This is a genomic window from Olsenella sp. An270 (assembly GCF_002159735.1).
In the GTDB taxonomy this organism is placed as follows: Bacteria; Actinomycetota; Coriobacteriia; order Coriobacteriales; family Atopobiaceae; genus Thermophilibacter.
This window is the reverse complement of sequence record NZ_NFJF01000001.1, coordinates 228841-286155: the sequence shown is the minus strand read 5'-3', so window position 1 is coordinate 286155 and position 57315 is coordinate 228841. Positions and strand designations below refer to the sequence as shown.

Here is a 57315-nt window from a genome sequence, read left to right as displayed (position 1 = left end):
GTGCGGGCATGCCCCGCCGCGGCCACCACGACGTCGGCGCGCCGCAGCTCAGAGGCGAGGTCGACCGTGCGCGTATGGCACATCGTGACGGTGGCGTTTCTCGCCAGCAGCATCATCGCCACGGGCTTGCCGATCACGAGGGAGCGTCCCACAACCGCGACGCGGGCGCCCTCGAGACTCACGTCGTAGTGGTCGAGCAGGGCGAGCACCGCCTCCGCCGTGCACGGGGGAAAGCCCACGGGCCGGCTCGAGAACACCCCGCACAGCGAGCCGTCCGTCACGCAGTCGACATCCTTGGCGGGGTCGAGCGCGGCACAGACGACCGCGTCGTCGAGGGGTGCGGGCAGCGGTCTGAAGATCAGGCAGCCGTGGATCGAGGCGTCGTCGTTGATGCGGTCGATCACCCCGAGGAGCTCCTCGGCGCTCACGCCCTCGGGGAAGGCGAAGCGGCGAACGGCGACACCGACCTTCTCGCAGCGCTTGAGGGCACCGCGCTCGTAGGAGAGGTCGTCAGCGCGCTCCCCCACCCGCACGATGGCCAGCGTCGGCGTGATTCCCCGGTCGGAGAGCGCCCGCGCACGCTCGGCGGCCCGCTCGGAAAGCTCCGCCGCGACGGGAGCGCCCTTGAGCAGCCTGCTCATCTGATCTCCTCCCTCACCTGTTCGTAGGCAACGTCACCGAGCTCGGCGGCTCGAGCCACGAGGGAGTCTGCCCGTGCGACAAGGTCCTCGGCGTAGCCCCTGTCGGCCATCGACCGTGCGTTGATGTACACGTTGAGGCTCACGGCGCGTGCCGCGGCGGCAAGCAGGGCCGCACCGGCCCCGGCGTCGCTCACGGCGATGCGACTCCCAATGCGCGCGAGCTCGCCGACAAGCGCCGCAGCCTCGGCGATTCTCTCGAGGATGGCCATCGGCGGCTCGCAGGCGCGCCTGAGCGCCGCCTCCATGACCTCAGCCTTGCGGGCGCGCTCAGCATCAGTCGTCTTGGGGAGGCCATAGGCGCGCGAGAGCGGCTCGAACGCCTCAGCATCGTCGTCGGCGAGGGCGAGAAGCTCGTCTCGCAGGGCGTCCAGGCGCTCGGCAATCTCCCGCACGCGCACCTCGACGTCGGCATAGCGCTTCTTGCCCACGGTCAGGCTCGCGACCATGCACCCCAGCGAGCACCCCACGGCAGCCGCCACGGAGGAGGCCCCGCCGCCGCCCGGCACCGGCGCCTTCGAGGACAGAGCCTCCCCGAAACCGCCTATCGTGAGATCTGCGATTCTCTCGCTCATACGAGCTCCTCACTATGTTGTTTTGAGCACGCCTGCCGGCGAGGACCTAGAACAGGCCGACGATACGACCGTCGGGCGTGACGTCGATCTTCTCGGCTGCCGGGAACTTGGGGAGTCCCGGCATCGTCATGATGTCGCCCGTGAGCGCCACGATGAAGCCGGCGCCGGCGGACACCCTGAGGTTGCGTACGGTGATGCGGAAGCCGCGCGGGGCACCGAGCTTCGTCTGATCGTCCGAGAACGAGTACTGCGTCTTCGCCACGCAGATGGGCAGATTGCCGTAGCCGAGGTCCTCGAGCTGCTTGAGCTGCTTGGCGGCGGAGCTCGTGAAGTCGACGCCGTCGGCGTGGTAGACCTTCGTGGCGATGGCGTTCAGCTTGTTCTCGATCGAGTCCTCCACGTCGTAGGCAAAGCGGAAGTCGCTCGGCTGCTCGCACAGGCGTACGACCTCCTCGGCGAGCGCACGGCCGCCCTCGCCGCCCTTGGCCCAGACCTCGGAGAGGGCGACGTTGACGCCGAGCTCGTTGCACCTGCGCTCGACGAGCTCCAGCTCGGCGGCGGTGTCCGTGGGGAAGGCGTTGATCGCCACGACGACGGGCAGCCCCCAGACGTCGCGGATGTTGGAGACGTGCTGCAGCAGGTTGGGCATGCCCGCCTCGAGCGCCTCGAGGTTCTCGACGTTCAGGTCGGGCTTCGCGACGCCGCCGTTGTACTTGAGCGCGCGCACGGTGGCGACGAGCACCACGGCGCTCGGCTGGATGCCGGCGTAGCGGCACTTGATGTCGAGGAACTTCTCGGCACCGAGGTCGGCGCCGAAGCCCGCCTCGGTGACGACGTAGTCGGCGAGCTTGAGCGCCGTGGTCGTGGCCTCGACGGAGTTGCAGCCATGGGCGATGTTGGCGAAGGGGCCGCCGTGCACGAAGGCCGGGTTGCCCTCGAGCGTCTGGACCAGGTTGGGCTTGATGGCATCCTTGAGCAGGGCCGTCATGGCGCCCTCGGCGTGGATGTCGGCCACGGTCACGGGCTTGCGGTCGTAGGTGTAGGCGATGACCATGCGGGCGAGGCGCGCCTTCAGGTCCATGAGGTCGGTCGCGAGGCAGAAGACCGCCATGACCTCGGAGGCCACGGTGATGTCAAAGCCGTCCTGGCGCGGCATGCCATCGGCGACGCCGCCGAGGCCGTCCACGACGTTGCGGAGCTGGCGGTCGTTCATGTCGACGCAGCGCTTCCAGACGACGCGGCGCGGGTCGATCCCGAGCGCGTTGCCCTGCTTGATGTGGTTGTCGAGCATCGCAGCGCAGAGGTTGTTGGCGGCGCCGATGGCGTGGAAGTCGCCCGTGAAGTGGAGGTTGATGTCCTCCATGGGGACGACCTGAGCGTAGCCGCCGCCGGCCGCCCCGCCCTTGATGCCAAAGACCGGTCCGAGCGAGGGCTCGCGCAGGGCGAGCATGGTCTTGTGCCCGTCGAGGTTCATGGCGTCGGCCAGACCGATGGAGGTCGTGGTCTTGCCCTCACCGGCGGGGGTGGGGTTGATGGCGGTCACGAGGATGAGCTTGCCCTTGCGGGGCCGGTCGGCGAGCGAGTGGATGTCGACCTTGGCCTTGGAGTAGCCGTAGGGCTCGATCATGTCGTCGGTGAGTCCCGCCCTCTTCGCGACCTCGAAGATGGGCAGCATCTCCGCTTCCTGCGCGATCTCGATGTCAGACTTGTGCTCGGCCATCAGGCCCCCTCTCTGCGATGTTGCATACGGTTCCTACTATACCGCGCCGGGTCCCCCGAGGTCCTCCTCGCCGTTCGGACACCCCGTTCGCGGGGCGCGCAATAAGCCGGCGAGAAGGACCGGGGGCACTGTTCATGCGCTCAAAATGGTCTCCAGCTCCCACTCGGCAGCCGATCCCCAGTCGATGTAGAGCACCTGACCGCTGACGTAGCTGCACAGTCTGCTTCCCAGCACCACCATCGGGTAACCCATCTCCTCCGGCGTCGCCCATCTGCCATTCCAGGTAGAGAGGTACATGTCCTCCAGGACGCTCTGGCCAAAGGCGGCATCCCCCGTCAGCGACCTGTTGAAGTCATCCGTAAGGCCCGTCTTGGTGAGACCCGGGGCAATTGCGTTTATGCGCACGTGTCGCGAGACGAACGCCGGGTCGTGGACCTTGGCGTACACGTAGACGTTCTGGCACTGCTTGGCAAAGACGTAGCCGTCGTTCGTCAGCTCCGGGTGCGATGCGTACCAGGCCAGGGCTTCGTCCCAACCGGCCGTCTCGATGAGCTCCATGCACGCGGCCGCGCGCTCTCGCCACTCCCAGCCTCCGTTCGACGAGATGAAGGTCACCGACGAACCCTCGCTCATGCGCGGGAGCAGGGCCTCCGTCAGGTAGCGAAAGCTCAGGAAGTTCGTGAGCTGGACCTCGAGCCCGTTGGTCATGCCAACGGAATTGGAAATCCCGTGGCACACGAAGAGCGCGTCGATCACGGGAGGGAGCTCGGCGACGAGCGCGTCGAGCCCCTCCCTGGTCCCAAGCTCGGAGGGAATCTCGCGCTTCACCGGGAAGTCGAGCGGGTGGCGGCGAACGGTCGCGTACACGTTTGCGCCCAGCTCGGCGAGGAGCCGCGACGCGGCCCTTCCCATGCCGGAGCCGGCCCCGGTCACGACGACGTTCTTGCCCTCAAGCCCGAAGAGGCCTCCTATGTCCACGATCTCCCCCTAGAAGCTCGTCCAGCCGCCGTCGACGGTCACCTGGGCGCCGTTGATGTACTTGCTCTCGTCATCGATCAGGAACATGATTGTCCGCGCGATGTCCTCGGCGTCCCCCATCATGTTGTTGCCCTCTGCGTCGAGCCCAAGGCTCACGCCGCCGCGCACGTTGTAGAGGTCGTTGCCCTCCTCGTCCATGACGTCGCGGTCGGGCCACCTCTCCATCGCGTTGCCGAGAATCCCGGTCATGATCGCGCCGGGGTTCACCACGTTCACGCGGAGGTTCCTCCAGTGATAGCTCCAGGCGAGGCTTCGCGCGAGACCGAGGACCGCGTGCTTGGACGTCACGTAGGCCGCGCCGGCCGTGGAGCCGTAGAGCCCTCCCACCGATCCGACGATGACGACGTTCGCCGCCGGCCCCTCGTGGTCGAGCAGCATCGGAAGCGCGTCACGGATCGTGTAGAAGCAGTCGTTGACGTTCACGTCCATGACGTAGTTCCACAGCTCGTCGTCGCACTTGTGCGCGGGACACATGAGGTCGAGCACGCCCGCGACGTAGAGCAGGTTGTCGATCCGGCCGTACTTCTCGCGCACGAGATCGAGGACGCGTGCCCGGTCCTCGGCGCTCGTCAGGTCGCCGTAGACCACGTCGAGCGTGCCGGGGTGGTCGGGCATCTCGTCGGCGATCTCCTCGAGCGTCTCCTCCATGTTCTCCTGGTTGTTGTCAAAGCCGACCACCCTCGCACCGCCCGCGAGCAGCATCTTGAGCGTCGCCGCGCCCATGCCCGAGGCGCAGCCCAGAATCAACGTCACCTTGTCCTTGCAGTCGAACTCCATCGCTTCCTCCTAGCACCACGTAGGCTCGACGATGACGGCCGGCGAGTCGTTGGTGCCGATGGTCACCCTGGTGCCCAGCGGACACTTCTCGCGGTCGACGATCGCGAATCCGATGTTCTTGTCGACGGTGTAGCCATAGATCATCTGACGGCACCTGCCCACCGGCACGCCGCGCTTGTAGACGATCTCGTTCTGCGCGATGTCCTCGTAGGACTCGCGCTCGATCTCGACGCCGACGAACGCCCGGCGCTCGCCGGCGGCATGCGACGCCTCGAGTGCCTCCCGACCCACGAAGTCACCCTTCTTGTCAAAGTGGACGGACCAGCCGAGGTTGGCCTCGAAGGGAGTGAGCAGGTGGTAGTCCTGGCGCAGAGCCATGCCCTTCTCTATGGGGAGCGAGCGAACGTAGACCTCGAGCGTCTGGAGCTCGCGCTTGCCGGTCGCCCTGAGCGCCGCCGCCACGGCGTCGGAGTCCGCGCGGGAGCAGTAGACCTCAAAGCCGAGCTCTCCCGTGAAGCCACCTCGGTCCACGAGCACGTCCCTCTCGGCGACCTTGGTCCTCGCGAGCTCGAATCGCCTGAGCCCGGACACCGGGTCGGCGCAGACGGCGTCCATGACCTCGCCAGAGGTGGGGCCCTGGACCGAGTACATGTCGACCGACGGGGTGATGTCCTCGTACGTCACGTCGGCGTCGCCCTTGTGGGCGTCGATCCAACGCACCATGTGCGGACCGTAGAGGGTCGAGAGCCACCAATGGTCCTCGTCCAGGTGCATGGCCATGAGGTCATCGATGATGAGGCCATCCTCATTCAGCATCGTCGTGTAGCGCTCGCGACCCACGGGGCATGCCGCGACGGTGTTGACGAGCAGGCGGTCGAGAAGCCCCGTCGCGTCGGGACCCTTCACCTCGACGGTGTCGTGCGTCCAGCGGAACCATCCTGTGTCCTTGCGCACGGCCATCGCGTCGGCACGTGCGACCTCGTCTTCCTTGAATAGCATCGCACTCATCCCCCTAGAGCATGCGCGGGTCGATCTTGCGACCGACGTTGATGTACTGGAACTCGTCGTCCTTGCCGTCGATCCAGACCGACCACTCGGGCGATACGAGCGTCTTGACGGCACCGTTCCAATGCGCCTCGTAGCCCATCGTGATCTCGTCGAGCGGGGCCATCGGGAAGCGCCCGTTGAAGTCGTCCGTGGAGACCTTGATCGTGACGCCGTCCTTGTCGAATGCCTCCCACTCGAAGGGAACGAGCTGGCAGCCCATGACGGCGGCGATGTAGGCACCCATGAGGCGCGGGTCGTTGTCGCCGATCTCACGCGGCACGTCGAGCCAGGCGCGCAGACCCTCGCGGGCGAAGGGGTCGATGAAGGAGTTCTTGCCCGCGGTGGCAAAGACGATCTGGAGGAAGCGCTCGAACGTCTCGTCGTCGTCCGCCATGTCACGAATCGCGATGAGCGGGAAGCTGATCGACCACACCCACCCCATCTGCGCGACCCAGTTGTACTGCCACTCCAGCGAGTTCTCCTCGCCGAAGGTCTGGGTGTACTGGCCGTTGCGAATGCCCTGGGCATGACGCACGCACCGCTCCTCGGGCGTGTTGTGCACGGGATCGTGGCTGGGACCGCGGTGGTCGAGCCAGCCCTGGCGCTCGAGGCCGTAGTGATCGAGGCGCTCGGCCACCACGCGGCAGTGGCGGTCTCCGCAGCCCCGTGCCTCGCACATGTTGAGCTGGACGTCGTTGGTGATGGCACCGGGCTTGTCACCCGCGGCGATGTCGAAGTTCGCCGTGAACATGCCGGTGGTCATGTTGCACATCTCGGAGCCGACGATGTCCCAGGGGCAGGTGTCGAGCTCCTTCTCCACGCGGTTCTTGGTGAACTGGATGACGCGCCCCGCCATGTCCTCGGCCTCGTCGCCGTAGTCACCCCAGATCGCGCCGATCCAGGCCTCCCGGTCGACCAGCTCCGGAATGTTCCAGTCGTCGTAGAACTGGTCGAGGTACTCGCGCAGCTGACCCTCCCCGCCGGCGCAGGCCGCGCAGTTCATCATGTTGGCGATCTCGGTGATGGAGGCGGTGCGGTCCTCCCAGTCGTCGTTCAGGAGGCGCATGACCTGGAAGATGTTCGCCGAGAACGCGGCTATCGTCCGCAGGCAGTACGAATAGGCCTCCTTCTCGGGGATGATCTTCCCGAATGGGGTCTCGACACCCCTGCACGCCTCCACGTGCTCCCTCAGAGCCATAGCCTCTCCTTTCGTCGGCGCCGTCGCGCATCGTGCGCCCAGTGTGCCTCGGAAGGTGGCTCGCATCACCGCTTCACTGTGTGCGGTTTGAGAGAAGGTTGGCCCTACAAGTTGTAGGTGCGCTCTCTCCATCGCCGAGAAACTCGTCCGCTCGTCGAGAAGCGCTCTGAGCGTGTCGTTTCTTCTTCAATCCATGTCTAGACTGTCTGTCATGGCATCTTCGTTGGAAGCGTTTACGTACAACGTGAAGGATGGTAGCCATGAGACTCAGCGTTGAACTCGTGGCACGTGAGCTCGCGCGCTCGCATCGGATCCGCGTGCACGGCACTGCGGGGCGTGAGCTCGCGCTGCATCGCCCCGAACTCCTCGAGCCGTCCACGTGCGAGCTCATCCCCCATCACCTCTATGTGGGGCGCACCGACCAGCTTCCCCAACGCGTCCTGATCGGCACGGACGTGGCGCTCGTCGTCGTGGGGCCCTCGCCGAGGCTGCGCTGGTTTCGCGAGCGCTGCAGCGTAATCGAGGTCGAAGAGCCCTGCGACCTCCCTGCGGTCTTCAACGAGGTTCAACGCCTCTTCCAGCGCTACGCCCACTGGGAGGAGAGCCTCTGGGAGATCCTCGATGACGACTCTTCCATCCAGGCACTTCTCGACGCCTCAGCCTCCGTGCTCGACGGCTCGCTCGACGTGCTCGACGCCAATCTCAGGCTTCTTGGGCAGACGATCTCCCAGAACGCATCACGTGAGCGGGCGTCCATCGCCGACGAGGGTGGCAACCTGTACCCGGACAGCATGAACGAGTTCCTCTCGCAGCACGACCTCGCCATGGACGTCTCGACCCCCTTCGTCATGGACGTCTCGGGCGTGAGCACGCTGAACGCCAACCTTCTCGACAATGGCACCTACTTGGGATGCCTCACGCAGATGGCCGACCCGGGCACGACATGCGACATGGCGGACGCCCCCGTCATGGCACTGCTTGCCGACATGGTGCTCAAGGCGCTGCGCAGGCTCGACGTCACGACGGAGAAGACGAAGGGCGATCTCAGGCGATCTCTCGCTGCCCTGGTCGCCGCCGAGCAGCTCGACGCGCTCTCCCTCTCGGCGCTTGCCGCCGAGAGAGGCTCCTACGTGTGCCTCAAGATGCGCCTCAACAGCCGCGGTCGTCAGCTGCCGCTCTCATACGTCCGCAACCTGGTGGAGGGCAATCTGCCGGACACCGTGGCCTTCATCCACCAGCGCTCCTACGTCGTGGCGTTCTCGCGGCTTGACGGGCTCGCCCCCGAGGGGGAGCGCCGCGCAGCGCTCGAACGGCTCCTCGCGCCCATGACCGACTCGGTCGGCATGCGCGTGGGAATCTCGGACCACCTGCTCGGCCTCGAGAGCGCACGAACCTACTACCTGCAGGCGGGCGTCGCGCTCGAACTGGGGATGGCACTCGATCCCAAAGGGACGGTCTATCGCTTCCAGCAGTACGCCCTGCCGGAGCTCATCATGAACTCCCTGGGCGAGCTGTCGGTTGAGGCCTATTACACCCCCGGCCTGCGCCGCCTCCTCGAGCACGACGAGCACGGCTCCGTCTCCTACATCGACACCCTGGAGCGCTACCTCTCCCTCAACATGAACGTAAGTGCCACGGCACGCGAGCTCTACCTGCATCGCTCCACCCTCATCGAGCGCCTCTCCCGCATCAGGGCGGACATGGGGCAGGAGCTCGACGACCCCAAGACCCGGCTGCGCATTCAGCTCCTGCTTGAGGCACGCAGGCTCGAGCGCTCCCTCGGAGAGCTGAGCACCACGTAGCCGTCACATGAGGGCGTCGCGGCACCCCGGGCATTCCCTCGGGGTGCCGCGACGCATGGGCGGATGCGCAGCTGCCAGCTTTTGGACAGGCCTACTCCTCGATGGCCTTGAGCCGCTCGTCAATCTCGTCGAGGTGCTCGGCGAGCTCGGCTGCCTGGGGGAATGACGCGAGCTTGCGCAACGTCAGGCCGGCAACCATCTTCATCTGCGGGTCGGTCGAGAACCCTGCCGAGTATTCGGAGATGATCGCGCTCGCCTCCGCGTTCTTGCTCAGGACCTTGATCTTGGAATCAACAGAAAGCGCCATGGCTCCTCCTCGTCGCCCGCGACCGGGCATCGTCAGGGCAAGCCCCTCTTGCCTCTGAGGGCACTATCCCACCCGGCCTCTCGAAGGCCCATCCGACGAATCGTAGGGTTATGCGGCGCTCCGCCCCCACAGAGCGCACGGTGTCGCGCGCCCTCCGCCTCAGCGCGCGTCAGCCACGCTGTCGCGCACGACGAGGGTCGGGGCGATCCTGATGGAGGTGGGGCGATAGCCCGGAGCCGAGCCGAGCAGGGCATGCTCCACGGCGACCCGCCCGCGGGCGAAGAGGTCGAAGCTCACGGTGGTGAGGCGCACGTTGGGGATCGAGCGCTCGAGCGAGTCGTCCACGCCGACGATGCTCACGTCCTCGGGGACGCGCCTCCCCGCCTCCACGAGCGCCGCCCAGACACCGACCGCCATCTGATCGTTGGCAACGTAGACGGCAGTCGCACGCTCGTCGCGCGCGATCCGGCGGCCGAGCTCGTAGCCGCTGCTCGCGGTCCAGTCTCCCCGCAGCGGCTCGCTGACGTAGAGGTTCCGGGCAGTGAGCTCGTCTCGCCATCCCCGCTCGCGAAAGACGGAGTCGACCGAGTAGGAGGGGCCGCTCACGAAGCGGATCTCTCGATGACCGTGGGAGAAGAGGTGGTCCATGACGAGACGCGAGCACTCGTACTGGTCCGAGTCCACGGTCGTACAGAGCGGGTGCTCGTACATGGAGAGCAGGACCGTCGAGAGGCCGGGCTGCGGCTGGAACTCCTCGAAGTCGCTCGCCCGTATGCTCATGCTTATGACGAGGGCGTCGATGGGCAGCGCCATCATCCTCCTCGTCGCCTCGGCGAGCGAGAGGGGGACGCGGTCGTCCATCTCGAGCGTCGTCACCGCGTAGCCCATCTCCCCCGCCGCCGAGAGGATCCCCTTCACCGTGGCGAGGTTGCCGAACTGGTCCACGTTGTAGAGGCACAGGCCGATCGAGTTGTAGCGCCCGCTGCGAAGGGACTTGCCGGCAAAGTTGGGCCTGAACCCCAGGTCGCGGATGGCGGCGAGAACGCGCTCGCGCGTGCGCTCGCTCACGTTGGGGTGGCCGTTGACCACACGCGAGACGGTCTGCTGAGAGACGCCGGCCGCGCGGGCGACCTCCGCCATCGAGACCGGCCTCGCGTCTGGGAGGGTCCCTCCGAGCCTTGGCATCCCCGCACCTCCCGACCGCTCACAAGCCGTTTGGACTCCAACGGCGAAAAACGGGCGCCATGCTGGGCGCCACCGGATATGTGTACGTTAACATCAGGACATGATTCGTCCACGCGTAGACGGTGAGCGGCGGCGTCCGTCCCGTCTGCGAGAGAAGGGAGCCCTCATGCTGGAGGTCACTTCGTTTGGCAGCACCCCGGACGGCTTCGAGGCGAGCGCCTACACGCTCTCGACCGAGCACACCCGGGCGCGCATCTCGGACTTCGGCGCCACGCTCCTCGGCATGGAGGTCCCGGGTCGAGACGGCACGACGGCCGACGTCGTCCTTGGCTTCGCCTCCGTCGAGGGCTATGCCGGCGTGAACGGGTCGTGCTACGGCGGCGTCATCGGCCCCATGGCCAACCGCACCGACCGGGCCGAGGTCCCCGTCGACGGGACGGTGTACCACCTTCTGGGGAACGACGGACCGAACGGCGAGAACAACCTCCACTCCGACCTCATGCGCGGGCTGCACAAGCGCGCCTGGGAGACGAGCTATGACGAGGCCTCCAACACGCTTAGCCTGAGCTGCTCGCTGGCAGACGGCGAGCTCGGCCTCCCCGGCAACCGCACGTTCACCGCCAGCTACCGGCTCTCCGAGCCGGAGGAGGGCGTGAGCGAGCTCGCCCTCACGTTCGACTGCACGACCGACGCCAAGACGTGCGTCAACATGACGAGCCACACCTACGTGAACCTCGCCGGTCACGACGCGGGCTCCGTTCTCGACCAGGTCGCCACCATCGACGCCGACACGTTCCTCCCCCTCCGCGAGGACTCGGTCTCCGAGGGTGTCGTCGAGGACGTCGAGGGGACGCCGTTCGACTTCCGGAGCCCCAAGGCGCTCGGACGGGACATCGACGCCGACTGCGAGCAGCTGCGCCGCGCGCGTGGCTACGACCACTGCCTCTGTGTGCGCGACTACGAGCCTGACGCCGCGCCTCGTCACGCCATGCGCCTCGAGGACCCCGCGAGCGGCCGTGCGCTCGACATCCTCATCACCATGCCGGGTGCGCACCTCTACACCGGAAACTGGTGCGACGACGCCGAGGGCGTGAAGGACGGGGCCAGCTACCGCCCGCGCGACGGGGTTGCCTTCGAGCCGGAGTTCTACCCCGACTTCCCGCATCACCCCGAGTGGGACCAGCCCGTCTGCGAGCCCGGTCGTCCCTACGCGCAGACGATCGTCTACCGCTTCTCGACGATCTAGGGCGCGCGTCAACACAACCGCTCCCGTGGAGGGCCCCGCATGCGGGGCCCTTTTCGTTTGCTCCGGAGGCCCTCGTTCTTGTCGACCGCGCTTCTAGGAATTGCCGCCCTTGTCGTGAAGGCATCTAGGAATTGGAGCGCTTGTCCTTGTGACTTCTAGGGATCACTGTCCTTGTCGCCCGCGCATCTAAGTTTTGCCGCCCTTGTCATGCAGCCCTCTAGAATTCACGAGGTTTGCACGACATCGGGCCCCGCAACCGATCAATCCCGCGTATTTCTAGAAGCGCGGACGACAAGGGCCGCGATTCCTGGGACCCCCCTGGACAACGGCAGCAAATCCTAGATGCCGCCAGGACAAGGCCGGCAATCCTTAGATCCGTACGCCCGTCACAGAAGAACCCGCCCGGACGCGGGGTCCGGGCGGGCCTGGGGGAGCACATCTGAGGAGGTGGCTACTTCTTCTGGATGTACTTCAGGCAGTCGAGGGTGACGGCCAGCAGGATGATGACGCCGGAGAAGACGAACTGGAGGTTCGTGTCGACGCCGAGAATCGTGAGCGAGTAGGTCAGCGCGGTGAAGATGAGAACGCCGATCGTGACGCCCGAGATCTTGCCGATGCCGCCGGTGAAGGAGACGCCGCCGACGACGCAGGCCGCGATGGCGTCGGTCTCCCAGCCCTGGCCGTAAGCCGCGGAGCCGGAACCGGTCATGCGCAGGCACTCGAGCCAGGAGCCAAAGCCGTAGAGGACGCCGGCGAGCATGAAGGTGCCGAGCATGACCCAGAAGACGTTGATGCCGGAGACGGCAGCGGCCTCAGGGTTGCCACCGACCGCGTACATGTTCTTGCCGAACGTGGTCTTGTTCCAGATGAACCAGACGATGGCGATGGCCGCGACGGCCCACAGGATGATCGTCGGGAACCCGCCGATCTTGGGGATGACCATGCCGGGGATGGCGGTCTCGATGGAGCCGAAGGAGACGCCCTTCGTGGCGTAGGTGAGCAGGCCGAAGATGATCAGCATGTTGGCCATCGTGGAGATGAACCAGTGCATCTTGAACTTGGCCGTGAAGAAGCCGGCGATCGTGGCAAAGAAGACGCAGAGCACGATGCAGACGAGAAGGGCCAGGATGATGCGGCCGACGACGGGGACGGAGGTGAGGTCGAACGTCATGCCGAAGACCGTGCCGGTGTTGATGCCCTGGTGCATGATGATCGTCGAAGCGGTCATGCCCATGCCCACCATGCGGCCGATCGAGAGGTCGGTGCCCGTCTGGAGGATGAGGCCGGCGACGCCGAGCGCGAGGAACATGCGCGGCGAGGCCTGCTGCAGGATGTTGAGCACGTTGTTGACCGTGAGGAGCTGCGTGCCCTTGACGATCGGCGCGGCGACGCACAGGCCGATGAAGACGGCGAGGATTGCGATGTAGAGGCCGTTGCGCAGCAGGAACTGACGGCGGTCGAACGTGTACTTGTAGTTCTCCCAGCGCTGGGCCTGGTTCTCCGCGAAGGTGAACTTGGACATACGGAGCATGTCGATCAGGTGGTAGCGGTGGGTGAAGGCCTCGTGGCCGCGGTCCTTGACGAGCTGCAGCGCCTTCTCGTACTCGATCTTGGCGTCGAAGCGACGGTTCTTGTAGACGTAGTTCTCGTCCTTGATCTCGGCGCTGTCGGAGAGCTTGGCGAGGTTGGCCTGGTGCTCCTTCTCAAGCTCGGCGAGGCGCTTGTCATAGTTCTGCTTGGCGACGACCTTCTCGGAGGCGCAGGCCTGCTTGACCGCGTCGAGATAGTCCTTGTCGTAGTGCGCGGAGAGGTAGTCGACAGCCTCCTTGATGAGGGCGTCGACCTGGGACTTGTTCTGGCTCTCGACGGCCTTGGCCTTCTCGAGGTCCTTCTGGTAGGCGGCGATGGCGCGCTCGCGCTCGTCCTTGGTCAGGATCTTGTCGCGCTTGGCGTCGTCGATGGAGCCCTCGAGCGCAACGACCTTGTCCGTGCCGTCGACGCGCAGGGCGTCGATCTTGGCCTGGATGGCGCCGACGTGGTCGTCGATCGGCTTGCGCAGGGCCATCTCCTCCTCGTGCGTGAGAATTGCGTTTGCCATAGGTTATCCCCCTTACAGATACTTGGCGCTGAGGCGAAGGAGCTCTTCCTGGTTCGTCTCCTTGGTGTTGACGATGCCGGAGAGCCTGCCGTTGGACATGACACCGATGCGGTTGGTGATGCCGAGAATCTCGGGCATCTCGGAGGAGACCACGATGATGGTCTTGCCCTCCTTCGCCATCTTGATGATGAGCTCGTAGATCTCGTACTTGGCACCGACGTCGATGCCGCGGGTCGGCTCGTCCATCAGGAAGACCTGCGGGGCGCGCTCGAGCCACTTGCCGAAGATGACCTTCTGCTGGTTGCCGCCGGAGAGCGAGGAGATGAGGTCATCGGGTCCCATGCACTTGGTGCGCATGGTCTTGATCTCCTCGTTGGTGGCGTTGACCATCCTCGGCTTGGAGAGGGCGATGCCGGTCTTGTAGTGCCCCAGGTTCGCGATCGTGGTGTTGAACGTCAGGTCGCCCTTGAGGAAGAGGCCGTTGGCCTTGCGCTCCTCGGTGATGAGGGCGAAGCCGTAGTCCATCGCCTCCTGGGCGTTGTTGAAGTTCATGAGGTGGTCGCGGAAGTAGACGCGACCCGAGGCGCGCGTGCGGATGCCGAAGATCGTCTCCAAAAGCTCGGTGCGCCCGGCGCCGACGAGGCCGTAGAGGCCGAAGATCTCACCCTTGCGGACGTCGAAGGTGATGTCCGAGAGGTTGGGGGCGTACTTGGTGGAGAGGTGCTGGATCGAGAGGATGGGCTCGCCGGGCGTGTTGTCCACGGGCGGGAAGCGGTTGTCGAGGGAACGACCGACCATGGCGGCGATGAGCTCGTTCATGTTGGTGTCCTCGATGCGCTTGGTCATGACGAGCTCGCCGTCGCGCAGCACCGAGACGTCGTCGCAGATCTCGAAGATCTCGTCCATCTTGTGGGAGATGTAGATCAGCGAGATGCCCTGCTCCTTGAGCATGCGCATCATCGCAAAGAGCTTCTCGACCTCCTGGGTCATGAGCGAGGAGGTGGGCTCGTCCAGAACGATGACCTGGGCGTTGTAGGAGATGGCCTTTGCGATCTCGCACATCTGGCGCTGGGAGACCGACATGTTGCGCATGGGCGTGTTCAGGTTGACCGTGAGGCCGAGCTTGCGGAAGAGGTCGGATGCCTCCTTGCGCATGCGGCCCTCGTCAACGATGCCGAGCGAGTTCGTCGGGAAGCGGCCGAGGAACAGGTTGTCCTTGACGTTGCGGTCCAGGCACTGGTTGAGCTCCTGGTGCACCATCGCGATGCCGTTCTCGAGCGCGTCCTTGGGACCGGAGAAGGCGACCTCCTTGCCGTTGAGCAGGATGGTGCCCTCGTCCTTCTGGTAGGTGCCGAACAGGCAGTTCATCATCGTGGACTTGCCTGCGCCGTTCTCGCCCATGAGGCCCATGACGGTGCCGCGCCGAACGTTGAGGTTGATGTGGTTCAGAACCCGGTTGCGTCCGAACGACTTGCTCATGCCCTGGATCGACAGGATGATGTCATCTTGCTTGTCAGCCAATAGTTTCACCCCTTACGTAATTCGTGGCGCTGGCGCGCCTCCAGAGAAACACCGCTAACCCAAAGTCTTCAGACGCATAGGGAGGGAGGAGCATGACCTCCTCCCTCCCTTGTTCTTCCGTGTCAGCGGAACGAAGCCATATTCCTGCCTACGCGAGCAGCGAGGTGTAGGAGGCGCCGTTGTCGGTCTTCACCATGTTGATGGCGAAGCCGTCGTACTGGTCCGGGTTGCCGAGACGGTTGGTGATGTTGGCCTCGGTCTGGCCGTCGCCGCCGATGTACTCGACCGTGAGGTTGAGCAGGTCGTCGTACTTCTCGAGGAGCGGCTGGTAGGTCGCGGAGAGGAAGTTGTCCGCGGCGTTGTAGATGTCGAGCCAGACGCTCTTGTTGGGGTGAGCGGACTCGTCGAGCTGGCTCTGAGCCGTGGAATAGAGCGTGGTGGCGTCGAGGTACTGCTCGTAGTTCTCGGCGGTGACCGCGATGTTCATCGCGTAGTAGGAGCGCTCGTCCTCGTTGTAGACGTAGTCAGCCTCGGCGATGACGTTGCCCGCGTCATCCTCGGTGGCGATGCCGGTGTTGATGTCGGCGCCGTCGAAGACGTTGCGGAGCAGGCGCAGGGTGAGGTAGGCCTGGACGGCGGGGTTCTGGGAGATGGTGCCCGCGTAGCCCTCGGCGATGGCCGCGACGGCGTCGGAGTTGGCGTCGTAGCCGAAGGTCGGGACGCCGTTCTCCTTGGACCAGGCGTTGAACATGGACATGCCCATGCCGTCGTTGTTGGAGACGACGACGTCGATCTGGTCGCCGAAGGAGGAGGCCCAGGTGCCGATGGCGTTGCCGGCCGTGGCAGCGTCCCAGGTGGCGCCGGACTGGTTCTTCATCTCCTGCGAGGCGAGCTCGCGGATGATGTACTCCTTGCCGTCATCAGCGGTGACCTTGCCGTCGACGACGAGGGTGGAGGAGCCGTCGGTGTTGGTGCCGACGGGGTCGGAGACGATGTTGCCGTCCTGCTCGACGGCGGTGCCGAGCGCCTTGCGGGTGCCGCGCGTACGGGCGATGGAGTCGTTGTGGCCGATGTCACCGACGGCGAGGACGTAGCCGATGATGCCGTCGCCGTTGCGGTCGAGCTCGGCGGCGTGGGCCTTGATGTGAGCCAGGACCATCTCGCCCTGGAGGTCGCCACCCTGGGTGGCGTCAAAGCCGACGTAGTAGGTGTTCTCGTTGAAGGTCAGGGTGTCCATGTCGAGCTCGCCCGTGGTGGAGTTGGACGGCTGACGGTTGAAGAAGATGACCGGCTTGGCGGCGTTGCCGGTAGCGGCGGCGTCGCCACCCTCCTCGGCGGGCTGCTCGGCAGTCTCGCCACCGCAGCCGACGAGCGCGACGGTGCCGGCACCGGCGAGACCGAGGCCGCAGACCTTCACGAAGTTGCGACGAGTCAGATCCATGGTGGGTTTCCTTTCCCCGTTTCCCCAGACACGCGCCATACGCGTGCCCTTGTCTTGTGAGTACGTTAACACCGGCTCGCCGACGGTCGGGAAGGTTCGCCGCCAATCATCGCCCGACGGTCGGATGGGACGCGTGAGCGGTGAGAACGACAACTTTGGTTTAAGGAACAGGTTTCTGACTACTCATACCTCTCGTCGAAGACGCGCTTGGTCTTCTTCTCGCTCCTCGGGAGCACGCCGAGCTCGACGACCTTGACGAGCGGCGTGAAGCCGATGCGACGCTTGACCTCGGCGGCAACGGCGTCGGCGGTGTCGAGGAAGTCCTGTGTGCCGTCCGTCTCGACGTAGATACGCATGGTGTCGCGACCCTCGAGGTGCGAGAGGCGGATCTGATACTCGCTCGAGAGCGCCGGGAACGTCTGGAGGATCTCCTCGATCTGGCGCGGGAAGACGTTGACGCCGTGGATCTTGACCATGTCGTCGGAGCGGCCCTGCAGCGCGTCGATGCGCGGGTACGCGCAGCCGCAGGGGCACGTCCCGGGGATGATGCGGCTGAGGTCGTGGGTGCGGAAACGGATGAGCGGCGCGCCCTCCTTGACGAGCGTGGTGATGACGATCTCTCCCCACTCCCCGTCCGGGAGCGGCTCGCCCGTCGCAGGATCGACGATCTCGATGTAGATGTAGTCGTCCCAGTAGTGCATGCCGTCCTCGGCGTCGCAGGAGATGCCGATGCCGGGGCCATAGACCTCGGTGAGGCCGTAGATGTCGTAGATGGAGATGCCCAGGCCCGCCTTCACGCGGTCTCGCATCTTCTTGCCCCAGCGCTCGGAGCCGATGACGCCCTTGGTGAGGGCGACCTGGTCCTTCATGCCGCGCCTCTCGATCTCCTCGGCAAGCAGGAGCGCATAGCTTGACGTGGCGCCGATGACCGTTGTCTGGAGGTCGACCATGAACTGGAGCTGCTTCTCGGTGTTGCCGGGGCCCATGGGAACGACCATCGCCCCGAGCTTCTCGGCTCCCGCCTGGAAGCCGATGCCCGCGGTCCAGAGGCCGTAGCCGGGCGTGATCTGGATGCGGTCCTCGGCCGTGATGCCCGCCACCTCGTAGCAGCGCTTGAACTGCTCCGCCCAGTCGTCGACGTCGCGCGCGGTGTAGGGGATGATGACCGGCGTGCCCGTGGTACCCGAGCTCGAGTGGATGCGCACGATCTCTCGCTCGTCCACGGCGGAGACGCCGAGCGGGTAGCAGTTGCGCAGGTCCTCCTTCTCGGAGAACGGCAGCGCGAGGAAGTCCTCCTCGGTGCGGACCTCGGTGACGCCCGCCTCCTGGAGGCGTCGGCCAAAGTAGTTGCCCGACGCCACGAGGCGCTGGACCTGGTTGTTGACGAGCTTGAGCTGGGACTCGCTGATGTGCATGGAAGGCTCCTAGAGGTTGAGGGCGCGCAGGTCGAGATCGACGAAGGCGGGTTTGACGAGGGCGCGGACGGCGGCGACGAGGTCGTCGGTCGTGACGGGCCCGAGCGCGCCGGCTCGGGCGGCGGCACCGAGAAGGACGACGTTCAGCGCCTTGGCAGTGCCGATCTTGGCAGCCGCCGCGGAGGCGTCGACGATTACGAGGTTCTTCTCGCCCACGCGTTCGTGCAGGTGGGACATGATGGCGGGCAGGTCGTAGGCGGGGCCTCCAGTCGCCGCCGAGACGGGAACGACAGGTGCGTCGCTCGTGACGACCATGCCGCCCGGACGAAGGAACGGCAGCTGGCGCACCGCCTCGGCCGGCTCGAAGGCAACGATCGCGTCCGCCCGACCGCGTCCGATGAGCGGCGAGTGAGCACCCTCCCCCATCCGCACGTGGCTGAACACGGAGCCGCCGCGCTGCGCCATGCCGATGGTCTCGGCGGTCTTGACGGGGAGGTCACGCTCCATCGCAGCGCGGGCGAGGAGCTTGGAGGCGAGGACGGCGCCCTGTCCGCCCACGCCGGCGAGGATGACATTGGTGCTCACAGGCGCTCACCTCCCGAGATGGCGTGCGTGGGACAGATCTGCTCGCAGAGGGTGCAGCCCGTGCACTGCGCGGGGTCGATGCGCACCTTGCCGGTGGCGGCGTCAGGCACGAGGGCGGGGCATCCCAGCTCGCGGACGCAGCGCTGGCAGCCCACACACTTCTCGGCATCCACCGCACTTCTCGCCTTGGGCCTGGCGAGAACCACGCACGGGTTCCGGAAAATGATCGCCTTGACGCCCGGCTCGTCGGCCACGCGGCGGACGGTCTCGACGGCGCGCTCGTGGTCGAGCGGGTCGACGGTCTCCACGACCGTGAGGCCGATCGCGCGCAGCACGCGCTCGATGCTGACCTTCTCGACGACCTGGCCCATCATCGTGCGACCCGTGCCGGGATGCGGCTGGTGGCCGGTCATGGCCGTGGTGGAGTTGTCCAGGACGACGAGCGTCATGCTGGCCTGGTTGTAGAAGGCGTTGACCACGCCGGTGATGCCGGAGGCGAAGAAGGTGGAGTCGCCGACGAAGGCGAAGGCAGCGGTGTCCGGCTCCACGTGCGTCACACCCTGTGCGATGTTGATGCCCGCGCCCATGCACAGGCACGTGTCCACCATGTCGAGCGGCTTGGCGTTGCCGAGCGTGTAGCAGCCGATGTCGCCGCAGAAGAGCGTCTTGCGGCCGCGCATGGCCTTCTTGACGGCATAGAAACTCGCGCGGTGCGGGCAGCCGGCGCAGAGGACGGGAGGGCGGACTGGGAGCGTAGGGGGCGCCGGGCAATTCCCCGTGCTCAAACAGTCCTCGCCGCTGCGCGGCTGCGGAACTGCGCGCGGGGAAATGCCCGGCGCCTCGCTCTCGTCGGCCGCTCCCCTACCGAGGAAAGCGTCAATCGCACGCCCTACCGATTCAACGGTGTTCTCGCCGGAGGGTTGGATGTCGTCGGTGAGCTTGCCGCGGATCTTAACCGTGAGGCTGCGGCGGCCGCAGGTGGCGATGAGGGCGCGCTCAATCACGGGGTCGAGCTCCTCGATGCAGAGGACCTCGTCAAGACCGGCCAGGAAGTCGGCTGCCAGGTCCTCAGGGAACGGATACGGCGTTGCCACGCGGAGCACCCGCACGTCGTCCTTCTCGCTCAGGTTCTCGGCGACGTAGGTGGCGCTGATGCCGTGCGTTGCGATGCCGAGGCGCGGGCGCGCGTCCGGGCCGGCCGTCTGCCGGACGGTGTTTCTCGCGTAGCCGGAGAGGCGCTCGGAGAGCTCCGCGTCGCGCGCCTCGATGGCGGCGTGGGCGCGCACGGAGAGCGCGGGGAAGATGACCCAGCGGGACGGGTCGCGCACGAAGCCCTCGGGCTCGTTGACCAGCCACTCCTCGGGCTCGGCCACCTCGACGTCCTCGTAGCCGTGGTCCACGCGCGTCGTGGGCCGCACGATCACGGGGCAGCCCAGCTCCTCGGAGAGCGCGAAGGCCTCCCCCATCATCTGGTAGGCCTCGCTCGGGCTGGAGGGGTCGAGGATCGGCAGCTTGGCGTAGGCAGCAAAGGTGCGCGTGTCCTGCTCGGTCTGGGACGAGATGGGACCGGGGTCGTCGGCCACGAGGACCACCAGGCCGCCCTTGACGCCGATGTAGGAGAGGCTCATGAGCGGGTCGGAGGCGACGTTCAGGCCCACCTGCTTCATCGTCACGAGCGCCCGGGCCCCGGCGTACGCCGCGCCGGCCGCCACCTCGAGCGCCGCCTTCTCGTTCACGGACCACTCCACGTAGACGCCCTCGCCCCGGCGGCGCGCCACGGTCTCCAGGACCTCGGTCGACGGCGTGCCCGGGTAGCCGGCCACCACGTTCACGCCCGCAGCGAGCGCGCCCAGGGCCATAGCCTCGTTGCCCATCAGGAATTCTCTGTGCATGCTGACCTCCCTCGCTGCGCCGCACTCTAGCAGAGCAAAGCGGCCTCTGGCCGACCCGTCGCAAACCGGTAACGCAATTTTGGGACGGGTTCAAACCCGCTGCTCGTTTGGGACAGGCCTGAAGCCGGCGCGACGTCCCGCTGGTTGGACCTGTCCCAGAAAAGCTGCAAGAATAAACCCGTCCCCAAACTGCAGAGGAGGGTGACGTGGCAGAGACGGCGACAGACAGGCTGAGGCTCGTCATCGGTGACGAGGGGCTGGCGCGGCTGGGCGAGGCCCGCGTGGCCGTGATCGGTCTCGGCGGCGTGGGATCCTCCTGCGCGGAGGCGCTGGTCCGAGGCGGCGTAGGGCGTCTCGTGCTCCTGGACCGCGACGTGGTGGCGCCGAGCAACCTCAACCGCCAGGCGCTCGCGTTCACGAGCACCATCGGCCGCCCCAAGGCCGAGGTCATGCGCGCCATGGCGCTCGACATCAACCCGGCTGTGGACGTCACCGCCGTGTCCGCGTTTCTCGACAAGGACGCGCTGCCCGAGCAGATGGACGGGCTGGGTCCGCTCGACTATGTGGTGGACGCCATCGACACCGTGGCCCAGAAGCTGCGCCTCGCGCAGTGGTGCCAGGAGCGCGGCGTCCCCGAGCTCTCCGCGATGGGCGGCGCCAACAAGCTCGACCCCTGCCGCCTGCGCTTCGCCGCCATCGAGGACACCGTCAACTGCCCGCTCGCGCGCGTCATGCGAAAGGAGTGCCGCCGCCGAGGCATCCGCGGCCTGCGCGTGCTCTTCTCTGACGAGGAGCCGGTCCGCATGGAGCGCATCTCAGACGAGCAGTGGCTGCGCGAGGGGTCGCTCCTGGGCACGATGAGCTACCTGCCCCCCATCATGGGCCAGATGCTCGCCAGCCGCGTGATTCGCGACCTCCTGGGGTGGGCGTGACGCAAGCCGCGTGCGACAGAACCCTCCGGGACATCCGTCGCGCAGGGGCGTCCGCCACATAATCACCGCTTACGCGCGACGTGAAAAGTTGGTAGGGTAGCTCCTCGCATTCGCCCGCCCCGCGGGTCCCGTCGAGAAAGGTCTGCCCCCATGCCCACCAACAAACGCGAGAGCCTCATCTTTACGATCATCATGTGCTTCTGCATGGTGCTCTGGATGTCCGTCTACAACGTCGCTCGCGTGCATGGCTGGAGCTTCGGCTCCGGAACGCTGGCCGACGCATGGCTCGGCATCCCGCCGGCCTACGTGGTGGCGATGCTGCTGGACGTTCTTCTCGCCAGCCGGTTTGCCAAGTGGTTTGCGCTCCGCTTCCTGGTGACGCCGGGCAAGAGCAGCCGCCTTGCCATCACGCCGGCCATCAGCACGATGATGGTCTTCCCCATGGTGCTCTTCATGTCGCTCTACGGCGCGCTCGAGGCATTCACGCACGCGGGCGATCCCGCCATGATCCTGCCCACGTGGATCACGAGCATCCCGTGGAACTTCGTCGCCGCGCTGCCGTGGAACCTGCTGGTTGCGGGCCCGCTCTCCCGCTGGGTCTTCCGCCGCGCGTTCCCTGAGGGGACGGTGCTCGCGGAGCCGGTCTGCGCGTAAGCGGGCGCCCGCAGCTCTCCCGGCAGATCGGGCCACCGACGGAACCCCCACGGCATCGCGCTCGGGGCCCTCCGGCATGGCCTCACCGCATTGTATGCCGTGAGAGAAGGCTCGGAGCCTGTGCGAGGCATACGCCCGCGAGAATCACCACCACGCCCAGCCACTCGACGACGCCGAGCGGCTCGCCGAGCACGACCATGGCGATGAACAATCCCGCGGGAAGCTCCGCAGCGGCCATGACGGTTGAGAGGCCGGCGGGCAGGTGTGGCGACCCCAGGCCAAAGAGCAGCACGGGGCACATGAGGCCGAAGAAGCCCGCGACCGCGGCAAAGGGCAGGATGCCCTGGAAGACGACGCCCGACACCAGGTAGTCCGGGCACACGGTGAGCGACATCACGCCCGCCCCCAGGCACACGACGAGGCCGCGCTGCTCGTTGGAGCAGAGGGCCTTCACCTTACCGGAGAGCGTCACGAAGAGCGAGCAGGTCACAGCGGCGCCGAGCGCGCAGAGGAGGGCCACCGGGTCGTAGCCCGCAAGCCCCGTCCTGTAGACGCCGCTCGCGAACACGGTGCCGAACACGATGACCGCCGCCGAGGCGACCTCCACGAAGCGCGGAGCTCGGCGCGTCATGATGGTCTGCCAGACGAGCCCCATCCACGTGAACTGGAAGAGCAGCGTGAGCGCCACCGGTGCGGGCAGCACGCTCATGGCGTAGCAGTACAGAATCGAGGTCGTGCAGGTGAGGGCACCGAGCCCCATGAGTTTGAGCACCTGCTTGCCGGAAAGACGCTGCCACCGCACACCGCGCAGACGGCCGAGAAGCACCGCGAGCCCGAAGAACAGGAAGCCGAACCACGCCTGGCTTGCAACCACCTGCGCGGAGGTGAAGCCCGCCGCGTAGGCGAGCTTGTAGGTGGTCGCCATCGCCCCATAGCAGGCGCCGCCCGCGAACACCTGGAGTGCCGCCACCGCCCGGCGGCGTCCCGAGGGCGCCATCCCCGCAGACGGCATCGGCCGATCGATCACGTTTTCCATAGCCGTTCCTCCTCTCGCCCCGCAACGCGAGGCTTCGGCCCTGTGCGTCTCGGGCTCTCGGAGGGAGGCTGGCGCGTCATCACGTGATTGACGGCGCAAAATGCCGCACAACCGGAGCTCCGTTGTGCGGCAAAAAGGTGGCTTGCGCCCAGAAAAGTCCACACGATTTTAGACGAACTGACTGTACGGGCCTTGCCTGCAGAAGTCAAGCAACGGCGAGAAGTCCTTGTCGACGCTTGACGCGGCACAGAGAGCTCCCATAATAGGTCTCGAAAATCCCAGCGGATTTTTCCGGATGCCGCCATCATCTTTTCGCCGCTCACCCGCCTTAGGGCAGGTGGGCGGCTTTTCTGTATCGACGGGTCCGGCGAGAGAAGGGACATGGCATGGCGAACGAACTCATCGACCTCATCAAGACGCGCAGGAGCGTGCGCAGCTACAAGGCGGACCCCGTCCCCCAAGAGCTGCTCGACACCGTGCTTGAGGCGGGCACCTACGCGCCCACGGGCGGCGGGCACCAATCGCCGGTGATCGTGGCCGTGACGAGCCCCGAGACCCGCGAGCGCCTGCGCGCGCTCAACGCCGCCGTCATGGGCAAGGAAACCGACCCGTACTACGGCGCGCCGGCCATCGTGGTGGTGCTCGCCGACGGCGGACGCGGCACCTTCGTGGAGGACGGCTCCTGCGTGCTCGAGAACCTCATGCTCGCGGCGCACGCCGTGGGCCTCTCCAGCTGCTGGATCCATCGCGAGCGCGAGATCTTCGACAGCGAGGAGGGCAAGGCGCTCCTCAAGGAGTGGGGCCTGCCCGAGGCGCTGCGCGGTGTGGGCGCCATCGCGCTCGGCTACGCCGACGGCCCCGAGCCCGCCGCCACCCCGCGCAAGGAGGGCTACGTGGTGCGCGTGTAGCTCAAACGATTCACACGTTCCGGAAAGGGGCGCTCTGCCGGCAGCATCGATGCTCCCAGCAAAGCGTCCCCTGTCCGCCTGCGTCGCTAAAGACGAGTCCTCACGCTGCTCACGCCGTGGAGCATCTTCACAAACGCCGGATCGTCGTGGTTCACGATCTCGCTGTGGTCAAGGGTGAGCTCGGCAATCTGCGCCATGTCATCTGCGGTGAGCTCGAAGTCCCACACGTCGATGTTCTGCTCCATGCGGTCGCGGTGCACGGACTTGGGGATAACCACCACGCCGCGCTGGATGTTCCACCGCAGAGCCACCTGAGCCGCAGTCTTGCCGTACTTCTCGCCGATCGCGATGAGGACGGGGTGCGTGAAGATGCCGTGGTTGCCCTCTGCGAAGGGACCCCACGCCTCGGGCACCACGCCGTACTCGCGCATCGTGGCAAGCGCCGCCTCCTGTGAGAAGAACGGGTGCAGCTCCACCTGGTTCACGGCAGGCGTCACCTCGACGGTCTCGCAGAAGTCCGCCAAGCGCGCCGGATAGAAGTTGCACACGCCTATGGCGCGGATGGTGCCAGCGCGGTACGCCTCCTCCATGGCGCGCCAGGCCCCCACGTAGTCACCGAGCGGCTGGTGGATGAGATAGAGGTCCAGGTAGTCAAGACCGAGCTTGTCAAGCGAGGTCTGGAGCGCCGCCTTGGCACCCTCGTAGCTCGCGTCCCGCACCCAGAGCTTGGTGGTGACAAAGAGCTCCTCGCGCGGCACACCGCACTCGCGGATGGCGGCGCCCACCGCCTCCTCGTTCATGTAGGCGGCCGCCGTGTCGATAAGGCGGTAGCCGCAGTCGATGGCGTCAAGCACCGCCTGCTTGCATACCGCAGGGTCCGGCACCTGGAACACCCCGAAGCCCTCGCACGGCATCTCGATACCGTTGTTGAGCGTCACGGTCTGAACGTTTGCCATGGTAGATTCCCTTCTCGCCTAATCGCACCGTCCTTTGACCCCACCATCATGCTGCGAAAAGCGAATGCCGCGCCCTACGCATTCGAGCAGTTAGCATGCATAACGTGCATACTGAGAAGGACACACCAGAACACGGGAGACACCCATGACCATCGAGCAGCTCGAGCACATAGCCTGCGTCGCACGAACGGGATCCATATCCCGCGCCGCCGCCGAGCTCCATATGTCCCAGCCTGCGCTCAGCCGCTCCATCCGGCGGCTTGAGGACGAGCTTGGCTGCGGCCTGTTGCGCCGCACCGCGAACAGGTCGGCGCTCACCGAGGCGGGCTGCATCGCGGCAGACTACGCCGACGATCTGCTCCGCACCTATCGGCGCATGCGTGATGCGCTGGCATCGCTCGAGACGCGCCGGCGCACGCTGAGAATCGGCACCTGCGCTCCAGCCCCGCTCTGGCGCGTCACGCAGCTCGTGGTGGAGGCAGCGCCCGGCACCATCGTCGCTTCCGAGTCCCTTGATGAGCAACACCTGCGGCGCGCCCTCATGGAGAACACGCTCGATGCCGCCATCATGCTCAACCCGCTTGCGCTCCCCGGCTTCATCTCGCAGCCCATCATGACCGAGAGCCTCTCGGCGCTCCTGCCGCGCACGCACCCGCTCGCGAGCAAACAGACGCTGCGCTTTTGCGACATCGACGGCGAGACCTTCCTCATATACACCAACATCGGCTTCTGGCGCAGCATCGTCGAGCGCGAGCTGCCGCATGCGACATTCCTCTGGCAGGAGGATCGCTCGATGTTTGAGATTCTGCTCTCCACGAGCGATGCTCTCGCGTTTAGCACCGAGGCGGCAACGCCGTATACATCGCATCAGACTGAAAACGTTGCCCGCGTCGCGGTCCCGCTCAGCGACGCCAGCGCCCGCGCGACGTTCTATCTTGTGTATCGCACGGACGGGCAGGGCAAGGGCTCTGAGCTCATCGAGCGCGTGCTACCACGGCTCTCTCGCTGAGCCCCTCCCCGCGCACACTCGTTGCGCCTCTCGCTAGAGCCCGAAGAGCCCCGCCGCCGCGGCCATCTTGTCGGCAACCTTCACGCCAAAGGGACAGCGGCCCTCGCACGCGTGGCAGGCGATGCAGTCCCCCGCATGGGCATCGAGCGCGCGATAGTGGTCGCGCACAGAATCGGGTACCTCGTTGTGCAGGGCGGCGAGGTCGTAGAACTTGTTGACCGTGGGGATGTCGATGCCCTTGGGGCACGGCGCGCAGTGGCCGCAGTAGGTGCACTGACCCAGGTAGGCGTGGCGCGGCGCCCCGGCGAGCACGCTCGCATAGTCGCGCTCCTCGGCAGAGGCGGTCTCGTAGGCAACGGCCTCGACCACGTGCGCGGGCGTGGAGAAGCCCACCATGATGCTCGCTACCGCCGGGCGCGTGAGCGCGTAGTGGATGCACTGCACGGGCGTGAGCGCCACGCCAAAGGGCGAGGTCGCCGCGTCGAGCAGACGGCCGCCGGCGTACCCCTTCATGACGGTGATGCCCGTGCCCGTCTCCTCGGCGCGCGCGTAGAGCTCGGCGCGGTCGGCGTTGATGCCGCCCTCCCCCACGCCCGTGTAGTCACCAAAGAGGTCGTCGAGGTTGTCGGTCGCGGGCATCATGTCAAAGGCCGGGTTCACCGAGAAGAGCATCGTCTCGATCTCGGGGTTCTCGGCGACGCGTCGCGCCACCTCGGTGTTGTGTGTGGAGAGGCCGATGTGGCGGATGGTGCCCGCCGTGCGCAGCTCGCGCACGTAGCGCATGAAGGGGCTGTCGCCCAGAACGATCCGCTCGTACTCCTCAACCTTGTCCACGTAGTGGATCATGCCCAAGTCGACGTAGTCGGTGTGAAAGCGCTCGAGAAGATCCTCGAAGGCCGGCCTCACCAGGTCGAGGTCGCGCGTGCGCGTGTACTGCCCGTCCACCGTGACCGACCCCAGGTGCCCCTGAATGACCCAGCGCCCGCGGCTGCCGAGTTCCTGGAGAGCGTCGCCCAGATTGGAGCGCCGCGTTGTATCGTTCATCCAGCAGTCGAGGATGTTGATGCCCGCCTCCTCCGCGGCGCGCACCACCGCAAGCGTCTCCTCGGGAGAGCGGTCCATCCACTCGCCGCCAAAGCCGATCTCACTGACCATAAGCCCCGTGCTGCCCAACGTCCGATACCTCATCGCCGCCTCCTTCGGTTGGCTTCCTCACCATGATACGTTCGCCCGACGCCCCTACGTGGGCTGCGCGAGGGGTCACTCCTGGGCACGATGAGCTACCTGCCTCCCATCATGTGCCAGCCGCGTGATCCGCGACCTCTTGGGGTGGGCGTAGGGCCCCTTCGAGAGGTTTGGGTTCGATATTTTGCTCTATCAGGAGTAGGGGATTTTGGCGCAAGCTTCTGACCAGCACCTTTACAATCTTGCCCAGACGATCCTCGCTCCAGATGAACCCAAACCGATTTCCGGTTTGGGTTCAATTATCACCGCTCGCCGAGATATCGATTGAGCAACTAAGCTGTGACCTGCGCAAATGCAAACGGGCACCGAGCCCGAGCCACAACGGTGAACCCAAACCTCAAGAGCGTCGCCTACCGCAACGACCGGGCGAGAAGGACGTCGACGAGGACAGCGCACGCGAGCGCCGGAACCGCCCCGAGCAGCCCGACGAGGCAGACGGCAAAGACGCTGAGCACGCCACCCGCGAAGGCCGTGAACTGGAAGGATCCCACGGAGCGCACATGCCCGGGGTCGTCGAGGGCGGCGACAAGCACGAGCGCCACAAGCAGGGCCCAGGCGAGCAGGACCGCAGGCGCTGCGACGACCCCAAGCAGGTGGGCCATCGGGACCACGACGGCCGCAGACGCCGCCAGCGCCAGCACGAGCAGCGGCAGCGCGTCGAGCAGAAGCAAGGCCAGCGGCGCGGACGGCAGCAGCTGCCGGACGAGCCGGTTGGCGCAGTCCGCGCGAAACACGTGGGCGATCGGCAGCGGCTCGCGCTGGGCGAGCGCCACGCCGAAGAACCAGCAGAACAGAACGCCCGCGTTCGCACCCGTGGCGACGAGCAGGGCTCCCGCCGGGACGAGCGCGCCGCCCCACAGGAGAGCGCTGAGCGCCATCGACGGCTGCCGCGCCAGGCTCACGAGCGCATGGGAGACGTACGCCGCGCTCCCCCGCGCGAAGTGCCAGGTCCTTCTCGCCTGCCGACGGCGTCCGAGGCGACGTCGCCGACACGCCTCCTTGTAGGCGCCCGCATTGGCGAACGCAAGGAAGCTCAGGGACACGCGGGCAGCGTAGAGCTCGTTGTCATCTACGATAAAGGTCATGTCCGAACGGGAGGCCAGCCAGAGGGCGAGCGCGGCGATCACAACGTCGAGCAGCAGCGCCCCAAAGGTGACGAGCCAGCCCAGCAGAAAGACGAGCGTCGGCAGCGCGAGCGCCAGAAGCCCGGCGAGAAGGGCAGCGAGCACGCCTGCGACGACCGTGACGAGCCGGCGGCGTCGCGGCAGGACGGCGCTTCTCGCCAGACCGAGGACGAGCGCAAGAAGCCGCGCGGCCAGAGCGAGCGAGGCGACGAGCGGGCACCAGGCGAGCGGTGCGGGCGCGCGCGTGAGCACCCCGAGCAGGTAACCGAGAAGCGCCGACACCGTCGCCACGACCAGGGCGCTCCCGACGAGCTGGACGGCAAGCAGCTCCTGCGGGCGCACAACGCGCGAGAGCCAGGCGATATCGGGCGAGGTCAGGCGCAGCGGGGTCTCCCGCAGGGCGGCCACGGCCCAGCACACGAGGGCGATCGACGGCGCGACCGCGAGCAGCAGCATCCCGAGAGCGCCCGCGAGCGAGCCCATCGCGTCCCGCGTGCCCTCGACGAGGTCGACCACCTGCGCCCAGGAGAGTGCGAGGACCACGGCAAAGATGGCGACGAGGTAGAGCTGGTAGGTGCGCTCGAGAAAGCCGCAGTCCTCGTCGATGTCGGCGCCGGCGGCAAAGAGCAGGAAGCGCGCGCCGCTGCGGAGGTGGCGGAGGCGCAGGCGCGCCAGGAGGCCGAGGTTGCCGGCCATCTCAGGGCTCCTGACGCAGCGCGCCGTCACTGAGCACAAGATTGACGTCTGCAGTGAGGCCCGGAACGTCATGGTGGCAGCTCAGGAGCACCGCCGTGCCCCCGGCTGCCACGGCGGCGAGCTCCTCGGAGAGGACGAGCGACGCCTCGCGGTCAAGCGGGCCGTGCGGCTCGTCGAGCAGCAGCACGCGCGGGCGCAGCATAAGGGCCAGGACGAGCGCGAGCTTCTCGCGCATGCCGCGCGAGTACGCCGAGGGCAGGAGGCGCTCGTGCCCGACGAGGCCGAAGCGCTCGAGCAGCCGCTCCGCACGCGGGCGGGCGGCGTCGGCGCGGTTGGCCGCCAGCACGAGCCCCACGTGCTCGATCGCCGTGAGGTCGTCGTAGAAGCTCGGCACGTCGGGCACGAAGGTGAGCGCGCCGGGCGCGAGACGCATGCGCCCCGTGAAGGGCTCGCCGGCGACCAGAACCTCGCCCGAGCCGGGCTCCAGCCAGCCCGCCAGGCAGCGGAAGAGCGTCGACTTGCCGGCACCGTTCGGGCCGGTCAGAAACGCCACCTGCCCGGCCGCCAGCGAGAAGGACACGCCCTCCCACACCGGGACGTCCCCGTAGCCAAAGCAGAGGTCACGTACCTCGAGCGCCGTATCGGACATGTCAGCTCCTCACCGCGATCAAACAATGACGAGATGATACGCTTCCCGCAGAGCTCGGTTGAGTTCAGGCATCCATTGATTCTCGGAGTCACGCGGGCTTCTCGGCGCAGGTGGCCCAGAACGTGGGGATGCCCAGCTCGTGGAGGCGTCCCTCGCCGTTGGTGTCCTCGTAGAGGTCCAGGATCCGCAGGCCTGCCTGAATCTGCCCGCGAATCTGTTCGTCCAGGGTATGCGAGAACTGCATGCCCCACTCCGGGAGGTCCTTCTCGGAAATGAGCGAGGGGTCGCGGAGCGGGTTGAACGGCAGACCGCGCACGACGCACTCCTCCCCGTCGTCCATGACGTAGTTGAAGCCGTTGTCCAGTCCGGCGAGCAGGCGCCCTCCCGGCGCCAGCACGCGGAAGCACTCGCGCCAGATGGGGAGCACCTCCTCCACGTAGCAGTTGGAAACCGGATGGAAGATGAGATCGAACGCTCCGTCCTCGAACGGCAGCGGGCGCGTCATATCCGCGCGCACGGCGCGGATCTCGTAGCCCTCGCGCTCGGCGACCATGACATCGGACGCGATCTGGGCCTCGGAGTAGTCGAGCACGGTGCACGCGCAGCCCATCGCCGCGAAGATCGGCATCTGCTGGCCGCCGCCGGACGCCAGGCCGAGCACGCGCTTGCCACGCATGTCGTCGAAGAACCAGTCGCGCGGGACCTCGCGCGTGGGAGTGAGCACCATCGACCAGTCACCGCCCAGCGCCGCCTGGTAGCGCTCGTGGCTGACGGGCGTCCCCCACTCCCAGCCGTCAGCCACCCACGCGTCCACGACCCGCGCGTTCACGTCCGTGTACGATTCGGCCTGGTTCTCCAGCGAGTTCACGTTCTCCCCCATCGCGAGAATCGAAACAGAAAGGCCCGCCGACACTTCTCGGCCAGCGACTTTTGGGCGAAGCCCAATGAGCTGGCGAGAAGTGCCGGCGGGCCGTCAGGTACGTGAGAGTCTACGCGAAGTCAGAGATCTGCGCCTTCAGCTGCTCGATCGTAGCCGTGAGCTCAGCCGCCTGCGCGCGCTTCTTCTCGATGACCGCAGGCGCCGCCTTGGCGACGAAGCCCTCGTTGGCGAGCGTGCGCTCCACGCCCGCGAGGTCCTTCTCGGCCTTGGCAAGCTCCTTGGTAAGGCGCGCGGACTCGGCGGCAAGGTCAACGAGGTCGCCCACGTGGACGAAGATCTCCAGCCCGCCGTCGGCCACGGAGACGCAGCCCTCGGGCTTCTGGGCGTCAGCGGCAGCAACAAACGCGCCCACGTGGCCCACGGAACGCACGAAGCCCTCCTGGCCAGCGAGAACCGCCGCGTCCTCGGCGCCGCAGCGCACGCAGACGTCGAGCTCAGCGCGCGGCGAGAGGCGGTAGCGGGCGCGCGTGGAGCGCACGCAGGAGATGACGCGCTTGGCGAGCTCGAAGTCCTTCTCGGCGCGCTCGTTCATAAACTCGGCAAAGCGCTCGGGCTCCGGCCAGGCGGCCACCATGAGGAACTCGGCGGAGTGGTCGTCGAGGCCGCTCGCGGGAAGGGCATCCCAGACGCTCTCGGTCACGAACGGCATGACCGGGTGCAGCAGCCTCATGCAGGTGTCCAGCACGAAGACGAGGTTGCGCTGAACCTGCAGGCGCTCCTCGGGCGCGCCGTCGAGCAGGCGGCTCTTGCAGAGCTCGATGTACCAGTCGCAGACGTCACCCCAGAAGAAGCTCTGGATCTCGCGCGCGTAGTCGCCGAAGGCGTAGGTCTCCAGCTGCTCGGTCGCGTGCGCGACGGCGCGGGCCAGGCGGCTGAGCATCCACGCGTCCTCGGGCGTCACGGCGGCCGGCGCGCCCGGCTCGTAGCCCTCGAGGTTCATCTGGACGAAGCGGCTCGCGTTCCAGATCTTGGTCACAAAGCCGCGGGCCTGCTCGGTGCGCGGGCTGTCGATGAGCTGGTGCGTCTTCTTGTCGATGTTGGCGTCAAACTTGACGTCCTGGTTGTTGGTGATGAGCGTGAGGAGGTTGTAGCGCATGGCGTCAGCGCCGTACTTCTCCATGAGCTCCATCGGGTCGACGCCGTTGCCCTTGGACTTGGACATGCGGCTGCCGTCCTTGGCCAGGATCGTGGCGTAGATGTAGACGTCGTGGAAGGGCACCTCGTCGGTGAAGTAGAGCGAGCTCATGATCATGCGCGCCACCCACAGGGCGATGATGTCGCGCGCGGTCACGAGGACCTTGGTGGGATGGTGCTCGGCGAGCTCGGAGGTGTCGTCCGGCCAGCCCTGCGTGGCGAAGGTCCACAGCTGGCTCGAGAACCACGTGTCGAGAACGTCCTCGTCCTGGCGGACGTGGTGGCCGCCGCACTTGGGGCAGACGTCCGCGTCCTCCATGAGGGCGTCCTCCCAGCCGCAGTCCTCGCAGTAGAAGACCGGGATGCGGTGGCCCCACCAGAGCTGGCGGCTGATGCACCAGTCCTTGAGGTTGTCCATCCAGGTGAGGTAGGTCTGGGTCCAGCGCTCGGGGTGGAACTTGACCTCACCGGTCTTCACGACCTCGGTCGCGCGCTCCTTGAGCTTGTCCACGGCAACGAACCACTGCTCGGAGAGCCAGGGCTCGAGCGCAGTGTTGCAGCGATAGCAGTGCATGACGGAGTGGTCGAGCTCCTCGATCTTCTCGAGCAGGCCGTGCTCCTCGAACCAGGCGACCACGGCCTCGCGGCACTGGTCGCGGTTCATGCCGGAGAACTCACCGTAGCCGTCGACGACGACGGCGTGCTCGTCGAAGATGTTGATCTGCTCGAGGTCGTGCGCCTGGCCCATCGCGTAGTCGTTGGGGTCGTGCGCGGGCGTGACCTTGACGAAGCCCGTGCCAAAGTTGGCGTCGACGTGCCAGTCGGAGAAGATGGGAATCTCGCGGTTCACGATCGGGAGCATGACCTTGGCGCCCACGAGCTTGGCCTTCTCGGGGTCGCTCGGGGAGACCGCGATGCCCGTGTCGCCGAGCATGGTCTCGGGACGGGTGGTGGCCACGGTCACGTGGTCGATGCCGTCGACGGGCTCGACCAGCGGGTACTGGAGATACCAGAGGTGGCCCTTCTCGTCCTGGTACTCGGCCTCGTCGTCGGAGATGGCGGTGCAGCAGCTCGGGCACCAGTTGACGATGCGCTTGCCGCGGTAGATCAGGCCGTCGTGGTACCAGTCGCAGAAGACCTTGCGCACGGCGCGGGAGAACTCGGGGCTCATCGTGAACTTCTCATCGGAGAAGTCGATAGAGCAGCCCATGCGCTTGATCTGGGAGACGATGGTACCGCCGTACTCGCGCGTCCAGTCCCAGCAGGCGTCGAGGAACTTCTCACGCCCGATCTCCAGGCGGCTCACGCCCTCGCTCTTGAGCTTCTTGTCCACCTTGGTCTGCGTGGCGATGCCCGCGTGGTCGGTGCCCAGAATCCAACGCGTGGAGCGGCCGCGCATGCGGCTGTAGCGAACGTAGGTGTCCTGGATGGAGTCATCCATCGCGTGACCCATGTGCAGGATGCCCGTCACGTTGGGCGGCGGGATGACGACGGTGCAGTCCCCCACTCCCTTGGAGCGCTGATAGCAGCCGGCACTCATCCAACGCTCGATGAGCTCGGGCTCGGCGGTCTGGGGATCGTAGTTCTTGGGCATCTCTTCCACGGGGCATCCTCTCCCGGTCGTGTGCATATCAGTGCAACAGGATAGCACGTGGGCACACCCCGTCCTCGCTTCGGCTTTTCTCCGCTGGGACAGCATGGCGTGCTCAAAAAGCTCGCTCGTGCAACATTACGACGGATTTGAAATCAAAACGCTCGCTCGTGTAGCGTAGTTTTGGCCCAAAACCGCGCCTCGCGACTGTGATGCATTAAATGATTTATATTTTACCTGCGGAAACGCAATCGCGGATTCACCTGAACTCAAAATCTACGCTACACGAATGGACGTTTTGATTCCTGGAAGGGCAAAATGTCGCATGAGCGACTGTTTTATGCATCCAGCGTCTCGCGGGAGAGTCTTATGACCGGAAAGTGCGACCTCTTTGACTCCCACTGTCACCTGGGGTGGTTCGCCGACCCCATCGCCACGGCGCGCAGCGCGGCACGGGAGGGCCTCGGGCTCCTCGCCGTCACGGTGACGCCGGACGAGTACCTCACCTGGCGAGAGCCCCTGGCAGGCGAGGCCAACGTCTTGCTCGCCGCGGGCCTGCATCCTTGGTGGGTCCGCAGGCCGGAGGACGCCGACGCGTTGATCGCCGTCCTCCCCAAGGCGCGCTTCGTCGGCGAGGTCGGACTCGACGCCGCGCCGAGGCACGCAGGGACATGGGAGGCGCAGCTGGGGGCGTTCGAGCGTATCTGCGTGACGTGCGCGGAGACGAGCGACCCCGAGGCGCCCAAGGTGCTCTCGATCCACGCGGTGCGTGCCGCCGGCACCGTCCTCGACGTGCTCGAGCGCACCGGGGCCGGCGAGCGCTGCCGCTGCGTCCTCCACTGGTTCTCCGGCTCCTCTGACGACCTCTGGCGCGCCGCTCGCATGGGCTGCCGTTTCTCGCTGGGAGAGCGCTCCCTCGCCACGCGTCGCGGCCGAGAGTTCGCGCGCATCCTGCCCGCCGGCCTCATCCTCTCCGAGACCGACCTGCCGGAGGACGAGGGCGCGCGAGCATGCGCGGACGAGGTCGTCTCCTCCCTCGAGCGAACCATCGACGCGGTGGCAACGGCGCGCGGTGTCGACTCGGGAGAAGTGCGCAGACTCTTCGTAGACAATGCGCTGTCCCTGCTCGACGTTTGAGAGCCGACGCGACGCATGGTAGAGTTTATGAGGCCCTGAAGGCGCACGAACCGAGGTCACATGAAGCCGCTGCGCAAGACCACGCACGTGAGAAACCCCCTCTCCTCGACGATGCTCGCGAGCACGTCGGGCGACCTCGACCTGCCGCTCAACGACGTCGTCATCGTCTTTGCCTGCAGCGAGAACTTCGTGCCGTACCTCTCCGTGGCGATCCAGTCGATCTTCGACAACTCGAGCCCGGAGCGCCGCTACGACATCATCGTGCTCACGCGCAACATCTCGCCGGCGAGCATGATCACGCTCACGCGTCAGACCAAGGCCGACAACGTTGGCATCGGCTTTTTGGACGTGGATGCGGCGCTGGGAGACATCGAGCTCCCCCACCACGGGCACTTCCGCCCGGAGACGTACTACCGCCTGCTCGCACCGCAGCTGCTCCCCAACGTCGACAAGGCCATCTACCTCGACTCCGACCTCATCGTCGACGACGACGTCGCCAAGCTCTTCGACGTGGACGTGACGGGCCACCTGCTCGCCGCCACGCGCGACGCCGACACGATCGGTCAGATCGACGGCTACGACACCACCGTCGGACCCTACCTTAAGAACGAGCTCGGCATGAGCGACCCGCACGACTACTTCCAGGCGGGCGTGCTGCTCCTGAACCTCGCCGAGCTCCGGGCGACCGTCACGCCGGAGGAGTTCCTCGCCCTCTCGACGCAGCGCATGTGGCGCTGGCTCGACCAGGACGTGCTCAACAAGGTTGTCGACGGCAACTATGTCCGCGTGCACATGCGCTGGAACTACCTCATGGACTGGCAGCACCTGCGGCGCACCCACATCGTGGCCAACGCGCCGGCCGACGTGCGCGCCGAGTACGAGGAGGCGGCCGCGGACCCCGCGATCATCCACTTCGCAGGGCCGGACAACCGCCCCTGGCTCTACCCCGACGCCGACCGAGCCGACCTCTTCTGGCACTACGCCATGCGCTCGCCCTATCTCGACGAGATCCGCGGCCAGCTCGAGGAGTCGCGCGCCTCTGCCGCAGGCCTGGCGAAGCGCCTGCAGGTCATCGCCATCTACAAGGGCATAATGCCCGCCTTCGACAAGGTCTGCCCCGCCGGCTCCCGCCGCCGCGACGCCGTCATCCGCTCCTACATGGCTCTCGGCGGCTCCAACCTCTAGCCCCTAGCCTCTGACAGCCAACAAGAAGGGACGCCGCCCGAAGGCGACGTCCCCGTCCGGACGCATGAAGGCGAGCGAAGCCCGCGTCGCTAGGCCACGTGATGCTTGCCGTGGGCCTTGCTGACGAGGCGCGGCGACGCTCCCCCGCCGACGCTCTCCTTGGTGACGACGACCTTGGTGATGTCCAGGTCGCTCGGCAGGTCGAACATCGTGTCCTGGAGCGTGGCCTCGCAGATCGCACGCAGGCCGCGGGCACCGGTGCCGCGGGCGATCGCCTGGTGCGCGATCTCGGTGAGCGCGTCGTCTTCGAAGACGAGCTCGACGCCCTCGAGCTCGAACATGCGGCGATACTGCTTCACGAGCGCGTTGCGCGGCTGCGTGAGGATGCTCACGAGGTCCTCCTCGGTGAGCTCGCGTGTGGCGGTGATGACCGGGATGCGCCCGAGGAACTCGGGAATCATGCCGAACTTGTGCAGGTCCTGAGGCATGACCTGCTCCATGAGGTAGTCCTCGTTCTTCTCGGCGCTCTGCCCGACCTCGGCGTTGAAGCCAATGCCCTTCTTGCCGATGCGATCGGCCACGATCTTGTCCAGGCCGACGAAGGCGCCGCCGCAGATGAAGAGGATGTTGGTGGTGTCGATGCGAATGAGCTCCTGCTGGGGGTGCTTGCGACCGCCCTGCGGGGGGACGCTCGCCTCGGTGCCCTCGAGAATCTTGAGGAGCGCCTGCTGCACGCCCTCGCCGGAGACGTCGCGCGTGATGGAGAGGTTCTCGGCCTTGCGGGCGATCTTGTCGATCTCATCCACGTAGACGATGCCCACCTGGGCGCGCTCGACGTTGCCGTCGGCGGCGGTGATGAGCTTGAGGAGGATGTTCTCCACGTCCTCGCCCACATAGCCCGCCTCGGTGAGGGTGGTGGCGTCGGCGATGGCGAAGGGCACCTCGAGGAAGCGCGCGAGCGTCTGGGCGAGCAGCGTCTTGCCCGTGCCCGTGGGGCCCAGCAGCAGGATGTTGCTCTTGGCGATCTCCACGTCCTCCTCGCCCTCGGCGACCTCGTCGTTGCCGGAGAGGATGCGACGGTAGTGGTTGTAGACGGCCACGCTCATGGCGCGCTTGGCCTGCTCCTGCCCCATGACGTACTGCGAGAGCTCGTCGTAGATCTCGTGTGGCGTGGGCAGGTTCTTGATGGGCAGGCCGTCGTCGGCGCCCTCTCCGCCCTCGACGCCCTCCTCGGAGACCTCCGCGTCATCGATCATGTCGGTGCACGCGTGCACGCACTCGTCGCAGATGAAGACGCCTGCAGGACCGGCGATGAGCTTGCTCACCTGGCTGCGGGTCTTCCCGCAGAAGGAGCAGCGCATCTCGCCGCCGAACGAGTCGGTGTCGTTGTTGGGCATGTGCTACTCCTGGCTCTGGTCGGTGCGAGAGGTGATGACCTTGTCGACGAGACCGTACTCGCAGGCCTCGGCGGCGCGCATGTAGTTGTCGCGCTCGGTGTCGGCGTTGATCTTCTCGATCGGCTGGCCGGTCGCCTCCGCGAGGATCTCGTTCAGGCGCTTGCGGATCCAGCGGGTCTCGTCTGCGACGATCTGGATGTCGGTCTGCTGGCCGGAGACGCCGGAGCTCGGCTGGTGGATGAGGACCATCGAGTTGGGCAGCGCCAGGCGCTTGCCCTTGGCGCCGCACGCGAGGATAGCGGCGCCCATGGAGGCGGCCATGCCCACGCAGATGGTGGAGACGTCGGGCTTGATGAAGTTCATCGTGTCGATGATGCCCAGACCCGCGTAGACGTCGCCGCCGGGCGAGTCGATGTACAGGGAGATGTCCTTGTCGGGGTCCTGGCTCTCCAGGTGAAGGAGCTGCGCGATCACGAGGTTCGCGGAGTCGCGCGTGACCTCCTCGCCGAGAAACACGATGCGGTCGTTGAGCAGGCGGGAGTAGATGTCGTAGCTGCGCTCGCCGCGCGGCGTCTGCTCCACGACGTACGGGATGAGCGGGATGTTGGTAGGCTGGTGCATGTGCTCTCCGTTTCGTATGTGTGCGCCCCGGGCGAGCGGTCGCCGCCCGGGGCGCTTCCGATCCGTGAGACGAGGCTACTCGGCGTCCTCGGCCTTGTCGCCCTCGGCGGCGCGCTCGGCGATCTCATCGACGATGTTGACCTTGGCGTTCTCGACGAGCCAGTCGAGGGCCTTGGTGCGACGGATGGAGTCGCGGATGGCGGGGAGACGACCCTCGGAGCGCCACTGCTCGACGGAGGCGTCAACGTCCTCGACGCCGGCCTTCTCGAACTCCTCGCGCACCTCCTCGTCGCTGACCTCGACGCCGAGCTTGGCGGCGAGGGCGTCGAGCGCCAGGGACTGACGCGCGCGCTCCTCGGCCTGGACGCGGAGGTCGGCGATGAAGTCGTCGGACTTCACGCCGCGGGCGCGCAGGTACATGTCGAGCGAGGCACCCTGGCTCTGCAGACGGGCGAGGAACTCGGAGGCGAGCTCGTTGAAGATCTCGTTCTGGTAGGCCTCGGGGACGGTCTCGAGCTTGAGGAGCTTGCCCACGGCCTCGACGAGACGATCCTCCTTGAGGTTGGGCAGGCTGGTCTTCTTGTCGCCCTCGATCTCCTCCTTGACGGCGTCGCGGAAGGAGGCGACGTCGTCGTAGCCGTACTTCTTGGCGAGCTCGTCGTCGAGCTCGGGGGTGACGGCCTTCTTGATGGCGTTGAGCTTCACCTTGACGGAGAAGGTGTGGGAGTGCTCCTCGCCCTCGTGCTCGTGGGTGCGGGTCCACTCGATGGCCTTCTCGTCGCCCTTCTTCATGCCGACGATGCCCTCCTGGAGCTGGTCGGGCACCTGCTGGCCGTCGAGCGCGAGCATGCGGTTGGTGCCGGCGAGGTGGCCGGCGCCCTCGACGTTCTCGACGTCCACGGAGACGACGTCGCCGGGCTCGACGGCACGGTCCTCCTCGACGTCCTCGTAGGTGACCTGGTAGCTGAGGAGCTGGTTGATCTGCCAGTCGATCTCGGCCTCGGTGGCCTCCTCGGGCGGCATGTTGATCGTGGGGGCGTCGTAGCTCTCGAGCTCGCAGGCCGGGCGCACGCCGATGGTGGCGGCGACCACGTAGTCGGCACCCTGCTGGGCGAGCTCGGGCTCGGCGCCCTCGGCGCCGAAGTCCACGCGACCGACGGGCGTGACGTCGAGCTCCTCGAGCATGAGGGGCTCGGCGGCGCTCAGGAGGTCGTTGGTCGCCTGGGCGAGGACGGCCTCGCGACCGACGATGCCGTCGATCACCGGGCGCGGCGCGTGGCCGCGACGGAAGCCCTGGAAGTTGTACTTCTTGGCGATGTCCTTGTAGGCGCGCGCGATGGCGGCGTCGACCTCGGCGGCGGGGATGGTGAGCGTGGCAGCCATCTTCTCGTCGGACGGCTTCTCAGCGGTAACGGTGATCTTCAACGTTCCTCCAGTGTCTCTGATGGCGGGGCCCCGCCACTTCCTTCTCGCTGGTGCGGGCGAAAGGACTCGAACCTTCACGGGGTCTCCCCCACTGGAACCTAAATCCAGCGTGTCTACCAGTTCCACCACGCCCGCAGTTCGCACAGCCTTATGAGTGTACCAAACTTCTAAAGGATACCCTCATCACGTTGAATAATTCACGCTAGCGAGAAGGACCTGAACAACGTTGGCCATCCCCTGAACGCCGTCACGCGCGACGCAGGCGGACCGCGGTGCCGGAGCAGCAGGTCATGATCATGCCCTCGAAGGTCTCATAGCCGATGGAGGCGCCCACGACGGCATCCGCGCCGAGAGCCTCCGCTCGCTGCTGCATCTCGGCGAGCACCTCGTTTCTCGCCTGCTGGAGCTCCTCCTCGTAGCCGGCCGAGCGACCGCCGAAGACGTTTCTAATCCCCGCGCCGAGGTCGCGGAACATGTTGATGCCGCTCACGGCCTCGCCGGTGACGATGCCGAGATAGTCCGTGATCTGGTGTCCCTCGACGGAGTTCGTGGTGGTGACGATCATGAGCTCTCCCTTCAGACTGCGCTCACAACGAGCGTGACAACGAGCATGTTGCCCTCGAGGCGCGCGGCGAGGGTCATGCCCTGTGCCTCGGCGAGCTTGGCAGCAACGGACAGGCCAAGACCGGACCCCGCCGTTGAGCGCGAGGAGTCCGCCTGATAGAAGCGTTCGAAGAGGCGGTCGGGGTCAAGGGTATCCGATCCTGCCACGGAGTTGGCGAACTCTACGGCGAGACGGTCCTTCTCGCCCGTCCGCCGCGCGCGCACCGAAAGCGGACCGGAGCCATGGCGCAGCGCATTGGTAACGAGGTTCTCGACGATGCGCGAGAGCGCCTCCCCATCGGCCTCGACGAGAACTTCGTCGCAGGTCAGGGTCGGCTCCCAGCCACGTTCCTCGAACTCGGGGTAGTGCCCGACAAGAACCTGCTCCAGCAGAGGCCGCAGGGCAATGGGGCCAAGCTCGAGCGGGGTGTCGGGATCGGCGGCTCGGGCATACGAGAAGAGCTCGTCGAGCAGCCCCGACATCGCCGAGAGGCGAGCGTCGGCCGCGGCGAGCTGGGCGTCCTTGCGCGCCGGGTCCTCTTCCTCTCGCGCCAGCTGCAGATAGCCGCGTGCGCCGGTGAGCGGCGTCCGCACGTCATGGCTGAGCGCGGAAAGACCACGCGAGAACTCGTCTGCGGCGCGCAGGGCCTCCACGCGCTCCGCTTCGGCAGCAGCAAGCTCGGCGTTCACGGCGTCGACCACACCCACCATGCCCGGCAGACGGCTGCCGCAGGTGAGCCGCGCGTTGCTCGCACGGTCGCGGGCGGTCAGAAAGCGCGCCTGGCGACCCAGCTCGGTTGCATAGCAGGCGATGACGAAGAGCCCTCCCAGGGCAAGGCCGAGCACGAGCACAGCCGCGAGCATGAGCGCATCCGCCATGTGAAACCCCTCCACGATCCCGACCAGCCACTCCATCCTAGAGCTTGCGAGCAACCAGTCTACGAGCGGCTCCAGCCAGCGGTAGAGCTGCTCGAGGAACACGTCATGCATCACGCGAGGTCACGCCTCGTGCCAACAAGGGTGCCGAGACCGACGCACGCGAGGCAGAGCGGGACGCAGACGATGAGCGCTCGGACAGCCGGGGCAAAGCCGGTGGCGTCGACGGCCAGCATGTCCGCGGCACCGTTGCCAACAGCGGCGATGGTGACGTAGGGCATCCAGGCAATGGCGGCCTCGAGCGCCGGGGCCCACCCCAGGCCGAACGCGTCGCTCACAAGCAGGAGGAAGCTGAAGAACCCCTGTTCCACGGCACCCGAGAGCAGCAGGAACGCGACAATAAGGGCAATTGCCCGGTGGCGCGTGAGCTGCCCAACAAGCAGCACAAGAAGCGCGTAGACGCACGCCGCGAGCCAGCCCTCCCCCGCCCAGGCAACAAACTGCCAGAACGGCTCTACGTTGGTCACGGCGCGCATGGTCACAAGGACCCCGATACCGCTGAACGCCAGGTAGGCAAGCAGGATGATACCCGAGAGGAGCACCGTGAGCAGGTACTTCTCGGCAAAGTACGCAACGCGGCCTCGCAGGGACGCAAGCAGCGTGCGATCAAAGCCGCCATCGGAGTCTGCGCAGGAAAGGTGCGCGGCCACGAAGGGGGCGATCGTGCTCACGAGCACGATGGAGCTCCCGCGCCCGGCGAGGCGCAGGGCGCCTGCGCGCCCGGTGAGGCCGTCGTAGACGATGCCAGGCTCGAGCGGCCACCAGATCGTGAGGACGGCGCTGCCCAGGGTGGCAAGCGCGACGAGGGCGAGCACGACCCATGGCCAGCGCGAGCGGGCCGTGCGGTAGAGATCGGACTTGAGCAGCTCCATCATGCGACATCCCTCCTCGAGACGAGCAGCGCGTCGGCGGCGGTGACGGCAACGGTGAGCGGCAGGCAGACGACGAGTGCGCGAACGGCGGCGGACAGATGCTCGGCATTGTCCGTCGAGAGCAGCGCGGCGGCTCCCTGACCGACGATGCCGGCAATCTGAGACGGCAGCCACGGAGCAACGGCAGAGGAGAAATCCAGGAAATGGCCGCCGGCAAGGTAGCAGAGAGCATCGATACCTATGACGATGCCGCCCTCGAGCAGGCCTCCAGAGCTGAGCACCGCGAACCCGATGGTCACGCCCTCGCTGCGTGTGAGGTGGGCCACGAGCACCGTGAGCGCGACGTAGGGCGCGGCGCAGAGCCACATACAGCCGAGCCAGGCCGCAACCTGCCACGCGGGCTCGGGATTTGCCACCGGAACCCCGGAGACCAGCAGGGCGAGAAGCCCCACCACAAACGTGAACACGATCAAGACGGCAGCCAGCGCCAACGAGAAGACGCACTTCTCGGCAAACCACACCGTGCGGCCGCGCTCGCAGAAAGACGAGAGAATCGAGCGGGAAAACCCTATGTCAGTTCGGTCGCAGCACACAATGCACGCCATGGCCGCGGCAAGCATCTGAACGCCCGTCATGGCGAGCGCTGAGCTGGTGAGGTCGTCGTAGAAGACGGGTCCCATGCTGGTCCAGCGCATCATGAGAGCTGGCGCGAACAGGAGAAACGTCACAATGGCAACCACGCCCCAGATCCAGCGGGAGTGCAGGACGCGATAGGCATCCGAACGGAGCAGGGCGATCATCGGGCGCCCCCGTCCTTCTCGCCAGCCCCCATGAGCTCGACGAAGTACTCCTCGATGTCGCGCTCCTGCTGGGTGAGCTCACGAACCTCGACGCCGGTGGAGAAGCACGCCGCGCTCACTTCCTCAAGCGCGACGCCCGTGACCACGAGCGCGCCGTCGGGCTCCGCGCGGAAGGCCGCCCGCGGGAGCGCCTGCTCGAGCAGGGCGAGGCCGCGCTCTGGCTGCGCGAGACGCACGCGTACCGAGCTGCCGCAGCGCTCGTGGAGTTCCTCGTCGGTGAACTCGGCCGTGAGACGCCCGTCCGAGATGACGCCAAAGCGCGTGGCCACACGGTCGAGCTGGTCGAGCACGTGGGAGGAGATCATGATCGTGACGCCGTGCTCGTGGTTGAGGCGAACGAGCGCGAGGCGCACGGCGCGCGTGGCCTCGGGATCGAGGCCGTTGAACGGCTCGTCCAGGAGCAGCAGGTCAGGGCTGCCCAGGAGCGCGAGCGCCAGGCCCAGGCGCTGCTTCATGCCGAGCGAGTAGGCCTTCACGCGACGGTGGTCGGTCGGGTCGAGGCCCACGAGGCCGAGCAGGTCGTCCGCAACCTGCCCCGCGTGCGTCATGCCGAGCGCGAGCGCCTTGGCGACGAGGTTGTCGCGCGCGGTGAGGCTGGCGAGCACGCCTGGGCTCTCGATGAGCGCGCCAATGCGGGAGAAGCCCTGCGGAGTCGCGCCACCGTTCTGGGGGTCGCCGAAGAGGACGGCCTCGCCCGCCGTGGGGCGCGCCAGGCCGCAGATCATCTTCATCGTGGTCGACTTGCCGGATCCGTTCTTGCCCACAAAGCCGTAGATGTCGCCGGCGGCGACGGTCATGTCCAGGTTGTCCACGGCCAGCTTGCGACGGTAGCGCTTGGTGAGGCCGTGCGTCTCGATGACGTTCACGCTCGCTCCTTTCTAGAGGCTGCCTCCCAGTCTGGCAGGCAGACCTTTAGAAACCGTGAGCCAAATCTAAAGAATCCTTGAGGGTACGCGGTGAGACAAAGGGGACGGGGTCGTTTGTCTCACGCGAGCTTGAAGCCCATTCCCCAGACGGTCCTGAGGTAGTCGTCTGTGCCGGTTGCACGCAGCTTGGAGCGGATGTTGGAGACGTGCACGGCCACCGTGGAGTCGTCGCCCGCAAAGGGCTCGCCCCATGCCAGCTCGAAGAGCTCCGCCTTCGAGAACACCTTGTTTGGCCGCCTCACGAGCGCCTCGAGGATGTTGAACTCGATCTTGGTGAGCGGGACCTCCGTCGATGGATCGACGGTGAGCGTGCGGGCCTCCGGGTCGAGGGTCCAGCGACGATGACGGAGGGTTCCCGAGGGGGTCGCCGCGACCGCGCCGCGATGGCGCAGCTGCACGGCAACGCGCGCCGCCAGCTCGTCGAGGTCGAAGGGCTTCACGAGATAGTCATCGGCACCCAGGTCGAGCAGACCGATCTTGTCGGCCGCCGTCGCGCGGGCGGAGATCACCACGACGGGCGTCGCCGCGTCGCGGGAGCGGATGAGGCCCACGAGCTCCTCGCCCGTCGCACCCGGCAGCATGAGGTCGCAGACGACGACATCGAACCCGGCGTCCTTCTCGCCCAGGAGGAGGCGCGCCTCGGAGCCGGAGAACGCCTGCGTCACCGCGTGGCCGTCGCGTGCAAGACGCGTCGCCACGACGTCGTTGATCGCCGCGTCGTCCTCTATCACCAGCACACGTGCCATGCTCTTCTCCATGGAATGCGAAAGGCTGTCCGCCCCATACTAGCGCAGCGGCATGGGCTCCCAGCCGCCATCCGCACGCGGGACCTCGACGACGCGGTACCCGACGTCCCAGGCGTGGGCGTATGCGGCAGTGACGCCGTACGCCACGTCCTCGGGGCGATGCGCGTCGGAGCCCACGACGACGGGCACGCCCGCCGCGCGGAAGCGCTCGAACAGGCCGCGCGCGGGATAGTAGTCCCCCACTCCCTTGCGCAGGGCGGCCGTGGAGAGCTCGACGCGGCGACCGGTGTCGTGCGCGCAGGCGGCCATCTCGTCCCAGAGCGGCGCGAGGTCGATCGACGCCCCGAGGCCGAGCGGTCGGACGCGCTCCGGCAGGTCGGGATGGGCCATCGATTCAAAGGCGAGCGGGCTCTCGCAGGCGGCGCACCAGGCGCGCACGTAGCGGCGCCACACCTCGTCCGGTCCGAGCTCGTGCCAGATGCTCAGGTCGGAGGTGTCGTCGATCCACGCGCCGTCGTCCTTCTCGCCCAGCCAGTGGACGCTGCCGAGAAGGACCTGTGCCCCGGACGACCACCGGTGGACGTCGGCCTCGCACCCGGGATACCAGTCGGCCTCGAAGCCGTAGAGCATCTCAAGCTCGGGGTGGGCGTCGCGCGCGGCCTCGAACGCGGCGCGGTGCGCCGGCAGGTCGCTCTCGACCACCTGGGCCTCGCCCGCGGGGTCCATCGATGCGGGAAGCGTGAGGTGGTCCGTGCAGACCAGCACGGCGCACCCCGCCGCAACGGCCGCGCGGGCGTTCTCCTCGAACGTCCCCGCGCCGTCCGAGAAGCACGTATGCGTGTGGCAGTCAACGATCGAGCCGGGTTCAAGCGGTCGCGCCATGTGAGTCTCCCTCGGGCGGCGTCTCCCCGGACCATCCGGGAACGTCACCCGTCATTGTAATTCCGACCTCCCACGCGGAGAACAATCCTACTGCGGCAGAGCGCCGTCCAACGCGGCAGAGGCCCATAAACGTAGACAGATGGCTCCAGTTTTGAGACGACCTGCCACCAAAACCGACTTGTGAACAGATTTCTATCTGAGGGACATCCAACAGCAGTGCCTGCGATAACAATCCCCCAGGTAAACTCAGCTCAAAGAGTGATAACTGAGGCGACCACGGCACAAATCTGTTCACAAGTCGGTTTTGGTGGCAGGTCCTTTTGAAATCAGTCTCATTGGCGCCTGGACTGTCAAAAAAGGGCCGCCGGGCGAAAAGCCCGACGGCCCGAGACCTGAAAAAGGGCCCTGGCACCTTTGTCAGGTTACAGGTCCTGGAGGGCGTTGACGGTGAGCGGGCCCTGGCGAAGCGCCGAGATGGCCTGGACGAGCGCCACGGCGCCGGACATGGTCGTGGCCATGTCGATGCCGCGGCTCACTGCCTCGCCGCGCATCTTGAAGCCGTCACCGCGCGAGCTGTGGCCCTTGGGCGTGTTAATCAGGAAGGCGATCTCGCCGGCGGCCATCATGTCGAGGATGTTGGGCGAGCCCTCGGAGATGGGCTTCACGACCTCGCACGGGATGCCCGCGGCGCGCAGCGTCTTGGCGGTGCCGCGCGTGGCGACGAGCTCGTAGCCCAGGTTCACCAGGGAGAGCGCCACCGGCGCCACGGAGCGCTTGTCGCGGTCGCACACCGAGACGAAGACCTTGCCGGACTGCGGCACGTCGTAGTCGATGGCCTCACGCGTCTTGGCGTAGGCCTTGGGGAACGTGACGTCGAGGCCCATGACCTCGCCGGTGGACTTCATCTCGGGGCCGAGGGTGACGTCGGCGCCCGGGAAGCGGCTCCACGGCATGACGGCCTCCTTGACCGCGTAGTAGCCGCGCTCGTGCGCCTCCTCGGGGAGGCCCAGCTCGGAGATCTTCTCGCCGCTCATGATGCGCGCGGCGCACTTGGCCAGCGGCACGCCGGTGGCCTTGGACGAGAAGGGCACGGTGCGGCTCGCGCGCGGGTTGAGCTCGATCACGAAGACCTGCTCGTCGCGGACGGCGTACTGGACGTTGAGGAGGCCCTGGATGTGACAGGAGAGCGCAAGGCGGCGCGTGGTCTCGCGGACCTTGGCCACGATCTTGTCGGAGAGCGAGAAGGGCGGGAAGCAGCAGGCGGAGTCACCGGAGTGGATGCCGCACTCCTCGATGTGCTCGAGGACCGCACCCACGTAGCACTGCTCGTCGTCGCAGAGGGCGTCGACGTCGAGCTCGATGGCGTCCTCAAGGAAGGCGTCGAGGTAGACGGGGTGGTCCGGGGAGACCTTGGTGGCCTCCTCCATGTAGCTCACGAGGTCGTCGTCATCGTAGACGATGCCCATGCCGCGGCCGCCGAGCACGTAGCTCGGGCGCACCAGCAGCGGGTAGCCCACGCGGCGCGCGACGGCCTTGGCCTCGTCGAGCGTCTCGGCCGTGCTCGAGGGCGGGTAGGCGATCTCGAGGCGGTCGAGCAGGCTGGCGAAGCGGTCGCGGTCCTCGGCGAGGTCGATGGCCTCTGGCTGGGTGCCCATGATGGGCACGCCGGCGGCCTTGAGGCGCTTGGCGAGGTTGATCGGGGTCTGGCCGCCGAGGGTGACGATCACGCCCACGGGTTTCTCGACCTCGATGACGTTCATGACGTCCTCGAAGGTGAGCGGCTCGAAGTAGAGGCGGTCGGAGGTGTCGTAGTCGGTGGAGACGGTCTCGGGGTTGCAGTTGACCATGACGGTCTCGTAGCCCTTGGCCTCGAGCGCATAGGCGGCGTGGACGCAGCAGTAGTCGAACTCGATGCCCTGGCCGATGCGGTTGGGGCCGGCGGAGAGGATGACCACGCGGGGCTTCTCGGCCTCGTGAAACTCCGTCACGCCGCCCTTCTCGTAGGTCAGGTAGTGGTAGCTCGTGCGCGCCGCAAACTCGCCGGCGCAGGTGTCGACGGTCTTGACGCACGGGTGGACGCCGAGGACCTCGCGCACGGCGCGAACCGTATCCTCGCGCTGGCCGGTGAGGTGAGCGAGCTGGGCGTCCGAGAAGCCGAGCTGCTTGGCGGCCATCATGGTGTCGGCGTCGAGGCCGGCCAGGCCGCGCTCGCGGATGACGCCCTCGGCGCACACGATGTCGGCGATGCGGTTGAGGAACCAGCGGTCGATCTTGGTGAGCTCGAAGACGCGCTCGACGCCCCAGCCGCGGCGCAGGGCCTCGGCCACGTAGAGGATGCGCTCGGGCGTGGGCGTGGCGACGTGGTACTCGAAGCTCTCCTCGTCGTAGTCGTCGTTGCCGTCGGCGCCCAGGCCGGCGTGGCCCTGCTCGAGAGAGCGCATGGCCTTCTGCATGGCCTCCTCGAAGGTGGAGCCGATGGACATGACCTCGCCCACGGCCTTCATGCGCGTGGTGAGCGTGTCATCGGTGCCCTTGAACTTCTCGAAGGCGAAGCGCGGGACCTTGACCACGCAGTAGTCGATCGACGGCTCGAAGCAGGCCGGCGTCTCGCGCGTGATGTCGTTCTCGATCTCGTCGAGGGTGTAGCCCACGGAGAGCAGCGCCGCCATCTTGGCGATCGGGAAGCCGGTGGCCTTGGAGGCCAGCGCCGAGGAGCGGGAGACGCGCGGGTTCATCTCGATGACGATGACGCGGCCGTCGTCGGGGTTCACGGCAAACTGCACGTTGGAGCCGCCGCAGGCGACGCCGACGCGCTCGAGGATGGCGATCGAGTAGTCGCGCAGGCGCTGGAGCTCGAAGTCGTTGAGCGTCTGGCAGGGGGCGACGGTGATGGAGTCGCCGGTGTGGACGCCCATGGGGTCGAGGTTCTCGATGGAGCAGATGACGACGCCGTTGCCCGCGGAGTCGCGCATCACCTCCATCTCGATCTCCTTCCAGCCCTCCACGGACTGCTCGACGAGAACCTCGCTCTCGGGCGAGAGCGCGAGGCCCTGCTCGGCAATGCGCAGCAGGTCGTCATGGTCGTATGCCATGCCACCGCCGGCGCCGCCGAGGGTGAAGGCGGGGCGTATCACCACGGGGTAGCCGAGCTCGTCGGCGATCTTCTCGCACTCCTCGATCGTGTGCGCGATGCCGGACTTTGCGACCTCGAGGCCGATGTCGCGCATGGCGTTGGCGAAGAGCTCGCGGTCCTCGCCGGTCTCGATGGAGTCGACGTCGCAGCCGATGACCTCGACGCCGTACTTCTCGAGGATGCCGGCCTTGCCGAGGGCCACGGCGCAGTTGAGGCCCGTCTGGCCGCCCATGTTGGGCAGGAGGGCGTCCGGGCGCTCCTTCTCGATGACCTTGGTCACAGACTCGACGGTGATGGGCTCGATGTAGGTGCGGTCGGCCGTCTCCGGGTCGGTCATGATCGTGGCCGGGTTGGAGTTCACGAGGACGACCTCGTAGCCCTCCGAGCGCAAGGCCTTGCAGGCCTGGGTGCCGGAGTAGTCGAACTCGCAGGCCTGGCCGATGACGATGGGGCCAGAGCCGATGATAAGGATCTTCTTGATGTCGGTGCGCTTGGGCATCTAGAAGCGCCTCCCCTCGCGGACGTCGATGGCGAGGTAGTCGTCCTCGCCGCGCATGAGCTTGGCGAACGCCGAGAAGGCGTACGTGGAGTCATTGGGGCCGGGCTTGGCCTCGGGGTGGTACTGCATCGAGAAGGCGGGGATGTCCAGGAACTGGATGCCCTCGGGCGTGCCGTCGTTGAGGTTGACGTGCGTGAGGCGCACGCGACCGTACTTCTCGGTCTGGACGACGGGAGCGATGCGGGCACGAGACCAGAAGCGCAGGTCACCGTCTGCCGGATGCTCGGCCACGCCGCCGGAGAGCTCGGGCACGAGCGGACCGAAGGTCGAGAAGACCGGGCCGTAGTTGTGGTTCTGCGCGGTGATCTCCACCTTGCCGGTGAGCAGGTTCATCACGGGCTCGTTGCCGCCATGGTGGCCGTACGGGAGCTTCTCGATCTGGGCGCCGGCCGCCATGGAGATGACCTGGTTACCGAGGCAGATGCCAAAGACGGGGAGCTTGCCGAGGCACACGCGCACGGCGTCGACCACGGGCGGCACGGAGACCGGGTCACCGGGGCCGTTGGAGAAGAACACGCCGTCGGGGTTCATCTCGAGGACCTTCTCGGCCGGCGTGTCCCACGGCACGACCGTGACCTCGCAGCCGGCGGCCGAGAGACGCTTGGCGATGCCCTTCTTCTCGCCGCAGTCGTAGGCCACCACGTGCAGGCGCGGGTGGCCGTCGGCGTCCTGGCCGGGCACGACGTAGGACTCCTTCGTGGAGACGTCGGCGACGTAGTTGTGGTCGGCGATGGCTGGGGCGGCCTTGACGCGGCGAATGAGGCTCTCGGGGTCGAGGTCGGTCGTGGAGATGGCCGCGCGCATGGCGCCGCCCTCGCGGATGGTCAGCGTGAGCGCGCGGGTGTCCACGTCCTCGATGGCCACGACGCCGTTCTGCGCGAGGAAGTTCGGGAAGGACTCGACGCTCTGCCAGTTGCTCGGCGTGTAGCACATGTCGTGAACCACGAGGCCGGCCAGGTGGAGCGGGTCGCCCTGCATGTCCTTCTCGTTGATGCCGTAGTTACCGATCTGGGGATACGTGAGGGTCACGATCTGGCCGGCATAGGAGGGGTCGGAGACGATCTCCTGATAGCCGACCATCGAGGTGTTGAACACGATCTCGCCGAAGGTCTCGCCCTCGGCACCGGCGGAACGTCCGAAGAAGTACGTCCCGTCCTCGAGCGCGAGGAGCGCTCGCGGATGCTTGCCTCCATCGACCAACAGGTTCACAGCAACACCGCCCTTTCGTCGTGCGCCCAGGGGAATCCCCAGCTACAAAAAACGGAGCGACCGCCGCGGGGCGGATACTCCGAAGAAGGCAGCTGCGATTAGGTTGTGGACGCCTTTTCGGTCTCTCGTACCGTCTTAAAGGTCACAGGACAGTATAGCCGGAAACGCGTTCACCGTGTTGCGACATAACGCATCCGCACAAAATGACGTCGGACGGGACGCGCGGCCCGCACCGACACTCATGAGTGCCGGCTTCAGGGGCACCGAAGGCCGGCACCCATCGTCGGATGCCGAGACGAACCCCGCACTCCCTGCCGTAAAACGTCAACCCGGCCGGCACCCATGAGTGCCGGCCGGGCTGAGAACAGTCGATGCGCCCTTGCTCTTCTCGACTAGCAGACGCCCTGGGCCATCATGGCCTCGGCGACCTTGGTGAAGCCGGCGATGTTGGCGCCCATGACGAAGTTGCCCTCGTGGCCGTAGGCGCGAGCGGTGTCGTCCACGTTGTGGAACATGCCGCGCATGAGGCTCTCGAGCTTGCCGTCGACCTCCTCGAAGGTCCAGGAGAGGTGCTCGGCGTTCTGGCTCATCTCGAGGCCGGACACGAGCACGCCGCCGGCGTTGGCAGCCTTGCCGGGCATGAAGGCGACGCCGTTCTCCATGAGGTAGGTGGTGGCATCCGGCGTGGTGGGCATGTTCGCACCCTCGCCGACGACCTTGCAGCCGTTTGCCACGAGCGCCTGGGCGTCCTCGAGGTGCAGCGTGTTCTCGCGAGCGCAGGGCAGCGCGATGTCGCAGGGGAGCTGCCAGACGCCGCGGCCGTCGCCCTCGTGCCAGACGGCGTTCGGGCGCTCGTCGACGTACATCGCGAGGCTCACGCCCTGGTCGTGGCCGGAGCGCTTCTTGTTGTAGATGTGCTCGAGCACCTGGTAGTCGATGCCCTCCTGGTCCTCAACCCAGCCCTTGGTGTCGGAGCAGGCGATGACGGTGCCGCCGAGCTGGGCGACCTTCTGGATGGCGTAGATGGCAACGTTGCCGGAGCCGTGGACGACGACCTTCTTGCCCTCGAAGGAGTCGACGGCGCTCTTGAGGTACTCGTCGACGAAGTAGACCAGGCCGTAGCCGGTGGCCTCGGTGCGGGCGAGCGAGCCGCCGAAGGTGAGGCCCTTGCCGGTGAGAACGCCGGTCCACTCGTTCTTGAGGCGCTTGTACTGGCCGAACATGTAGGCCACCTCACGGCCGCCCACGCCCAGGTCGCCGGCGGGGACGTCGGTGTTGGGGCCGATGTGGCGGAAGAGCTCGGTCATGAAGGACTGGCAGAACGCCATGACCTCGCGGTTGGACTTGCCCTTGGGGTCGAAGTCGGAGCCGCCCTTGCCGCCGCCCATGGGCAGCGTGGTGAGCGCGTTCTTGAAGATCTGCTCGAAGCCGAGGAACTTGAGCATGCCCACGGTGACGGTGGGGTTGAAGCGCAGACCGCCCTTGTAGGGACCGATGGCGGAGTTGAACTCCACGCGGTAGCCGCGGTTGACCTGGACCTTGCCCTGGTCGTCGACCCACGGCACGCGGAACATGATCACGCGCTCGGGCTCGACTATGCGCTCGAGCAGGCTGGCCTCCTCGTACTCGGGGTGGGCGTCGAGGGCGGGCTGCAGGGTCTCGAGGACCTCCTTGGCGGCCTGGATGAACTCGGTCTGCTCGGGGTAGCGGGCCTCGAGCTCGGCGATGACCTTCTCGGAATACGTCATGTCCTTCTCCCTTCTCGGGCGGCGGGGCCGCACCAAAAGTTCCGGAAGAGAGGATACGTTGACGAAACCTGGCGGCACAAATCTGAACGAGAAGTGTAACGTCACCGAACCTCGCGCGAAATCTTCCGTACACACGAAACACGCGAGCAATCCACATGCCGTCGAATCGAAAAAGCCCGGGCTCGTGGCCCGGGCTCATCGTGTCCCATGGAGCGGGTGACGGGAATCGAACCCGCGTCATCAGCTTGGAAGGCTGAGGTTCTACCATTGAACCACACCCGCATGCGTTGGTCGGGGCGACTGGATTCGAACCAGCGACCCTCTGCTCCCAAAGCAGATGCGCTACCAAGCTGCGCCACGCCCCGGTCGCAGGGTCAAAGTATAGGTGAGCGCGGGACGCGCGGCAAGCGTAGAATGAGCTCCGAGAAGAACCTCGGGAAAGGAAGCGCATGTCGGACTCCCCTCTCGGCCGTACCCTCCTGGTCGCCAACCCTGCGGCTCACAGCGGACGCGGTGCCGAGGGCGCCGAGTTCGCCCGACGCTTCCTGGGAAGCTACTCGTCTGTGACGGATGGGTACGACGTGCGGCTCACCTCGCGCGCCAAGGAGGCCACCTCGATCGCAGCGCGCGCCGCGGGCTACGACACGCTCGTCGTGCTCGGCGGCGACGGCGTCATCCACGAGGTCGTGTGCGGCCTGATGTCGCTCCCCCGTGAACGGCGCCCGCGTCTCGCCGTCCTGCCCCTCGGGTCCGGGAACGACTACGCGAGGACGCTCGGCATGGCGAGAAACGACGTCGAGGGGGCGTTCGCGCAGATCGTCCGCGGAACCGCGCGCCCGGTCGACGTGGGACGCGTGAACGGGACCTACTTCGCCGAGACCCTCTCCTTTGGCCTTGACGCCGCGATTGCGATCGACACCACCGCGAGGCGCGCCGCCGACACCTCGCAGGAGGGCGAGGCGCTGTTCGTGACCTCCGGCCTCAAGATCCTCTCACAGGCCAAGCAGGGCTTTGCCTGCACAGCGCGCTTCGACGACGGCGAGCCGCTCGAGCTCGCGCCCCACGTCTTCGCCTTCCAGATTGGCCCGAGCTACGGCGGCGGCTTCCTCATCTGTCCCGACGCGGACCCCTCCGACGGGCTGCTCGACGTCTGCTACAACACGCGCAAGCCGTCCCTGCCGCGCCTCATGGCCCTCTTCGGTCTCGCGCGCTCGGGTCGTCACGTCCGCTCGAGCGTCATCGAGACGCTGCGCATCCGCCATGCGGAGCTCGAGTTTGACGCGGCGCCACCCTGTCAGGTGGACGGCGAGCCCCTCGAGGGCACGTCCTTCTCGATCGACCTCCTCCCCTCCGCCCTCAGCGTCATCTTCCCCAGCTGAGCCCGCCTCCCACGGTTTGGGTTCGCAAGGGGGCGTACTTTCGAGTGCGTCCATGAGGGCGAGTCGTTTACCTGCGCCTTTGCAAACAGCGCCTCTTCTCTCACGAGAACGATGAACCCAAACCTCCGAGGAAGCCCGACAGACATAAGAACGGCCCCCTCCGCAGAGGGGGCCGTCCGAAAATCGGTTGGGGCGGCGCCTAACGCGCGGCGGCCTGGAGCATGGCCTTGACCTCGGTGGCGGTCTTGAGCTTCATGACCTTCTCGGTGAGGGCGTCGGCCTCGGCCTTGGTCCACTCGGAGATGATGCGACGGGTGCGCAGGATCGACGGGGCGGCCACGGAGAACTCGCCCAGGCCGAAGGAGATGAGCACCGGGATCAGCAGCGGGTCGGCCGCGGCCTCGCCGCACATGCCGACCATGATGCCGGCCTTGTTGCCCTCCTCGATGATGCGCTTGAGCGAGCGCAGCACCGCAGGCTGGTACACGTCGTAGAGGTAGGCCACGCGGTCGTTGCCACGGTCGGCGCACATCGTGTAGCCGATCAGGTCGTTGGTGCCGATGGAGAAGAAGTCGCACTCGGCGGCCAGGTCGTCGGCGATCAGCGAGGCGGCGGGCGTCTCGATCATCGTGCCGACCTCGATGTCCTTGTTGTATGCCACGCCGCGGGCGTCAAGATCGGCCTTGCACTCCTCGACGAGCGCCTTGACCTGGCGAATCTCGTCGATGTTGGTGACGAGGGGCACCATGATCTTGATGTCGCCGAAGGCGCTCGCGCGCAGCAGGGCCGTGAGCTGGACCTTGTACTGGTCCGGGTTGTTCAGGCAGTAGCGCACCGCGCGGTAGCCCATGAAGGGGTTCTCCTCCTTGCGGAGGTTGAGGTACGGGATCTCCTTGTCGCCGCCCACGTCGAGCGTGCGGATGATGACCGGCTGGTTCTTCATGCGCAGCGCGACCTTCTGGTACGCGGCGAACTGCTCGTCCTCGCTCGGGAGCTCCTTGGCGTCCATGAACAGGAACTCGGAGCGGAAGAGGCCCACACCCTCGCAGTCGTGCTCGGCCGCGACGTTGGCGTCGTCCGGGTTGCCGATGTTGGCGACGAGAAGGACCTTCTCGCCGTCGCCGGTCACGGTCTCCTTGCCGCGGTAGGCCTCGAGCGCGAGCTTCTCCTCGGCGAACTGCTTGGCCTTGGCGCGATAGTGCGTGAGGTCGTTGTCGGCGGGGTTGACGAGCACGCGTCCGCGCGAGCCGTCGACGATGACCATGTCGCCGCTCTTGATGACCTTGGTGATGTCGGCGACGGACAGGACCGCCGGGATCTCCAGCGCGCGGGCGATGATGGCGGAGTGGGACGTGCGGCCACCGGTCTCGGTGACGATGGCGGCGACGTTGTCCTTGTCGATGTCCGCGGTCATGGACGGGGTGAGCTCGTGGACCACGACGACGGAGTTCTCGGGCAGCGTGGAGAGGTCGACGACCTCCTTGCCCAGCAGGTCGGCGAGAAGCCCGGTCTTGACGTCGGCGACGTCGGCCGCGCGCTCGCGGAAGAGCTCGTCCTCCATGTTGGAGAACATGTTGTAGTACATGTCGTAGGCCTCGGAGACGGCCTGCTCGGCGCACATGCCGGCCTCGATGGAGCCGTTGACCATCTCCTGGATGCCCTCGTCCTCGGCGAACTCGATGTGGGCGCCCATGATGGCGGCCGCCTCCTCGCCCACCGTCTCGGTCATGCGGGCGATCTGGGCGTTGGTCTGCTCGACGAACTTGGCCACGGCGGCGGCGTAGCGCTGCTTCTCGTCACCGGCGTCCTCCGGGACGTGCGGCGTGAAGCTCAGGTCGGGCTCGACGGCGACGCGAGCGACGCCGATGCCGATGCCGTCAGATGCGTTGACTCCCTCGTACATTTCGACTCCCCCAATGCCTACGGGCCGCAAGCGGCCAAAACCCTGTTACGTCCACGCCCTCTCGGGCGATGTGACCCCTGAGCGCCGAGGCTACCTCTCGGCTGCCGCCTCCTGGGCGGCCTCGCGCGCGCGGTTGTTCTCCATGTCACGGGCGATGGTGCCGGGAATGGCACGGCCCATCTTCTTGTAGAGGGCGGCCACCACGCGGTCGATCGTGGCCCGCTTGGCGATGCCCTTGCTCGCCGCGGTCGCGGTGCCGCAGGCGGAGGCGAAGATCAGCGCCGTCTCATAGTCGGCACCACGCGTGACCTGAGCGAGGAAGCCACCGACCATGGAGTCGCCGGCGCCCGTGGCGTTGACGAGCCTGATCTTGGCGGTGGGCACCACGTGCTCCGCGCCGTTCTCGTCGAGCAGCAGCGACCCGTGGCCGCCGCAGGAGATGATGACGTTGCGGGCGCCCGCGTCCTGGAGCTTGTGCGCGTAGGGCATGCACTCCTCGGGCTCCTCGATCTCAACGCCAAAGATGCGCCCGACCTCGTGGTTGTTGGGCTTGATGAGGAAGGGGTGCGCCTCGAGGGACTCCATCAGGAGCTGGCCCGGGGCGTCCACCACGAACTGGATGCCGCGGCCGCCGAGGCGACGCATGATCTGCATGTACATGTCCTCGGGAAGCGAGTTGGGGATGGACCCCGTGAGGACGAGCGTGTCGTCGGCGCCGACGACGTCCATGCGCTCGAGGAGCTCGTCGACCTTCTTCTCGGGGATCTTGGGGCCCATGCCGTTGACCATCGTCATGACGATGCCGTTGAGCTTGATGTTGATGCGGGTGTAGCCGCGGTCGAGAAGGACGAAGTTCAGCGCGACGCCCTTCTCCTGGAGACGGTGGAGGAGGTAGTCGCCGGTGAAGCCCGCCGCGATTCCCATCGCGATGCTGGGCACGTTGAGCTCGTTGAGCAGCGTGGAGATGTTGATTCCGTTGCCGCCGCAGTGCAGCTCCTCGGAGGAGGACCGGTTGGTGAAGCCCATGTCGAGCGTCAGCGGGTGCATGACGTAGTCGAGGGCAGGGTTCAACGTCATCGTATAGATCAACGCGCGCTCCTTCCAACGGATGTGCTCGCACCTGTTAAGTATGACTCATATCCCCCCGTGGCCAGCCGAAATTTTGCGAGCGAGCCACTCGCCGCCGCAGGAGGCGGCAAAAGGCCGGACCCGCGTTTGTGGGCCCGGCCCAGACTCGCTCTGGTGCGCCCTGAGGGATTCGAACCCCCGACCTTCGGATTAGAAGTCCGCGGCTCTATCCAACTGAGCTAAGGGCGCGTTTCTCGGCCGACGCGCGGTCGGCGAGCAATCATTCTAGAGCATCCCGTAGGCCCTCGCCGCGAGAATGCCCGAGACGGTCTTCGCGTCGTCGATGAGCCCGGCGCGGATTGCCTCCACCGCGTCGTCGAGCGGCACCCACACGACGTTCAGGAACTCCCCCTCGTCGAGGGACGCCTCGCCCTGGGTGAGGCCGTGCGCGAAGTAGACCGACGTGTGCTCGTTGGTGAAGCCCGGCGCGCCGTAGGACTCGGTGAGCAGCTCGAGCCGCTCGGCGACGAGCCCCGTCTCCTCGGTGAGCTCGCGCGCCGCGCAGACGTCGCGCGGCTCGCTCGGGTCCACCTTGCCCGCGGGGATCTCGAGCGTCATGCGACCGAGTGCCACGCGATACTGCTTCACCAGGCAGACGCGCCCGTCGAGGACCGCGACCACGCCGGCGCCCCCGTGATGGCGCACGACCTCGCGCCAGTCGTGGGAGCCGTCGGAGAGCTCGACCTCCAGGTGCTCGACCGAGAAGATCCTCCCCTCCCACTCACGGTCGGTGCGCAGGACGCCCTCGTACAGCACGGGGTCATCCTCGAGCGCGCGGCGAATCGCCTCAAGCCCCTCTGACACGTCAGACCTCCCAGAACTCGCCGGTCTCATAGTCGATCTCGAACCCGCCGACGGCGTTGAAGACCTCGATCTGCTGGTCGAGGCTCCCGTCGGAGGAGCGCACGTCCACGATGACGCTGCGGCAGACGAGCTCGTCCCCCTCGTAGACGGGCGTGGCGGAGTAGTAGAGCGTTCCGTCGCGGTGGTCCCACAGCCAGTCCCGGGCGATTTCCTCCGCATATGCCATGCCGCCATCCTGCCCGTGGTTGTCGCCCACGTTCTGCGTGCGGGTGCCGGTCACCATGTTCTCGGGGACCTCCTCGCCGCCGAGCGACTTGGCGAGCAGGTGGCTCCGGTTGAAGAGCGCGCCGTGATAGGTGTCCCCGTCGGGCATGACGATGTCGACCTCGCGGTTGTGGCCCCAGCCGGAGGGATGGATCCACGACATGTCCTCGCGCTCACGG

Annotated in this window: 48 protein-coding genes and 4 tRNA genes (2 of these 52 cut by a window edge); 9 read left to right on the top strand and 43 right to left on the bottom strand. The window is 66.7% G+C overall.

Annotation, left to right across the window (positions count from 1 at the left end):
• The 7 genes from B5F73_RS01265 to B5F73_RS01235 all read right to left on the bottom strand — a co-directional run.
• Positions 1-641, bottom strand: partial view of a bifunctional 5,10-methylenetetrahydrofolate dehydrogenase/5,10-methenyltetrahydrofolate cyclohydrolase gene (locus B5F73_RS01265; protein ID WP_087225221.1) — the 5' portion only. Its footprint begins 214 nt before the window's first position; 641 of the gene's 855 nt are visible here — the first part of the coding sequence; it begins with the start codon at positions 639-641; the stop codon falls past the left edge of the window.
• Complete coding sequence (locus B5F73_RS01260) at positions 638-1273, bottom strand: cyclodeaminase/cyclohydrolase family protein (RefSeq protein ID WP_087225218.1); 636 nt, start codon at positions 1271-1273, stop codon at positions 638-640. Before B5F73_RS01260 ends, B5F73_RS01265 begins: the two co-directional genes overlap by 4 nt.
• A gap of 46 nt (positions 1274-1319) precedes the next feature.
• Positions 1320-2993 carry a formate--tetrahydrofolate ligase gene (locus tag B5F73_RS01255; protein ID WP_087225214.1) on the bottom strand — a complete coding sequence of 558 codons (1674 nt, stop codon included), beginning with the start codon at positions 2991-2993 and terminating at the stop codon, positions 1320-1322.
• A 132-nt stretch (positions 2994-3125) separates the two neighbouring features.
• Positions 3126-3971, bottom strand: coding sequence for an SDR family oxidoreductase (locus tag B5F73_RS01250; protein WP_087225211.1), 846 nt, complete (start codon positions 3969-3971; stop codon positions 3126-3128).
• Between the two features lie 9 nt (positions 3972-3980).
• Positions 3981-4808: an SDR family oxidoreductase gene (locus tag B5F73_RS01245; RefSeq protein ID WP_087225208.1), complete on the bottom strand. Its 828-nt coding sequence runs from the start codon at positions 4806-4808 to the stop codon at positions 3981-3983.
• A 9-nt stretch (positions 4809-4817) separates the two neighbouring features.
• Complete coding sequence (locus tag B5F73_RS01240; RefSeq protein WP_087225205.1) at positions 4818-5807, bottom strand: aminomethyltransferase family protein; 990 nt, start codon at positions 5805-5807, stop codon at positions 4818-4820.
• A 13-nt stretch (positions 5808-5820) separates the two neighbouring features.
• A complete protein-coding gene (locus B5F73_RS01235) occupies positions 5821-7053 on the bottom strand; it encodes a hypothetical protein (protein ID WP_087225202.1) in 1233 nt (410 codons plus the stop codon).
• Between the two features lie 260 nt (positions 7054-7313).
• On the opposite strand from B5F73_RS01235, the gene B5F73_RS01230 reads away from it, so the two are divergent.
• Positions 7314-8855, top strand: coding sequence for a helix-turn-helix domain-containing protein (locus B5F73_RS01230; RefSeq protein ID WP_158094736.1), 1542 nt, complete (start codon positions 7314-7316; stop codon positions 8853-8855).
• Positions 8856-8946: 91 nt separating this feature from the next.
• Here B5F73_RS01230 and B5F73_RS01225 read toward each other — a convergent pair whose 3' ends face one another.
• Together B5F73_RS01225 and B5F73_RS01220 are read right to left on the bottom strand one after the other, a co-directional pair.
• Positions 8947-9162 (bottom strand): hypothetical protein, encoded by a 216-nt coding sequence (locus tag B5F73_RS01225; protein WP_087225196.1) that lies wholly within the window; start codon positions 9160-9162, stop codon positions 8947-8949.
• 159 nt (positions 9163-9321) lie between these two features.
• The gene (locus tag B5F73_RS01220) at positions 9322-10347 is read right to left on the bottom strand and encodes a LacI family DNA-binding transcriptional regulator (RefSeq protein ID WP_087225193.1); all 1026 of its coding nucleotides are present in this window, start codon (positions 10345-10347) and stop codon (positions 9322-9324) included.
• 166 nt (positions 10348-10513) lie between these two features.
• Between B5F73_RS01220 and B5F73_RS01215 the strand changes: the two genes are divergently transcribed.
• The gene (locus B5F73_RS01215) at positions 10514-11593 is read left to right on the top strand and encodes an aldose epimerase family protein (RefSeq protein ID WP_087225190.1); all 1080 of its coding nucleotides are present in this window, start codon (positions 10514-10516) and stop codon (positions 11591-11593) included.
• 451 nt (positions 11594-12044) lie between these two features.
• On the opposite strand, the gene B5F73_RS01210 is transcribed toward B5F73_RS01215, so the two are convergent.
• The 6 genes from B5F73_RS01210 to iorA form a co-directional block, all read right to left on the bottom strand.
• The gene (locus B5F73_RS01210; RefSeq protein WP_087225187.1) at positions 12045-13691 is read right to left on the bottom strand and encodes a galactoside ABC transporter permease; all 1647 of its coding nucleotides are present in this window, start codon (positions 13689-13691) and stop codon (positions 12045-12047) included.
• Positions 13692-13703: 12 nt separating this feature from the next.
• Positions 13704-15212, bottom strand: a complete 1509-nt coding sequence (locus B5F73_RS01205; RefSeq protein WP_087225184.1) for a sugar ABC transporter ATP-binding protein — start codon at positions 15210-15212, stop codon at positions 13704-13706.
• 148 nt (positions 15213-15360) lie between these two features.
• Positions 15361-16653, bottom strand: a complete 1293-nt coding sequence (locus B5F73_RS01200; protein ID WP_087225181.1) for a substrate-binding domain-containing protein — start codon at positions 16651-16653, stop codon at positions 15361-15363.
• 179 nt (positions 16654-16832) lie between these two features.
• On the bottom strand, positions 16833-18068 hold the full coding sequence (locus tag B5F73_RS01195) for a phenylacetate--CoA ligase (RefSeq protein WP_087225179.1): 1236 nt from the start codon (positions 18066-18068) through the stop codon (positions 16833-16835).
• Between the two features lie 9 nt (positions 18069-18077).
• Positions 18078-18653, bottom strand: a complete 576-nt coding sequence (locus B5F73_RS01190) for an indolepyruvate oxidoreductase subunit beta (RefSeq protein ID WP_087225178.1) — start codon at positions 18651-18653, stop codon at positions 18078-18080.
• Positions 18650-20545: an indolepyruvate ferredoxin oxidoreductase subunit alpha gene (iorA, locus tag B5F73_RS01185; protein ID WP_087225175.1), complete on the bottom strand. Its 1896-nt coding sequence runs from the start codon at positions 20543-20545 to the stop codon at positions 18650-18652. The genes B5F73_RS01190 and iorA overlap by 4 nt, the downstream gene beginning before the upstream one ends.
• Positions 20546-20751: 206 nt before the next feature.
• Here iorA and B5F73_RS01180 point away from each other — a divergent pair, with 206 nt between their 5' ends.
• Together B5F73_RS01180 and B5F73_RS01175 are read left to right on the top strand one after the other, a co-directional pair.
• The gene (locus B5F73_RS01180) at positions 20752-21477 is read left to right on the top strand and encodes a tRNA threonylcarbamoyladenosine dehydratase (RefSeq protein ID WP_087225172.1); all 726 of its coding nucleotides are present in this window, start codon (positions 20752-20754) and stop codon (positions 21475-21477) included.
• A 150-nt stretch (positions 21478-21627) separates the two neighbouring features.
• Positions 21628-22131, top strand: coding sequence for a DUF2798 domain-containing protein (locus B5F73_RS01175; protein WP_087225169.1), 504 nt, complete (start codon positions 21628-21630; stop codon positions 22129-22131).
• An 82-nt stretch (positions 22132-22213) separates the two neighbouring features.
• Here the strand turns inward: B5F73_RS01175 and B5F73_RS01170 are convergent, their stop codons facing one another.
• Positions 22214-23167, bottom strand: a complete 954-nt coding sequence (locus tag B5F73_RS01170; protein WP_087220491.1) for a DMT family transporter — start codon at positions 23165-23167, stop codon at positions 22214-22216.
• A gap of 386 nt (positions 23168-23553) precedes the next feature.
• Here B5F73_RS01170 and B5F73_RS01165 point away from each other — a divergent pair, with 386 nt between their 5' ends.
• Complete coding sequence (locus B5F73_RS01165) at positions 23554-24075, top strand: nitroreductase (RefSeq protein WP_087225166.1); 522 nt, start codon at positions 23554-23556, stop codon at positions 24073-24075.
• Between the two features lie 86 nt (positions 24076-24161).
• On the opposite strand, the gene B5F73_RS01160 is transcribed toward B5F73_RS01165, so the two are convergent.
• Positions 24162-25031: an aldo/keto reductase gene (locus B5F73_RS01160; protein WP_087225163.1), complete on the bottom strand. Its 870-nt coding sequence runs from the start codon at positions 25029-25031 to the stop codon at positions 24162-24164.
• Positions 25032-25176: 145 nt separating this feature from the next.
• Here B5F73_RS01160 and B5F73_RS01155 point away from each other — a divergent pair, with 145 nt between their 5' ends.
• On the top strand, positions 25177-26040 hold the full coding sequence (locus B5F73_RS01155) for a LysR family transcriptional regulator (protein WP_087225161.1): 864 nt from the start codon (positions 25177-25179) through the stop codon (positions 26038-26040).
• Positions 26041-26073: 33 nt separating this feature from the next.
• Here the strand turns inward: B5F73_RS01155 and B5F73_RS01150 are convergent, their stop codons facing one another.
• The 5 genes from B5F73_RS01150 to B5F73_RS01130 all read right to left on the bottom strand — a co-directional run bounded on the left by B5F73_RS01150 (position 26074) and on the right by B5F73_RS01130 (position 33431).
• Complete coding sequence (locus B5F73_RS01150) at positions 26074-27228, bottom strand: aldo/keto reductase (RefSeq protein WP_087225158.1); 1155 nt, start codon at positions 27226-27228, stop codon at positions 26074-26076.
• A 407-nt stretch (positions 27229-27635) separates the two neighbouring features.
• Positions 27636-29105, bottom strand: coding sequence for a hypothetical protein (locus B5F73_RS01145; RefSeq protein WP_087225155.1), 1470 nt, complete (start codon positions 29103-29105; stop codon positions 27636-27638).
• A 1-nt stretch (position 29106) separates the two neighbouring features.
• Positions 29107-29754, bottom strand: coding sequence for an ABC transporter ATP-binding protein (locus B5F73_RS01140; RefSeq protein ID WP_087225152.1), 648 nt, complete (start codon positions 29752-29754; stop codon positions 29107-29109).
• Positions 29755-29842: 88 nt separating this feature from the next.
• A complete protein-coding gene (locus B5F73_RS01135; RefSeq protein WP_239379755.1) occupies positions 29843-30622 on the bottom strand; it encodes a class I SAM-dependent methyltransferase in 780 nt (259 codons plus the stop codon).
• Positions 30623-30743: 121 nt separating this feature from the next.
• Complete coding sequence (locus tag B5F73_RS01130; protein ID WP_087225146.1) at positions 30744-33431, bottom strand: valine--tRNA ligase; 2688 nt, start codon at positions 33429-33431, stop codon at positions 30744-30746.
• 357 nt (positions 33432-33788) lie between these two features.
• Between B5F73_RS01130 and B5F73_RS01125 the strand changes: the two genes are divergently transcribed.
• Positions 33789-34556, top strand: coding sequence for a TatD family hydrolase (locus B5F73_RS01125; protein ID WP_158094735.1), 768 nt, complete (start codon positions 33789-33791; stop codon positions 34554-34556).
• A gap of 60 nt (positions 34557-34616) precedes the next feature.
• Positions 34617-35741, top strand: coding sequence for a glycosyltransferase family 8 protein (locus B5F73_RS01120; protein ID WP_239379754.1), 1125 nt, complete (start codon positions 34617-34619; stop codon positions 35739-35741).
• 89 nt (positions 35742-35830) lie between these two features.
• Here the strand turns inward: B5F73_RS01120 and clpX are convergent, their stop codons facing one another.
• The 16 genes from clpX to B5F73_RS01040 all read right to left on the bottom strand — a co-directional run bounded on the left by clpX (position 35831) and on the right by B5F73_RS01040 (position 52023).
• Entirely contained in the window at positions 35831-37138 is a 1308-nt protein-coding gene (clpX, locus tag B5F73_RS01115) for an ATP-dependent Clp protease ATP-binding subunit ClpX (protein ID WP_087225140.1), read from the bottom strand.
• A 3-nt stretch (positions 37139-37141) separates the two neighbouring features.
• Positions 37142-37759, bottom strand: a complete 618-nt coding sequence (locus B5F73_RS01110) for an ATP-dependent Clp protease proteolytic subunit (protein ID WP_087225137.1) — start codon at positions 37757-37759, stop codon at positions 37142-37144.
• A gap of 75 nt (positions 37760-37834) precedes the next feature.
• Positions 37835-39184, bottom strand: a complete 1350-nt coding sequence (gene tig, locus B5F73_RS01105; RefSeq protein WP_087225134.1) for a trigger factor — start codon at positions 39182-39184, stop codon at positions 37835-37837.
• 48 nt (positions 39185-39232) lie between these two features.
• Positions 39233-39319: transfer RNA gene (locus tag B5F73_RS01100), tRNA-Leu, on the bottom strand.
• 112 nt (positions 39320-39431) lie between these two features.
• Positions 39432-39749 carry a YbjQ family protein gene (locus B5F73_RS01095; RefSeq protein WP_087225131.1) on the bottom strand — a complete coding sequence of 106 codons (318 nt, stop codon included), beginning with the start codon at positions 39747-39749 and terminating at the stop codon, positions 39432-39434.
• 11 nt (positions 39750-39760) lie between these two features.
• Positions 39761-40777, bottom strand: a complete 1017-nt coding sequence (locus B5F73_RS01090) for a HAMP domain-containing sensor histidine kinase (protein WP_239379768.1) — start codon at positions 40775-40777, stop codon at positions 39761-39763.
• Positions 40777-41598, bottom strand: a complete 822-nt coding sequence (locus tag B5F73_RS01085) for a hypothetical protein (protein ID WP_087225128.1) — start codon at positions 41596-41598, stop codon at positions 40777-40779. Before B5F73_RS01085 ends, B5F73_RS01090 begins: the two co-directional genes overlap by 1 nt.
• Positions 41595-42395 (bottom strand): hypothetical protein, encoded by an 801-nt coding sequence (locus B5F73_RS01080; protein ID WP_087225125.1) that lies wholly within the window; start codon positions 42393-42395, stop codon positions 41595-41597. The genes B5F73_RS01085 and B5F73_RS01080 overlap by 4 nt, the downstream gene beginning before the upstream one ends.
• Complete coding sequence (locus tag B5F73_RS01075) at positions 42392-43321, bottom strand: ABC transporter ATP-binding protein (RefSeq protein WP_087225122.1); 930 nt, start codon at positions 43319-43321, stop codon at positions 42392-42394. The genes B5F73_RS01080 and B5F73_RS01075 overlap by 4 nt, the downstream gene beginning before the upstream one ends.
• Before the next feature lie 119 nt (positions 43322-43440).
• On the bottom strand, positions 43441-44127 hold the full coding sequence (locus B5F73_RS01070; RefSeq protein ID WP_239379753.1) for a response regulator transcription factor: 687 nt from the start codon (positions 44125-44127) through the stop codon (positions 43441-43443).
• 39 nt (positions 44128-44166) lie between these two features.
• Positions 44167-45009 carry a PHP domain-containing protein gene (locus B5F73_RS01065; protein ID WP_087225117.1) on the bottom strand — a complete coding sequence of 281 codons (843 nt, stop codon included), beginning with the start codon at positions 45007-45009 and terminating at the stop codon, positions 44167-44169.
• A 422-nt stretch (positions 45010-45431) separates the two neighbouring features.
• Positions 45432-48641, bottom strand: a complete 3210-nt coding sequence (carB, locus tag B5F73_RS01060; protein ID WP_087225114.1) for a carbamoyl-phosphate synthase large subunit — start codon at positions 48639-48641, stop codon at positions 45432-45434.
• Positions 48642-49910 (bottom strand): glutamine-hydrolyzing carbamoyl-phosphate synthase small subunit, encoded by a 1269-nt coding sequence (gene carA / locus B5F73_RS01055; protein ID WP_087225111.1) that lies wholly within the window; start codon positions 49908-49910, stop codon positions 48642-48644.
• Between the two features lie 392 nt (positions 49911-50302).
• Positions 50303-51658 carry an NADP-specific glutamate dehydrogenase gene (gene gdhA, locus B5F73_RS01050; protein WP_087225108.1) on the bottom strand — a complete coding sequence of 452 codons (1356 nt, stop codon included), beginning with the start codon at positions 51656-51658 and terminating at the stop codon, positions 50303-50305.
• Positions 51659-51866: 208 nt separating this feature from the next.
• Positions 51867-51940: transfer RNA gene (locus tag B5F73_RS01045), tRNA-Gly, on the bottom strand.
• A 6-nt stretch (positions 51941-51946) separates the two neighbouring features.
• A tRNA-Pro gene (locus tag B5F73_RS01040) sits at positions 51947-52023 on the bottom strand.
• 84 nt (positions 52024-52107) lie between these two features.
• Between B5F73_RS01040 and B5F73_RS01035 the strand changes: the two genes are divergently transcribed.
• On the top strand, positions 52108-53037 hold the full coding sequence (locus tag B5F73_RS01035; RefSeq protein ID WP_087225105.1) for a diacylglycerol kinase family protein: 930 nt from the start codon (positions 52108-52110) through the stop codon (positions 53035-53037).
• Positions 53038-53236: 199 nt separating this feature from the next.
• Here B5F73_RS01035 and ptsP read toward each other — a convergent pair whose 3' ends face one another.
• The 5 genes from ptsP to B5F73_RS01010 all read right to left on the bottom strand — a co-directional run.
• Positions 53237-54940 carry a phosphoenolpyruvate--protein phosphotransferase gene (ptsP, locus tag B5F73_RS01030; RefSeq protein ID WP_087225102.1) on the bottom strand — a complete coding sequence of 568 codons (1704 nt, stop codon included), beginning with the start codon at positions 54938-54940 and terminating at the stop codon, positions 53237-53239.
• Positions 54941-55030: 90 nt separating this feature from the next.
• On the bottom strand, positions 55031-56029 hold the full coding sequence (locus B5F73_RS01025) for a 1-phosphofructokinase family hexose kinase (RefSeq protein ID WP_087225099.1): 999 nt from the start codon (positions 56027-56029) through the stop codon (positions 55031-55033).
• Between the two features lie 151 nt (positions 56030-56180).
• Positions 56181-56257 (bottom strand) — tRNA-Arg (locus B5F73_RS01020).
• A 36-nt stretch (positions 56258-56293) separates the two neighbouring features.
• The gene (locus tag B5F73_RS01015; RefSeq protein ID WP_239379752.1) at positions 56294-56872 is read right to left on the bottom strand and encodes an NUDIX hydrolase; all 579 of its coding nucleotides are present in this window, start codon (positions 56870-56872) and stop codon (positions 56294-56296) included.
• A gap of 1 nt (position 56873) precedes the next feature.
• Positions 56874-57315 carry the 3' portion of a DNA/RNA non-specific endonuclease gene (locus tag B5F73_RS01010; protein ID WP_239379751.1) on the bottom strand. It continues 341 nt past the right edge of the window, so only the last 442 of its 783 coding nucleotides appear in the window; its start codon lies off the right edge, out of view; its stop codon occupies positions 56874-56876.

Bases quoted from the DNA above. Each gene is read 5' to 3' on its own strand.
- B5F73_RS01160 (WP_087225163.1), bottom strand. From the start codon at position 25,031: ATGGCAAACGTTCAGACCGTGACGCTCAACAACGGTATCGAGATGCCG.
- B5F73_RS01260 (WP_087225218.1), bottom strand. From the start codon at position 1,273: ATGAGCGAGAGAATCGCAGATCTCACGATAGGCGGTTTCGGGGAGGCT.
- B5F73_RS01095 (WP_087225131.1), bottom strand. From the start codon at position 39,749: ATGATCGTCACCACCACGAACTCCGTCGAGGGACACCAGATCACGGAC.
- B5F73_RS01220 (WP_087225193.1), bottom strand. From the start codon at position 10,347: ATGCCAAGGCTCGGAGGGACCCTCCCAGACGCGAGGCCGGTCTCGATG.
- B5F73_RS01240 (WP_087225205.1), bottom strand. From the start codon at position 5,807: ATGCTATTCAAGGAAGACGAGGTCGCACGTGCCGACGCGATGGCCGTG.
- carB (WP_087225114.1), bottom strand. From the start codon at position 48,641: ATGCCCAAGCGCACCGACATCAAGAAGATCCTTATCATCGGCTCTGGC.
- B5F73_RS01145 (WP_087225155.1), bottom strand. From the start codon at position 29,105: ATGGCCGGCAACCTCGGCCTCCTGGCGCGCCTGCGCCTCCGCCACCTC.
- B5F73_RS01235 (WP_087225202.1), bottom strand. From the start codon at position 7,053: ATGGCTCTGAGGGAGCACGTGGAGGCGTGCAGGGGTGTCGAGACCCCA.
- B5F73_RS01210 (WP_087225187.1), bottom strand. From the start codon at position 13,691: ATGGCAAACGCAATTCTCACGCACGAGGAGGAGATGGCCCTGCGCAAG.
- B5F73_RS01150 (WP_087225158.1), bottom strand. From the start codon at position 27,228: ATGAGGTATCGGACGTTGGGCAGCACGGGGCTTATGGTCAGTGAGATC.
- B5F73_RS01175 (WP_087225169.1), top strand. From the start codon at position 21,628: ATGCCCACCAACAAACGCGAGAGCCTCATCTTTACGATCATCATGTGC.
- B5F73_RS01125 (WP_158094735.1), top strand. From the start codon at position 33,789: ATGACCGGAAAGTGCGACCTCTTTGACTCCCACTGTCACCTGGGGTGG.
- B5F73_RS01120 (WP_239379754.1), top strand. From the start codon at position 34,617: ATGAAGCCGCTGCGCAAGACCACGCACGTGAGAAACCCCCTCTCCTCG.
- B5F73_RS01230 (WP_158094736.1), top strand. From the start codon at position 7,314: ATGAGACTCAGCGTTGAACTCGTGGCACGTGAGCTCGCGCGCTCGCAT.
- B5F73_RS01065 (WP_087225117.1), bottom strand. From the start codon at position 45,009: ATGGCGCGACCGCTTGAACCCGGCTCGATCGTTGACTGCCACACGCAT.
- B5F73_RS01200 (WP_087225181.1), bottom strand. From the start codon at position 16,653: ATGGATCTGACTCGTCGCAACTTCGTGAAGGTCTGCGGCCTCGGTCTC.
- B5F73_RS01245 (WP_087225208.1), bottom strand. From the start codon at position 4,808: ATGGAGTTCGACTGCAAGGACAAGGTGACGTTGATTCTGGGCTGCGCC.
- B5F73_RS01110 (WP_087225137.1), bottom strand. From the start codon at position 37,759: ATGCACCAGCCTACCAACATCCCGCTCATCCCGTACGTCGTGGAGCAG.
- B5F73_RS01215 (WP_087225190.1), top strand. From the start codon at position 10,514: ATGCTGGAGGTCACTTCGTTTGGCAGCACCCCGGACGGCTTCGAGGCG.
- B5F73_RS01225 (WP_087225196.1), bottom strand. From the start codon at position 9,162: ATGGCGCTTTCTGTTGATTCCAAGATCAAGGTCCTGAGCAAGAACGCG.
- B5F73_RS01070 (WP_239379753.1), bottom strand. From the start codon at position 44,127: ATGGCACGTGTGCTGGTGATAGAGGACGACGCGGCGATCAACGACGTC.
- iorA (WP_087225175.1), bottom strand. From the start codon at position 20,545: ATGCACAGAGAATTCCTGATGGGCAACGAGGCTATGGCCCTGGGCGCG.
- B5F73_RS01035 (WP_087225105.1), top strand. From the start codon at position 52,108: ATGTCGGACTCCCCTCTCGGCCGTACCCTCCTGGTCGCCAACCCTGCG.
- B5F73_RS01090 (WP_239379768.1), bottom strand. From the start codon at position 40,777: ATGCATGACGTGTTCCTCGAGCAGCTCTACCGCTGGCTGGAGCCGCTC.
- clpX (WP_087225140.1), bottom strand. From the start codon at position 37,138: ATGCCCAACAACGACACCGACTCGTTCGGCGGCGAGATGCGCTGCTCC.
- B5F73_RS01140 (WP_087225152.1), bottom strand. From the start codon at position 29,754: ATGTCCGATACGGCGCTCGAGGTACGTGACCTCTGCTTTGGCTACGGG.
- B5F73_RS01085 (WP_087225128.1), bottom strand. From the start codon at position 41,598: ATGATGGAGCTGCTCAAGTCCGATCTCTACCGCACGGCCCGCTCGCGC.
- B5F73_RS01080 (WP_087225125.1), bottom strand. From the start codon at position 42,395: ATGATCGCCCTGCTCCGTTCGGATGCCTATCGCGTCCTGCACTCCCGC.
- B5F73_RS01155 (WP_087225161.1), top strand. From the start codon at position 25,177: ATGACCATCGAGCAGCTCGAGCACATAGCCTGCGTCGCACGAACGGGA.
- B5F73_RS01195 (WP_087225179.1), bottom strand. From the start codon at position 18,068: ATGCACATCAGCGAGTCCCAGCTCAAGCTCGTCAACAACCAGGTCCAG.
- B5F73_RS01255 (WP_087225214.1), bottom strand. From the start codon at position 2,993: ATGGCCGAGCACAAGTCTGACATCGAGATCGCGCAGGAAGCGGAGATG.
- B5F73_RS01170 (WP_087220491.1), bottom strand. From the start codon at position 23,167: ATGGAAAACGTGATCGATCGGCCGATGCCGTCTGCGGGGATGGCGCCC.
- ptsP (WP_087225102.1), bottom strand. From the start codon at position 54,940: ATGTACGAGGGAGTCAACGCATCTGACGGCATCGGCATCGGCGTCGCT.
- gdhA (WP_087225108.1), bottom strand. From the start codon at position 51,658: ATGACGTATTCCGAGAAGGTCATCGCCGAGCTCGAGGCCCGCTACCCC.
- B5F73_RS01165 (WP_087225166.1), top strand. From the start codon at position 23,554: ATGGCGAACGAACTCATCGACCTCATCAAGACGCGCAGGAGCGTGCGC.